This is a genomic window from Arthrobacter sp. 01L42, from assembly GCF_056400005.1.
Genome location: NZ_JBFTSL010000011.1, coordinates 114,447 through 172,117, shown reverse-complemented (window position 1 = coordinate 172,117; position 57,671 = coordinate 114,447). Strand labels below are relative to the sequence as shown.

The window sequence follows — 57,671 nt, the reverse complement described above, 5'->3', positions numbered from 1 at the left end:
TTCTCCTCCGTGGTCAAAACCACCGCCCGCGGCGAGATCGCCGCCGTGACCTCGCAGGGCCGCATGCTGCGCCTGCAGGTCATGGACATGCCTGTGCTGCCGCCAACCTCGGGTACCCCCAACATGGCCGGCGGGGTAGCGGCCAAGGATTTCATCACTTTGCTCAAGGGGGAATCGCTGGTGGCTTTCGCGCCGCTGGACCAGGTTCTGGCAATCGGAACCGCCCAGGGCGTGGTCAAACGTGTGCAGCCGGACTATCCGCTGAACCGCGAAGACTGGGAAGCGATCGCGCTCAAGGACAAGGACACCGTGGTGGGCGTTGCCCCCGCCGGGTCCGACGACGACGACCTCGTCTTCATCACGCGCCAGGCCCAACTGCTGCGCTTCAGTGCCTCCGCCGTCCGCCCGCAGGGCCGGACCGCCGGCGGCATGGCCGGGATCAAGCTGGCCGCCGGGGACCGGGTGATGTTCTTCGGGACCGCCAGCCCCGCTGACGCCGCCGCCGTCGTCGTGACCATCGCGGGGACGGAAGGCGCGCTGCCGGGCACAGCCCCCGGGGCCGCGAAGGTCACCGCCCTGGCCGAGTACCCGGTCAAGGGCCGGGCGACTGCCGGGGTGCGGGCACACCGTTTCCTCAAGGGCGAGGACACGCTGCTGCTCGGCTGGGCTGGGCACGGTCCGGCCAAGGCGTCCTCCCTGGCAGGTGTGGCGCGCTCACTCCCCGGCGAGCATGGCCGCCGCGACGGCTCCGGCATTCCGCTGTCCCAGGCGATCGACGCCATTGGACCCAGCATGGCGTGGTCAGAGGACCCGGAAGCCGGCAACGACACGTAGGACCGCGGACGAACGAAACCCGGCCGGCGGCGCTGTCGCGCTCCGGCCGGGATTCGTGATCCGGCGTTGCCTCCGGCGATCTCAGTCCCGGAAGCCTTGCCCGCATCCTGTGGGCCGGCGCTAGGGCATGTGGTTGAGGCTCAGGATGTTGCCCTCCGTGTCCAGGAACCACGCGGCCGAGCTTCCGTCCGGAGTGGTGGCGATGCCGTCCTCCGTTTTTAGGCCCGGGAAGTCGTATTCCTCGAAGACGACTCCCTTGGCTCGGAGTTCCGCAACGGCACCCGGAAGGTCATCGACCACCCAGCCGATCTGCGTGTTCTTGGCCGTTCCGGCATTGGGCGTCTGGTACAGGAGGAACCCGGTACCGCCGCCGCACTTGTACTGCAGGTTGTCCTCGGCATCCGCGTTCTCGGGTTCGAGTCCGAGCTTATCGCGGTAAAAATCCCGTGCACGGGCGATGTCCGCTGCCGGTAGCACTGCGCCGACTTGCTTGTCCTTGAGCATGGCTATTCTCTTTCCAGGCCCGCCCCCCGGAAGGAATGATACTCCTCCACATCCCCCACGTACCTGAGAAACCGCGACGCCGATTTCCTTGGCCGGCGGGGCACGGCCGGGCATGCGCGCACTCGATATCCGTGAGTGCGTGTAGCTCGAGGCTCCCGGGGCGGGGAGGCCTTCGGACTCTACCGGGCAGCCGGGGTCGGCCAAAGAATCGGAATAGCAATGGTCTGAGGCGAAAGGGCACCGGTCTTGATGTGGGGCTACGGCATGAATATGGCCTGGATGTGGATGTGGGGCATACTGCTGCTCATCGGCATAGCGCTGCTGGTACTGGTCGCCGTGCGCATGTTTGCCGGAGGCGGCAGTCACAGCGGGATGCAGGGACCGCAGGGGCCCTACCCACGCAGGAGCCGGGCCCGGCAGATCCTCGATGAACGCTTTGCCCGGGGTGAACTGACGGCGGAGCAATACCGCGAGCAGCTAAAGGTTCTCGGCGAGGACCAATAGTGCTCCCAATGAGCCGCCGGACCGCGCTCCTGCTGGGCGGCGTCGGCACGGCAGCCATAGCCGCCGGCGGAGCCGGGCTCTGGTGGACGGTCAGTTCCCGGTTCGCGTCCGTCGCGGGCGGAGACTTCACCGAGCCGAAGCAGCTGCGCAGCAGCAACGGACAGTTGCAGGTCCGGCTCGAAGCGTCCGCTGGCTCAGTGCAGCTCGGCGGCCAGCAGGCCTCGGCGCTTGGCTACAACGGCGGAATCCCCGGCCCAACCCTGCGTTTGAGGGGTGGGGACGTGTTCGCCGTCGAGCTGGTCAACAGCATGGACGTCCCGACAAACCTGCACGTCCACGGACTCCACGTTTCACCCCGAGGCAACGGAGACAACGTTTTCAACGTCGTCGAGCCCGGCCACTCGTTCCGCTACGAGTACCGGCTCCCTGCGGACCACCCGCCCGGCGTGTACTGGTACCACCCCCACCATCACGGCATGGTCGCCGATCAGATTTTCGCCGGCCTGTTCGGTGCGATCATCGTCGAGGACGCACAGCCCGTGGACGTCAGCCGCGAGCGGGTGATGGTCGTCTCTGACATCACCCTGGACGGCTCCGGAACCGTCGCCGGCCCCTCGCCCATGGACCGAATGCTCGGCCGGGAAGGTGAACTTGTCCTGGTCAACGGCCAAAGCAACCCGAAACTTTCCGCCCGGCCGGGCGAGCGTGAGCGGTGGCGGATCGTGAACACCTGCGTGGCCCGCTACCTGCAGCTGCGCCTGGACGGGCAGCAGATGCAGCTCCTCGGCATGGATTCCGGCCGCTTCCCCGAACCCCGGAACGTGGACGAGGTGCTGCTGGCGCCGGGCAACCGTGCAGATGTCCTGGTCACAGCTGTCGAGGGTGACGCCACTCTCGCTGCCGTCTACTACAACCGTGGCAGCATGGCCGGCATGATGGGACCGGCAGGGCCAGCCCCCAACGGCGCCCAGGGCACAGGGGATCTCGTGCTGGCGACCCTCTCGGTCTCCGGCGCCCCGCCCGCTCCTCCTCCGGCGGTGCCGGCCCGGCCCGCAGCGGCAGACCTGAGGACCGCGGCCGTTGCCGCTCGCCGGCAGCTGACCTTCGCCGTCGGCGGTATGGGGATGGGGATGGGAATGACTTTCACCATCAACGGCCGTGAATTCAACGCAAGCCGGACGGACACCACCGTGGCCGCGCAGACGGTGGAGGAGTGGACCCTGATCAATCCCAGCCCGATGGACCATCCTTTCCACCTGCACGTCTGGCCGATGCAGATCATCGAAGAACAGAGCCAGGCGCAGGGCCAGCCCGTCTGGCGTGACGTCGTCAACATACCCGCCAACGGACAGGTGCGGGTCCGGATCCACTTCAAGGATTTCACCGGCCGCTCCGTGTACCACTGCCACATCCTGGACCACGAGGACCAAGGAATGATGGGCGTCATCGAAGTCCGCTAGCCCAGCGGGAGCAAGTATCCCGACGACGGCCCGGCCAATGCGCAGCCTGTAGCCTTAACCTGGCTACCGTCCAACACTGCCAACCGGAGGGAGAATGCCATGGCCGCAGCTTTCATGAGCCATGCCGCAACCGCCCTTCGCCGCGGATTCCTGCTAGTGGGCCTGCTGGCCGTCATGGCTGGATTCCTCGGGATGCACATCATGACCGGAATGCATGGCGCTCATGCCATGACCGCGATGACATCCTCCGCGGAAACCGCGGGGTCGTCTTCCCGGCCGGAGACCGGCCTCGCACCTCATCCGGCCGCCCATGCCCTGCAAGAGCGCACCATGGGCCGTGACTCCTTGGCTCCGCGCCCTGCGACCCCAGCCGGTCCCGACCTGACGGCCGACAGCCGGGCCGCTGCCCCAGCGGCTTCGTGCGTATGCCAATCGAACTGCGCCGACGCTGCGTCAATGCACTCGGCCTGTGTGCCCTCGGCGGCAATGACGTCCCTGGCCGCGCCCCCGCCTGGCACGGCACCGGCCTCAATGCACAACCCGGACACGCACAGCGACGCCGCCGTCAGGGCCTACTTCTATCGCCCCGCAAGTCCTTCGCCGGGCGATCTGTCCATCAGCCGGACGTAAGACGGGATCGCGCCGTGTCGTGCCCGGCGTCCCTACTTACCCGACACGCTCCATCCCGTTCTTCCAGCGGCGCGGGCGTGTCATCCGCAGGCGTGCCACAACGCCGATTGATGATTGAAGGACTTGACCCCATGAAGAAAACCCTGACCATCTCTGCCACAATTTCTGCCTTCGGCATTTCCGCCGCCATCGCCCTAGCCGGCTGCGCCGGCACCTCCGGAAGCACACCCACTAACACCATGCCGGGCATGGGCAGCCGCGGCATGGGCATGGCATCCAGCTCAGCCCCCGCAACCGCAGACCACAACACGGCAGACACCATGTTCACCCAAGGGATGATCCCGCACCACGCCCAGGCCGTGGAAATGAGCGACATGATGCTCAGGAAACAGGGCATGGACGCGCGGATCACCGCACTCGCCACCAAGATCAAGGCCGCACAGGCACCCGAAATCGCGCAGATGACGGGCTGGCTCAAGACCTGGAACGAACCCACCCAGATGGCGTCCGGCCATGGCATGGGCGACGGGATGATGGGCGACGACGACCTCAAGACGCTCGACGCCGCCCAGGGCAACGACGCGGCCAAGCTGTTCCTGGCCCAGATGATCGCCCACCACGAGGGCGCGGTGATGATGGCCAAGACTGAAAGCAGCCAAGGCAAGAACCCTGACGCCATCAGCCTCAGCAAGGCAATCGTGACCGCCCAGGAAGCTGAAATCCAGGAGATGAAGGACCTGCTGGCCAGCCTCTAGCAGCGTCCCGGCCCCGGTCCGTCTTCGGACCGGGGCCGTCAACTGGGCGGCCACGGCCGACGTCGTCAAAGCATCGGCCGACGGCGGTGCTGCTTTGGCCTCGTACCTGGGTGCCGCACCGGCTGCAGCGACGGGTCGGGATGCCCGGCGGAACAAATGCACCTACACTGCTGGAATGCCTATCATTCCGGATTCCAAGGACTGGACTTGGGTCCTGTCGCGGCCCTGCCCCGAGTGCGGTTTCGATGCCTCCGCCGCGACCCCGGCCACGGCGCCGGGGATCGTCATCAGCATGCTCCCGCGGTGGCGTGCAGCCCTCCGACGTCCGGACGCGACGGAACGGCCCAACGAGGCAGCGTGGTCCGTCCTCGAGTATGGCTGCCACGTCCGGGACGTCTTCACGCTTTTCGATCACCGCCTGTCCCTCATGTTGTCCGAGGACGATGCCCGGTTCGATGACTGGGACCAGGACAAGACGGCAATCGAGCAGGACTACGCCAACGCCGATCCAGCCCAGGTCGGCGTCGAGTTGACGGCCGAGGGCGAGCAGATTGCAGCGTCCTTTGCACGGGTAACGGAGGAGGATTGGGTCCGCTTGGGGACCCGGAGCAACGGCTCAGTGTTCACTGTCCTGACCTTCGCGCAGTATTTCCTGCACGACGTCGTCCACCATCTCCACGACGTGGACGGCTAACGCGAAGAACTGGCGCGCGGACGGCAGCCACGCGGACGGCCGGCGGGCAGGCGCAGGTCTGCGGTTCCCCGAGGCGGCCCCTACGGCGCTGCCGGCTGAAGCTCCTTGTCCCACGCCATGCTCCGGTTGACGGCCACATAGCCCATCTTGATGTAGAGCGCGAGGGCCCCGGTCGGGTTCTCCGAGTCGACATCCAGCGAGGCCACGTCCATGCCCGCGGCCGCGAAGCGGCGCATGGCATCGGCCAAAAGCACCTGCGCGATGCCCCGGCCACGGTACTCCCGCTGGACGCCGAGGAGCTCCGTGTAGCCTTCGCGGAAGCCGCGGGTCAGGGCGGCCCCGACGTCGTGGGTGGCCAACTGGTACCCGGCCACCGTGCCGGTAGAACGGTCCAGCACGACGCCGCTCAGGTCCGGCCGGGCCTGCGGATCATTCACCACAAAGCCCCAACCCTCCTGGTCGCGGGGCTCACTGCCCCAGTGGTCCCGGAATGCCGCGTTGTGCGCCAGCCGCACCGGTTCATGCAACTCCGGACCAAAAGTGACGAGCTCCAGTCCGGGGTCCAGGGAGGATTCAGGCACAGCCTGGTTCAGTTGCCGGTGCATCTCGTTGTAATAGCGGACAACGCCGTAGCCGGAGCCGGCGAACAAGGCGGCCTGGTGCTGGTGCTGCTGCTCGGTATGGAGCCGCAGTCTCGGCCGCGGGACGACCCCGGTCCCCCCGGCATCGCCGGCCGCCAAAGCTGTGCCGGCATCCCCAACTGTGCCGGCCGGCCGTGCGTCCTCGGCAAAGCGGTCCCTGGTCCGCTGTTCCATCCAGCCCAGCACCGAGGTGCCGATCCCGCTCCCCTGCCACTCAGGGTCAACGCAGCCGGAGCCGTTCGCCTTGTCACCGTCGCGGTTCTTGGTGATCCGGCCGTAAGCCCGGGCAACGCCCTCCGGATCGAAGCCGATGATGGTGTTTGCCGTTGCCGGGTTATTTTTCGACTCCAGGATCTGTTCCAGATCCGCCTGGCGTTCGAACCAGACGGGTTGCTCGACGGCGGCCGTGCGGGCAATCAGCCCGGCCCACGCGTCGAGGTAGCGGCGCTCCGCCGGCCGCCAGGACAGCCGGGGATCGAGCGCGGGCCGGGGGTGGAGCTCGCCGTTGCGGTTCATGGCAACAGGCTAATAGGCGGGTTACCCGCGCGCCAGCACGGCCGCCGCCGCTGGACCCTCGCCCGCGGCGCCCACGGCGGCAGCCGCGGCTGCGGCGTCCAGGTCCAGCCTGGTGTCCGCGGCGTCGATATCGTCCGGGTTGTGGGTGACCAGGACAACGGTCCGGTCGCGCAGCCCGTCGCGCAATTCGGCGAGCATGAGCCTGCCTGACTCCGCATCGAGGTGCGCCGTCGGTTCATCGAGCAGGATGACGTCGGCCCCGGTCATGAGCGTGCGCGCAACGGCCAGGCGCGTACGCTCTCCGCCGCTGAGGAAGGCCCCGCCCGGGCCGATCCGGGTGTCCAGGCCGGCCTCAAGCCGGGCCAGCATCGGGCCGAGTCCGACGGCGTCGAGGGAAGCCCGCATCTGCTCGTCCCCGTTGGCCACCACGGCGCCGCCGGGTCCACGCTGCGCACTGTCCGTCCTGGCGGGAGCTGGCTCCGGCCGCGCCAGGAGAAGGTTGCCGCGGATGGTCGAATCGAACAGGTGTGCCTCCTGCGGGCACCAGGCGGCGCGTCCGCTCAGGTACAGGTGGCCGCCGGCCGCCGGCAGGAACCCCAGGACCGTGGCCAGCAGGGTCGATTTGCCGGAGCCGGAGGCGCCGGTGACGGCCAGCCAGCGCCCGGGGCCGGCCTCGGCCGTGAGTCCGCTGAAGACATTTCCGCCGCCAGGCCACGCGGCAGCGAGGTCCACGAGTTCAATCCCTGGCCGGCCGCCGGGCCGCGAAGCCACGGGCACCAGTCCGCCCGTTGCGGCGCCGCCGTCCGCGTCACTGTCCGCCCCGGCCTCCAGGACTCCCGCCGCGCTGATCCGCCGCATCACGGCGCGCAGCGCGGGATACTGTCGCACGGCCGTGGTGATGGCCGCGTAAGGGTCCACCAGGGCCAGCTGCACGAGGACGACGACGGCAACAGTCTCCGGTTTGACCGCGCCGCTCAGGGCGAGCGGGGCGGCCAGCACTGCGCTGGCCAGGGCGGCCCCGGCACAGGCCAGGACGGTCAGGGCCTGGCCGAGACCCTCCGCCCATGCCGACCGTTGTGAGGCTGCCGTCGCGGCCCGGTCCGCCCGGCCAATCGCATTGAGCACGGGGGCGCTGACGCCGTTCGCGTGCAGTTCCGCGCGGGCGTCCAGGGCTGCGGCAACGTGACGGAGCACGCCGGAACGGAGGCTTTGTTCGGTGCCGGCAGACATGCGGTCGGCGGCCAACGCCAGGGCGGGGGCAACGACGATGCTCAGCAGCGCTGCCGCGGCCACGGCAGGCAGCGCAGCGGGAAGCAGCAGTCCGATCCCGGCCACTGCGGCCGCGGCGACAGCGACGGCGGTCACGGGCGGCAGCACGACGCGGGGCAAAAGCTCGCGGACCGTGTCGACGTCGTCCACCACCGTGCCGAGTACGTTGCCGCCCTGCAGGAGCCGGCGCAGGGACAGCGCCCGGCGGCTCAGCGACTCCCAGAGCCGGCCCCGGAGCCGGGTCAAGGCGGCGAACACGGCATCGTGCAGCAGCAACCGCTCGGAGTACCGCAGGCACGCCCGGCCGACGCCGAAAAACCTCACGCCGACGATCGCGGTGAGCAGGTACAGGATGGGCGGCTGTTCACTGGCCCGGATGATGAGCCAGCCGGACAGCCCCGCGAGGGCGACGGCGAACAGGGCCGCCAACGTGCCTACGGCTCCGGCGGCGGCGAACCGGCCCTTGACCGGGGCCAGCAGGCGACGCAGCTGGGCAGGGACCGAACCGGACGGGCCGGCCGCGCCGGAGCCGATTGAGCTGACCGAACCGGCGGCCGCGGCAGGAGCGGGGCCGGTTTCGGGGCGGCCCGGGGCCGGATCCGGGGTCGGGGTTGGGTCCGGGGTCTGGCTTTGGCCCGGCGCCGCGGCGTCCACGAGGAAGGGCGCCCGGGTGGCCGCCGCCTGCACGCCCGGCTCTCCCCCGGCGGATGCCGGCAGTGGCGGGACGAGGGCCGGAAGTTCACCGCCGTGGTGGCCGCCGGCTCCCGGCGTAACCGCGACGAGAGTGTCGGCAAGGTCCCGGGTGTGCCGGTCGTGCGCAACGAGCAGCACGGTGACCTTTCCCCGGAGCCCGGCGAGGGCCCGATTGACCAGTGTGGCCGATCCCCGGTCCAGATGGGCGGTGGGTTCATCCAGGAGCAGTACGCGGGCGCCGGCCTCGATCCTCGCCAGCCCGCGGGCCAGAGCAACCCGCCTCAGCTCCCCCGGGCTCAGCTCGGCCGGGTGCTTGGCCGCCAGGTGCCCCGCGCCCACGGCTGCCAGGCACCGCTGCGCTGCCGCATCGGCTTCCGCGCCCGCCTCGGTGCCGGCCGTGGCGGCGTCGGCTTCGTCGGCGGGAACGCCGAGATACAGGCGGATCTCGTCCAGCACCGTGGAAGCCAACATGACGGGATGCTGTGGCACCCAGGCGAGATCCGCCGTCGTGAATCCTCCGAGGCGTCCGGACACGGCGGTCCCTGCATCCGTCCCGATGGTCCCGGCGAGGACTCCGAGCACGGTGCTCTTGCCGGCGCCGCTGGCACCGTCGAGTGCCGTGATCTGGCCGGCGGCGGCGGTGAAGCTCAACGGTCCGACGGCGGCGTCCGTGCGTCCGCCGAAGCGGACGGTCAGTCCGTCCACGGTGACGGCGGGCGGGCCGGCAGCAGGAACGGAGGCCGGCGTCGGATCCAGGGGCGCAGCTCCGGGATCCGCGAGGACCGCTGTGGTTTCGGCGAGCGCTGCCCGGCCGTCGTCGCTGGCGTGGTGTGCGGTGCCGAGCTCCCGGAGCGGAAGGTAGCAGTCGGGAGCGAGGATGAGCGCAAGCAGCCCTGCCTCAAGCGCCATGTCGCCGTTGACCAGGCGGACGCCGATGAACACGGCGACGACCGCCACGGAAATCGTCGAGATGAGCTCGAGGGCCAGGGCGGAGAGGAAGGCCGTGCGCAAAGTCCCCATGGTCCGGGAACGATATTCCTCGGACATGTCCTCCAGCGCCTGGCGCTGGGCGGAGGCCCGGCCCAGGCCCACGAGGACGGGCAGGCCTTTGGCGAGCTCGAGCATGTGCCCGGAGAGCCGTGCCAGCGCGGACTGGGCGTCCCTGACACGTTCCTCGGTGTACCGCCCGATCAGGATCATGAACAGCGGCACCAGCGGCACCGTCAGCACGATCACCACGGCGCTGACCCAGTCGGCGAACAGGATGCGGGCGCCCAGCAGCAGCGGAATGGCCGCGCAGTTCACCAGCGCGGGCAGGAACTGGGTGTAGTAGCTATCCAGGGCGTCCAGCCCCCGGGTGGCGAGCACGGCGAGGCCGCCGTCGGCGGGCCCGGCAGACCGCGTGCCGTTCCTGAGCGCCTGCTCCAGCAGTTGCGAGCGCAGCTCCTCCTTCACTCCGAGCGCCGCCCGGCGTGAGGCCACGGACTGGCCCCATACCGTCAGTGAGCGCAGCACCGCCCCCGCGGCGCCCAGAACCAGCTGGTCTGCCCAGGCGGTGTCATGAGCGGCGAGCCCGGCGAGCATCGATGCCACAGCCTGCGCCATGAGCACGAGCGAGAGGGCTTTCAGGGCGGCAAGCAGTCCCAGCAGGTAGAGGGCGGAACGGGTCGAGGGGCCGGCGGGGAACGGTCTCATCTGGGAAGTTAGTCCTTCGGTGCCAGCGCTTTGGCGGCGATCGCGGGAAGGAAGCTGTGCGCCTCCGGGATATGCGCTGCGCTCACCCGGCGCCGGAACACCCAGTACGTCCAGGCCTGGTACGCCAGGACCAGCGGCAGCCCGATGCAGGCCACGATGCTCATCAGGCCCAGGGTGTAGTCCGAGGACGAGGCGTTGGAGACGGTGAGATTGAACGCGGGATCCAGCGTGGACGGAAGGACCACGGGGAAGGCGGCACCGAAGATGGAGGCGCTGCCGAGCAGGAGGAATGCACCCAGCGACATGAAGGCACGGCCTTCGGCACCCTTGCGGGCGAAATTCCACGCCAGGACTGCGGCGGCGACGGCGCCGACCACGGCGGCGATGGTCCACGCCTCGCCGCTGAGGAGCTGGAGGCTCACCGCCCAGCCGGCCATGGGCAGCAGCAGCACGGGCAGCAGCCGGACGAACCGGGCCCGCGCCCGGTGGCGTACCTCGCCGTCGGTCTTCAGGGCCAGGAACCCGAGACCGTGCAGGAGGGAAAATCCGACGACGGCGAGCCCGCCGAGCACGGCGTAGCCGCTGAACCAGGCAAACGGGCCGCCCTCTCGGTCGCCGTTGGCGTTCAGCGGCAGTCCCGTGGTGGTCAGGGCCAGTGCGGCGCCGACGCCGAAGGCCGCGACGAACGACCCTGCCGAGATGGCCCAGTCCCAGCGGGCGCGCCACCGGGGGTTGTCCACCTTGCCGCGGTATTCGAAGGCGACCGCCCGGAAAATGAGCGCCACGAGGACCAGCAGGAGTGGCAGGTACAGGGCGGAGAACAGCGAGGCGTACCAGAGCGGAAACGCCGCGAAGGTGGCGCCGCCGGCGGTCAGGAGCCAGACTTCGTTGCCGTCCCAGACCGGGCCGATCGTGTTGATCAGGACGCGGCGTTCCGTGTTGTTCCGGGCGAATCCCTTCATCAGCATGCCGACGCCGAGGTCGAAGCCCTCGAGGAAGAGATAGCCCGTCCACAGCACCGCGATGGCAACGAACCAGATGGTGGGTAGCAGTTCCATGCTGAGAATCCTCTGCGTATTTTTCGTGTGGGTTGCTGGGTGGTGGGTTGCCGGGCGGGCGCCTAGTAGGCGAACGCCAGGACGTCGTCGTCGGGTTTGCCGGGACCGCCCCGGGGGGTGGTGTCCTCGTTTTCGTCAACGGGAGCGTGGGCAAGTTCCGGCATGGCCGAGGCCACGCCGCCGCGGATGTACTTGACCAGGAGCTTGACCTCCACCACCAGCAGCACAGCATAGATGGAGGTCAGGACCACAAGGGAGGTCAGGATCTCTCCGGCCGAAACACCCGGTGAGACGGCCGCGGCGGTGAACATGAAGACCTGGTCGATGCCGCTGGGGTCCGGGTTGGGAGCGACGACGAACGGCTGGCGGCCCATCTCGGTAAAGATCCAGCCCGCCGCGTTGGCACCAAACGGTGCGAGAATCCCGAACACCGCCAGGCGCATGAGGCCGCGGGAGGCCGGCACGGTTCCCTTGCGGGTGGCCCACAGTGCCAGGAGGGCGGCGAGGGCGGCCACGCCGCCGAAGCCGATCATCATCCGGAAGCCCCAGTAGGTGACTTCCATGACGGGCACGTACTGGATTTGCTGTCCGGCGCGGTCCCCGTAGATGGGGTTGTCCGGCAGGGTGGTGCCGTACTTGGCCTGGTACTCGCCCAGCAGGCTGTTGACGCCCTTGACCTCCGTGGTGAAGTCGCCCTTGGCCAGGAAGGACAGGATGCCGGGGACCTCGATCACGGCCACGATGTCATCGCAGTTCTTGGCGCCGAGGTTGCCGACGCTGAGGACCGAGAAGCCGGTGCCATCATGGCAGGCAGCCTCGGCGGCGGCCATCTTCATGGGCTGCTGCTCGAACATGAGCTTGCCCTGAAGATCTCCGGTGACGGCGGTGCCCGCGAAGGAAATCATGGCGACGACGGCGCCGATCCTCAGCGAGCGGATCCAGACGGTGTGGTCACTGCGGTCCCGGCCGAGGATGCCGGCGGCTTCGCCGGGGATCACCTTGCCGTCGCCCCCGATGGTGTCGATGCCGTCGTGGCGGCGGCGCCACAGGTGGTACCAGGCAATGCCGAGCAGGAACCCGCCGGCGACGGCGAGGGCGCCGAAGAGAGTGTGGGGCACGGCCACCAGGGCCGTGTTGTTGGTGAAGACGGCCCACGCGTCGGTCATGACGGGCCGGCCGTTGACCATTTCGACGCCGACGGGGTGTTGCATCCAGCTGTTGGCCACGATGATGAAGTAGGCCGAGAAGACGGAACCAATGACGGCGATCCAGAGGCAGGCCAGGTGGACGGCGGGCTTGAGCTGTTTCCAGCCGAAGATCCACAGGCCCAGGAAGGTTGACTCGACGAAGAACGCCAACAGCGCTTCCAGGGCCAGCGGGGCGCCAAAGACGTCACCGACAAAGCGGCTGTACTCGCTCCAGGCCATGCCGAACTGGAACTCCTGCACGATGCCGGTGGCCACGCCCATGATGAAGTTGATCAGGAAGAGCTTGCCCCAGAACTTGGTCATGCGCAGATATTCCGGCTTGCCGGTGCGGTACCAGAGCGTCTGGATCACAGCCACCACCAGCCCGAGGCCGATCGTGAGCGGCACCATCATGAAGTGGTAGACCGTGGTGATTCCGAATTGCCAGCGTGCGATTTCCAAGGCGTCCAAGGCAGTCCCTACTTTTGGCTAGGTCCGAGCAACTTCTACGTGGCGTAGAAGTAATTCTTCTACAGAGTGTAGAACACATCGTCGCTTCCCCGTAACTCAGACTCCCACGGCACGTCACGGCCTGCAATGGAACAAAGACCCTCTCCCGCCGCCGCGGGCCGGCGGGGCGACACGCCGGGCGGCCGTGTTCTACTTCATGTAGAAAGAATGCGCAAAACGCGGTAAATTTGTAAACGAAGTATTCACACACACCGCCCCGGCAGGCACCAGCAGTTTCCCAGCATGACGCCGGCGCGGCAGGCATAGAAGGATGTACGCAATGGCAAGTCTCGGTGAACTGGAACGGGCAGTGATGGACCTGCTCTGGGCAGGCCAAGAAGCTGCGACAGCCAACACGCTGCGGGACCTCCTCGCACAAAGCACCCAGCCCCAGGACGGCAGCGCCGGACACGTGGGCAAAGACCTCGCGGTCACCACGGTGCTGACCGTACTCTCGCGCCTTGAGCGGAAGGGTCTGGTGGAACGCGAACGCGGTACCCGCCCGCACCGCTACCAGGCCGTCTCGAGCCGTGCGGACCACACCGCGGAACTCATGCACGAGGTCCTCGGCTCCGCCCCGGACCGCGAAGCCGTCCTGGCCCGGTTCATTGGTTCCGTCACGGATAACGAGGCAGAAACCCTGCGCAAGCTTTTGGGCCGCAGCTAGCGCCCGATGTTCTGGACCTCATATTTTCTGGCGGTCCTGGCGATAGCATTGGCGTGGCCGGTGCCTGTCCTCCTCTCCCGTGCCCAGTGGCCGGCCCGCTCCCCCTTCACGGCGATGCTGTTGTGGCAGGCGATCGCGCTGGCCGGTGGCCTGTCCATGATCGGCGCCATGCTGGTTTACGGGCTCGAGCCGGTCGGGGACAACCTGCTCTCCGGCCTGCGGGCGCTGGCTGGCATGGTCTTCCACAATGCCCCCACCACGGAACTGGGTTTCTGGCACATCTTTGCGCTCTCGGCCGCGGCCCTGCTGACGGCGCACCTGGTATTTACCCTGCTGCTGACCTACTACAAGATCCAGCGCCAGCGCCGCCGCCACCGCGAGCTGCTGGACCTCCTGGCGTCGCCGTCCTCCGACGGCCCGGGGACGATGGTCCTGAACGTGGACTCGCCGGTGGCGTACTGCCTGCCCGGCGGCGCACGGTCCGTGACGGTTCTCTCCGACGGCCTCATGGCCGCCCTGGAGCCCGATGAGTTGCGTGCCGTGCTAATTCACGAGAACGCCCACCTGAGCCAGCGCCACCACCTCCTGCTGTGGGCCTTCGCCGCGTGGCGCCAGGCGCTGCCGTGGCTGCCCACCACCCGGCTGGCGCAGGAGTCGGTCAACTCCCTGATCGAGATGCTGGCCGACGACGTCGCGCTCAAGACGGAGAGCAAGGCGACCCTGATCAGGGCGATTGCCATTGTGGCCAGCGGGTCCCCGGCCACCCCCGCGGTGCGCCTGGCGTTCGGCGAGCCCGGCGTGGCCGACGGCGACCCCAGCCAGCCCGGCGCCACCGGAGGCAGCGGCTCGGCGGGCACGACGGCGTCACGCGTCAGCCGCCTGCTCTCGCCGCAGCCGCCGTTGTCGGAACCGCTGCGCGCCGCTGTCCTGGCCTGCTGTGTGCTGCTCCTGGCAGTGCCGACGGCCCTGCTGCTGGTCCCCGGCCTGCTCGGCTAAGTCCGTTCTTCCGGCCAGCCCGTCCCCGCCGGCGGAACGTCAGGCGTCGATGCGCTCCCGGTCCAGATTGGCGGCGCCTGCAATGATGAAGTCTTTGCGCGGCGCCACGTCCGAGCCCATGAGGAGGTCGAAAGTCTCTTCGGCCTGCTTGGCGTTCTCGATCCCGACCTTGCGGAGCGTCCGGTGTCGCGGGTCCATGGTGGTTTCGGCCAGCTGTTCGGCATCCATTTCGCCCAGCCCCTTGTACCGCTGGATCGGCTCCTTGTAGCGCTTGCCCTCTTTGGCGAGCCGCGCCAGCAGGACATGGAGCTCAGCCTCGGAGTAGGTGTAGATCATCTCGTTGGCCTTCTGGCCGGCGTTGACGACCTCCACCCGGTGCAGCGGCGGGACGGCGGCGAAGACGCGCCCCTCGTCGATCATCGGACGCATGTAGCGGAAGAAGAGCGTCAGGAGCAGGGTCCGGATGTGGGCGCCGTCGACGTCGGCGTCGGTCATCAGGATCACTTTGCCGTACCGGGCGGCGCTGATGTCGAACGTGCGGCCGGAACCGGCCCCCACCACCTGGATCAGGGCAGCGCACTCGGCGTTGGAGAGCATGTCCCCCACCGAGGCTTTCTGGACGTTGAGGATTTTGCCGCGGATCGGCAGGAGCGCCTGGAAGTCGGAGGACCGCGCCAGCTTGGCGGTGCCGAGCGCGGAGTCACCTTCGACGATGAACAGTTCGGAGCGTCCGACGTCGTCGGTACGGCAGTCGGCCAGCTTGGTGGGCATGGAGGAGGTTTCCAGCGCATTCTTGCGGCGCTGGGTTTCCTTGTGGACGCGCGCCGAGATGCGGGACTTCATCTCGCTGACGATCTTTTCCAGCAGCAGCGCGGACTGGGCCTTGTCGTTGCGGTTGGCGGAGGTCAGCTTCGCGGTGATCTCCTGTTCCACCACCTTGGCCACAATGGCCCGGACGGCGGAGGTGCCCAGGATTTCCTTAGTCTGGCCCTCGAACTGCGGTTCGGCCAGCCGGACGGTCAGGACCGCGGTCAGGCCGGCGAAGATGTCGTCCTTTTCAATCTTGTCGTTGCCGGCCTTGAGCTTGCGGGCATTGGTCTCCACGGCCTTGCGGAAGGTCTTGAGCAGGGCCTGCTCGAAGCCGGACTGGTGGGTGCCGCCCTTGGGCGTGGAAATGATGTTGACGAAGGTCCGGACCGTGCTGTCGTAGCCAATCCCCCAGCGCAGCGCGACGTCGACCTCACAGTCGCGTTCGACCTCCGCGAGCTGGCTGTGGCCCTTTTCGTCGAGGACGGGGACGGTTTCCTTGAATTTCCCGGCACCGTGGAGGCGCCAGATATCCGTGACGGCGGGGTCGGCGGCGAGGAAGTCGACAAATTCGGAGATGCCGCCGTCGTGGTGGAAGACCTCTTCATGCGGGCCCGATTCTCCGGGCGTGCCGGCAATCCTGCGTTCATCCCGGACCGTGAGCTTCAGTCCGGGGACCAGGAACGAGGTCTGGCGGGCACGCGCGGCGAGGTCATCGTAGGAGAATTTGGCGTCGGGCGTGAATATCTGCCGGTCCGCCCAGTAGCGGATCCGGGTTCCGGTCACGCCGCGCTTGGCCTTGCCCACGACATCGAGCACAGAGCCGTCGATGAAGGGTTCGAACAGGGTCGCGGGGTCCGGCTTGGTGCCCGGATCCTTGAACCGGCCCGGTTCCCCCCGGCGGAAGGACATCTTGTACGTCTTGCCGCCTCGGTCCACTTCGACGTCGAGGCGGGCCGAGAGCGCGTTGACCACCGAGGCGCCCACGCCATGCAAGCCGCCGGAAGCGGTGTAGGAGCCGCCGCCGAACTTTCCGCCGGCGTGCAGTTTGGTGAAGACGACTTCGACGCCGGTCAGCCCGGTTTTCGGTTCGACGTCCACGGGGATGCCGCGGCCGTCGTCGTGGATCTCGACTGAGTTGTCCGCGTGGAGGATGATCTTGATGTCGTGGCCGAAGCCGGCGAGGGCCTCGTCGACGGAGTTGTCGATGATTTCCCAGAGGCAGTGCATGAGGCCGCGGGAGTCCGTGGAGCCGATGTACATGCCCGGGCGCTTACGGACGGCCTCGAGGCCCTCCAGCACGGAGAGGTGCCGGGCGGTGTAATCAGAACTGGGTGCCACGGGTCGTGAACTCCTTAAAGGATCGGGACAGCCACCGCAGCGTGCGCAGGCGGCAGTCACAGAATTTGACGCACTTCCTAGGTTAGTCGGACTCCGGGTGATCGACGGTCTGCCACTCCCCGCGGGGGCTCTCCGGCCACCCGCCGTTACTGAGACGTGATACGCGGACAGCGAAAGTAGGCCATCCGTGCCATGGTTTGGCCACGAATGCTGGTTATATAGGTATACCGATCTACTAAGGAGGCCGAACATGACAACAGCAGTTGCGGACCGCACACTGACCGCCGCAGACCGGTGCGATCGTTGCGGAGCACAGGCATATGTCCGAGTTGTTCTCGGTGCCTCCGGCGGTGAGCTTCTTTTCTGCGGCCACCACGCACGCGCCGTAGAATCGACACTCAAGCCGCTCAGTTCAGACTGGCATGATGAGACTGACCGCCTTCACCAGAAGGCCCCGGTTCCGGTCGACTAGACCGCACCGGCTTCAGCCCGTCGCCCTACAGGGTTCCGGGCGACCTGAGACCACTGCATCAGGGCCCCTCCATACCGGAGGGGCCCTGATTCGTTAAGTGCTGTTTCGTCAGGTGCCGGTTCGGTTAAGTGCCGTGCACCCGGCTGCGGCGGCAAAAAGCAATGCGGGGTCCCTTCCTGCCCGTTCCTCCGGTGAGGACGGGCGGGAAGAGACCCCGCATTGCTGAGAACCTTTACCCGGTCTGCGACCAGTGGCGCTTAGTCCAGGTAGTCGCGCAGGACCTGTGAGCGCGACGGGTGCCGCAGCTTGGACATGGTCTTGGATTCGATCTGGCGGATGCGCTCACGTGTCACACCGTAGACCTTGCCGATTTCGTCTAAAGTCTTCGGCTGGCCGTCGGTAAGGCCGAAGCGCATCGCTACCACGCCGGCTTCGCGCTCGGAGAGCGTATCCAGCACCGAGTGCAGCTGTTCCTGCAGCAGGGTGAAGCTCACGGCATCCGCGGGAACCACGGCTTCGGAGTCCTCGATGAGGTCGCCGAATTCGGAGTCGCCGTCCTCGCCAAGCGGGGTGTGCAGCGAGATGGGCTCGCGGCCGTACTTCTGGACCTCCACGACCTTTTCCGGGGTCATGTCGAGTTCGAGGGCCAGCTCCTCCGGGGTGGGTTCGCGACCGAGGTCCTGCAGCATCTGGCGCTGGACGCGGGCCAGCTTGTTGATGACTTCCACCATGTGCACCGGGATGCGGATGGTGCGGGCCTGGTCAGCCATGGCGCGGGTGATCGCCTGGCGGATCCACCAGGTGGCGTAGGTGGAGAACTTGAAGCCCTTGGTGTAGTCGAATTTCTCCACCGCACGGATCAGGCCCAGGTTGCCTTCCTGGATCAGGTCCAGGAACAGCATGCCGCGCCCGGTGTAGCGCTTGGCCAGCGAGACGACGAGGCGGAGGTTGGCCTCCAGCAGGTGGTTCTTGGCGCGCTTGCCGTCGTGGATGACGAATTCGAGCTCGCGCTTGAGTTTCGGGTCCATGGTGCCGTCGTCGGCGGCGATCTTTTCTTCAGCGAAGAGACCGGCCTCGATCCGCAGGGCCAGGTCTACTTCCTGTTCGGCATTCAGCAGGGCGACCTTGCCGATCTGCTTCAGGTAGTCCTTGACGGGGTCGGCGGTCGCGCCGGCAGACATAACCTGCTGCACCGGAGCGTCGTCGTCGTCGGCGTCGGAGTAGACGAAGCCGGAGCCGGTGGTGGCCGCGGCCTTGCCGGCGACTTCCTCGCCTTCTACTTCGTCGCCGAGCTCGGCGGCGTCGGGCGTGATGTCGTCGAGATCCTCTTCGGCGTCGACGTCATCGTCAGACGTACTGGCAGAGTTGCCGGCGGCTTCTGCCGCGGCTTTGGCGCCGGGCTTGGGCCCGCGCTTCTTGGGCTCAGGCTTGGCGACTCCGGTTACGGTGTCGCCACCCTCTGCGGAAGCGGCGTCCTTGACAGCCTTGTTGGCTGCGCGCGTGGCGGCGCGCTTGGCGTTGGTCGCCGCCTTCTTCTCCTCAGGGGACAATTCGGCCTGGTCGGCGGGTTCCTTCTTCGCGGAAGACGGGGTCACTGAAAACCTTTCTAGCTGCGGTCTGCGGAATCACCATACGGGCAACACCACTATGACCCTGTCAAGTCCGTGTTCAACATCAGGTGCAACCACGACCAGCAGAGCCACTTAGTAGAACTGCTGGCGCGGCCTTAATGTTCCCTGTTTCCAAGGAACATTTAGGGCACTTGATACACGGACCCAACCGGGTCTCGGCAACCATTGTCTCACGGTTTTCAGGCCGGGTGCCTTTCGCGACGCCGGGTCGACGATATCGCGGCGGCTTCGCCCGCCGCGTCAGGACCTCATGCCGCGTCCGGGGCAAACTTCTGCCAGGCCGCCTCCCGCCTGGCAGCCCAGCCGCAAAGGGTGCCGCGCCGGCCAAGCTCTGCCAGCAGTTCCGCGAGCCTGTACCCCGGCTGGCCCTGCAAGGCCTGCCGGTAGAGCGCGTCGGCGTAGGAGCCGCGGCCACGGCACCATTCGATCCAGCCCCGCGCCGTCACGGCGGCTGCCGTTGCCTCCCCGTCACCAAGACGGCCAAGCCGTTCCAGGACCCGCTCGAGCCCGACCATCAGGGTCCAGTCCGGAACCGACGGCGCCAGTCCGAGCAGGACTTCCCCGTAACCGGGAACAGCCCCGGCTGCAGGCACGGCGCCGCCGGCGGACCCGCCGCTGCCGGGTGCCACCGGCAGGGGTATCCGCGGAGCGGACTTGGACCGGGAAGTGCGGCCGGACATTGGACCCGGCAGGGGGCTGGGCGTGGGTCGGAGCCGTGAGGCGGGCGTGTTATCGGGGAAAGCGGCGGACCCGGGGTCCGGGTCGAAGATACCGAAGTCCTCGGCGCCGCGTTCGGCCGCAGACCGTCCGGCGGCCGCCATCTCGGTCCCGGAGCCGGTGGTTCCGGCGTCGGTCCCGGAGCCGGTGGTTCCGGCGTCGGTCCCGGAGCCGGTGGTTCCGGCGTCGGTCCCGGAGCCGGTGGTTCCGGCGTCGGTCCCGGAGCCGGTGGTTCCGGCKTCGGTCCCGGCGTCGGTGGTTCCGGGGTCGGGGACGGCACCCCTAGCCACGTCACCCGCGGTGGGGACAGGAAGGTGCTCCTGGCCAATGGCGGCCTGCATGGCCATCATCCAGACGTCGAGGACCTGGTCGAATTGGGCCCGGTCCCGCCGTCGAGGAGAGAATTGCTCCGCCCAGCCGCACTCGGCAAGGCTCACCGCGGGGTCCACCGGCAGCGGCGCCGGGGTGGTCCCCTGGACGCCGGGGACCGCGCCGACGCTGCTGCCGCGGTAGACCATCTCGGCGTTGAGCCTGCTGTTCCTGATCTGTTCGACCGGACGGCCGGGCATCCCACAGCATTCCGGATCGCTGCAGTCTGCGTTGCGCCAGAACTCAGTACCGATAATCCAGGCGTCCCTCACGGGCAATCCGGCTGCCTCAAGGGCGAGCTCGAGTTCTTTGAGCAGGTCCGCCCACGCATGGCCGTCGCCGGCGCTGTCCGTCTGCGTGTCGGCGCCGGCCTCAGCGTCAGTGAAGAAGGCCAGCAGCGAACCGTCAGCCGCGTCGTCCGCCTGCAGATAGGCCACGACATTCCGGGCAAAACCGGCCAGCATGTCCCTCCGGCCTGAGCCGCCTCCGGGCACGGGGAGGTCGACCCGCAAGGTGGCTCCGAGGCGTTTGCCCTGCAAGGTCATGGCCACGAGGCTGTCTTCCGGCCAGTAACCGAGGGAGTGCGGGATGAAGCCCAGAATGTCTTCGGGGCCGGTAATTCTCAGGTGATCGGGAGCTGTCATAAGTCCAGCTTCGCGGCGGCTGCGTCCCCGGCGACAGTACCGGGTTGCGCTATGTGGATAACCGCGACGAAGTCGGAACCACTATGGCGGAACCAGCGCCAACGGGCGGTGTCCTCCCCCCGCCCCCCGAATGCTGACAGGACGCCGGCCTTTCGCCAAACCGCACTAAACCGCACTATTTCGATGCAGTGGCCTCCACCGTTGCCGCGTTCGCGTCCGCGGCGCGGCGAATCTCTTTGACCTTCGCGATCTGCGGGGCGAGTTCCTGCATGCGGGTTGTCAGGTATTTGTCCAGGACTTTGTCCAGGGCAGCGTGGAACCCGGTCTTGTCCCGGCAGACGGCGTCGGTCACGGCGATTCTGAACTCTTCCTGGCCGCCCGCAGTTTTACCGGCATCGGCGGCCTGCCCCGGGTTAGAAAACGAGGCGTAAGGGGTTTCCTTCATGCAGGCCGCCCAGTCAGCGACTGCTTTGGTAATGCCCGAGTCGCCGGAGGCGGACAGGGCGGCCGGGAAAAACCAATTGGAGGCGATGCCGGTGGCGAGCATGTAGTTTTCCGCGCTGCCGTAGATCTGTGTCATGGCTTCGCCGCGGCATCCGCCGGAGGACGTTCCCATACCGTCCACCGTGGTCATTGACGCGGTGTCCCCGGGCCCGGTGAGTGCCTTGGTGAAGGCTGGATTGGCGAAGAGTTTGCCGTCTGCGGACCCGGGAGCCGGCTCGTGAGGTCCCTGCGGTCGGGTGCTGGCGTAGCCGCTGGCTTTGGCGGCGTCGACCGTGAGCCGTTTGAATCCGATGGCTCCGTTGAGGTCCATAGTCGTCTCGGAGGCGGGCGGTGTGTAGTCGAAGCCGGCCTTGGCCATGCAGCGGCGGACAGCCTCCTGCATGCCCTTTTCGGCTATCGGATCTGTTGAGGCGTAGGCCTCTGCCTGGCGGATGATCCCTGGGACGGGCTCCGGGGACGCGGCGACCGACGCGGCCGGGATGGCGGCCGCGGCCAGGGCGGCGCCGGTGCCTACGATCAGCACGGCAGCGCCGAAAATCTTCTTTTTCATGGTGGCTCCTTCGGTTGTTTTGGGCAAAGCGGTGGCTGTCCTTCCCGTATTGGGACGGCGTCGGAGGGTGGGGCGGTGCTGTTGTGAGGGCTAGTTGAGGACGTTGTTTTCGTAAGCGAAGGCGACGAGCTGGATGCGGTTCTTCAGCTTCAGTTTCGCCAGGATGCTGCCGACGTGGGATTTCACAGTGGCTTCGCTGAGTACCAGTGAGGCCGCGATTTCGGCGTTTCCCAGCCCTTTGGCGGTACGGAGAAACACGTCGCGCTCCCTTCCGGACAGGTCTGCCAGCGCGGCGTCGTTCCCGGAAGAGGGCGTGGTGTAGTCGCGTAGCAGTTCGTTGGTGATGGCCGGAGCGATGACTGAGTGCCCCGAGTGAACCGTTCGGATGGCGGCCAGCAGGAAGTCCGGTGTGGTGTCTTTGGTCAGGAAACCGGCGGCGCCGGCCTGGATGGCTCGGACGACGGCTTCGTCATGCTGGATCGTGGTCAGCACGATGATTTTGGTGGCAGTTCCAGTGGACTTTTCCAGGATCGTCCGTGTGGCCGTGATGCCGTCCATGACAGGCATGCGGATGTCCATGAGGAGCACATCAGGGGAGGTCTCCTGCACGAGTTCGACGGCGGCCTCTCCGTTGACGGCTTCGCCGACAAGGTCCATGTCCGCCTGGCTGCGCAGAATCATTTTGAGCCCGGCGCTGAACAGCGGCTGGTCATCGGCCAGGGCAATCCGGATCGGTGTGGTCGTCATGGTTGTGCTCCCTCCAATGAGCGCAGGCGGGGCCCGTTGGAGGCGGCCGCTGCCTGCTGCCTAGGTCCGGCCGACGGGAGGAAGGCCAGTACTTCGAAGGTCTCTTCGCCGCGGACTGTTTCCACCCATCCGCCGGCGGCTGCGGCGCGGGCTTTCATTCCTGCTATCCCGCGGCCCGATGGGGTGGCCTTTGTCGTCGCGGCCGGGCTGGTGATCAGCGAGGAGTTGATGCGGAGCTCAAGGGATCCTGCCGTCCACACCAGGTGCAGGTGCGTACCCTGGCTCCGGTCTCCGTGCTTGAAGGCGTTTGTGAGGCTTTCCTGCGCCAGGCGGTAGACCGTTAGCTGCTGGGCGGCGGTCATGTCCCATGGCTGGCCCGTCGTTTCGATCGTGACCGCCATGCCGCTGGAGCTCAGACGGTCGGCAAGAATCACCAGGTCTTCAATTTTGTGAGTCGGTTGGTTGCTGAGCTCCGTGGAGAAGCCTTCGATGAGCCGGCGCGTTTCGACAAGGGCGGTCCTCGCCGATTCGGCGATGACCTTGGATGCTTCTTCCACGGTTTCCGGTTCTGTGCGGTGGATGAAGCGTATTCCGTCGGCCTGGGCCACGATGACTGTCAGTGAATGTGCCAGGACGTCGTGGAGCTCCCCGGCGATTCTGTTGCGTTCTTGTTCGATGGCGAGTTCGGTCGCGGTCTCCCGCAGCCGTGTTTCCGCCGCGAGCTGCGCCCTTCGGCTCCTCGAGGCGTTGTTTACTGCCACACCGACGGCCCAGGCGGCGAGGTTCACGGCGGCGAAGGCTCCAAAGATCAGAAAGGCGTAGGTGAGGGTTCGCAGTAATCCCCTGCCGTAGATCGGGCTGGCGAAGATGATGTTGATCCAGGTCTGGTCGGTGAACCAGTTGACGGTGATGATGCCGGCAAATACGACAGCAGCAACGGGGAGGACCCACCGGTTCCGGGCTTTCCAGCCGATGACGGCGACAAAGATGACCACCGGAACGACAGCGTAGCTCAGCACGCCCGAGAGAAAGACCAACGGGAAAACCTTCAGGCTCTGCAGGGCCAAGGCGGCGAAAACCAGCCCCACGGCAGCGGCCGGCAGGACCTCGGCCACAGCGACGCCGGTCAGGAGCGCCAACAGAAGGGCGCTGTTCTGGTCGAAATGTCGCTCCTCCAGGATAAAGAGAGTCCCCAGAAGCAGCACGGACGTGGCCGGTGCCGCGAGGAGCCTCAGAGACTGGATCGGTTTGAACATGCCTTCACCCTAAGCTGGCGTCCACATCTCCAACGCTCGTTCTGAGTTAGTTCAACCCCGATAATGAACAACTTCAGCCATACGGATGACCGATCAGCCCGGCCCACCACATATTCAGGGCGTGCGGCGGCGCTCCGCGACCAGCCTGCGCTGCTCGGCCAGGGACTTGAGCAGCGGTGGAACCATGACTCCCTGGGCCGCCATCTGGCGCCGGACCTTCCGCCGGGTCACCACGATGGCTCCTGCTCCCCCGGCCAGCAGCAGGAACTGCACGCTCAGGGCCACGCGGAACGGATCCAGGCCGTAGAGCTCCCCCTGCGAGAACCCGGTGGCATGCAGGACGTCGAGCACCAGCCCGATCAGGTAAATGGACACGAGCGCGGCGATGAAGCCACCCACGTTGACGATCCCGGTGGCGGTGCCGAGCCGGTGGGCCGGGTTGAAGGTCCGGGCGAAATCGAAGCCGATCATGGAACCGGGGCCGCCGACGGCGAGGGTCACCACCAGCACGGCCAAGAGCCAGAGCGGCGCGCGTCCCGGCACCAGCAGAACTGCCGCCCAGGCGGCAGCGGTGCATCCGGAAATGAGCAGCACCATGGTGGAGCGCCGCAGCGGATGCCGGGCAACGAATCTGCCCATCAGCGGTCCGGCGGCGATGGCGCCGGCGACGTACAGCGCCATGAGGGCCGAGACCGTGCCGCGGTCCAGCCCCTCGGCCGAAATCAGGAAAGGGTAGCCCCACGTCATGGCAAAAACCGTGCCGCTGAACTGGACGGTGAAGTGGCTCCACAGCCCGAGCCGGGTCCCGGGTTGCCGCCAGGCGTGACCCAGCGAAATGCCGGTGGCGCGCAGCCCTTGGGACTGTGCCGGTGGGGGGTGCCCGGGTGGAAGGTCCTGGAGCAGGATCAGGACCAGCACGACGGCGAGGCCGGACATCGCGGCGAGCGTCAGGAAGGCCGGGGTCCACCCCGCGGAGTGCAGGATCATGGCGAACGGCACCACGCTGAAGAGCTGGCCGAGCTGGCCGGACATGCCGGTCAGCTGCGTCAGGAGCGGGACGCGCCCCGGGGCGAACCAGAGCGGGATGAGCCGGATGACGGAAATAAACGTCATGGCGTCACCGGCGCCCACCAGGACGCGTCCCAGGACTCCGCCGGGTATGTTGTCGGCAAACGCCAGCTGAAGCTGGCCGAGTCCCATCAGGACACCACCGCCCGCCAGCATCGCGCGGGAGCCGAACCGGTCCACCAGAATGCCCACGGGAATCTGCAGCGCCGCATAAACCAGCAGCTGCAGCACGGTGAAGAAGGAGATCTCCGCGGCGCTGGCGTGGAAGCGTTCCGTTGCCTCCAGGCCGACCACCCCGAACGAGGTCCGTTGGCTGACCGCCACGAGATAGGCGAAGATCCCGACGATCCAGATCAGCCAGGCGCGGGGAGAGGTCACTCCCCCATTATGCCCGGTTCATGATAAATAGTATTTATTCGCCGGGTTCTTTACGGGCCAGGTACGCCTCGACGGCGGCACCAAGGGCGTCGGCATTGGGGAGCTGGTCGTTCTCATCAGCCAGCAGCGACCTCCGGACCGTCCCCTCGGCCTTTTCGTCGTACCGGGTCTCCAGCCGTGAGACCACCTGCTGAACCTCCTCGGATGCCTCGATCTGCTCGGCTATCTGCCGGCCCACCTCGCGTCCCGCCTCGCGCAAACGATCGGTCGGCAGCATGAGCGACGTTGCCGCGCCCAGGTACTCGAGCCCGGCCACGGCGGCCGTGGGGTACTCGGCTTCGGCCAGGTAGTGCGGCACATGGATCACATAGCCGGCGATGTTCCGGCCGGCCTCCGTCAGCCGCAGCTCCAGGATGTGGCCCACCGCGGCCGGCACCTCCACCGTGGGCTTCCAGACCGAGATTCCCTCGATCAGCTCCGGCCGGTTGCCGTGCACGGTCACACCGACCGGCCGGGTGTGGGGCACGGGCATCGGGATCGAATGGATCCAGGTGACGAGGTTGACGTCGAGCTCTTCGACGAGGCCGACGACGGCGCGAGCGAAGCGCTCCCATTGCAGGTCCGGCTCGAACCCCGCGAGGAGCAGGAACGGGCTGCCCAGTCCGTCGACCAGCCGGTAGAGGGCCAGGCTCGGTGCCTGGTAGTCCTGCAGGTGGTCCTCGACGAAGCTGACCTGCGGGCGCCGGGACCGGTAGTCGATCAGCTGGTCGGCGTCGAACTCGGCGATCATCTCGGTATCGAGCGTGTCCAGCAGTTCAGCGGTGATCTGCCGGACCACGTGGCCCGCGTCGGCGAAGCCGGTGAACCCCATGACGAGGTTGAGTCCGCGCAGTTCGGTGCTGGAGAACAGCGCGTCATCACGGATATAGAGCGACTGGGGATCCAGCAAAGAGCCGGAAATCCGTTCAATCACGGCGTGTTCCTTTCACGATGGCGGCGGTGGGAGAAGCGGGCGCAATCCGCCATTCGGGCGGTGCCTGGCAGAACGGCCAGTCAGGCGGATCCTGCCGGCCAGTCCCATGGAGCACTCACCGCTCCGCAGCGTCTCTACCAGTACAACGCCCCGGCGCCCGGGCTAATTCCTGCCCGGGGTGTGCTCCAGCTCTCATTCGATTGAATTTCCGCACGGTCGAGAGACTACGATCGGTGATGGCCCTAGGGCTTGTTTTGCAGACACCGGGTTGCGTCCCAGACCGACGGCGCCCCGGGATCCGTGGCAGGACGCCAAACATGCAGTTCCTGCCGAATATCACCGAGAACCATCACAGAGAATTGAGGACTGTCCTCGTGGTCAAGAATAGTGAAGTCAAACTTAGTGCAGTCGCAGGGGATTTGAAGAAGTCCCCCAGCGATGCCCTCGTCATCGGCGTCGGACAGGGTCCTGACGGCCCCGTACTGCTCGACAATCCGCTGACGGCCAAGGCCGCGGAGGCCCTGGCGGAATCACTGAGCGTTCTTGGCATCACCGGCGCGGCGGACCAGGCTCACCGGCTGCCCGGCCTGCCCGAGGCGGGAGCGACCATCCTGCTGCTCGCCGGCGTCGGCAAGCTTTCCGCCACGCAGCCGCTCTCCGAGGAGGCACTGCGCCGCGCCGCCGGCTCGGCCGTCCGCCAGCTGGCCGGCGTCGCCACCGTCACCCTTGCCCTGCCCACCACCACCCTGGCCGAGGTCGCGGCGGTCGCCGAGGGCGCCGCGATGGGCGCCTACTCCTATACGGAGTTCCGGTCCTCCAAGGACGGGCTCAAGGATCCGGTGAAGAACGTCATCATCCGCACCGACTTCGCCACGGACAAGGCGCTGGCGCCGGTCCTGAACCGGGCATCCCTGATCGGCACGGCCGTGAACGCGACCCGCACGCTGGTCAACCAGCCGCCGAGCCACCTCTACCCCGAGTCCTTCGCCGATGCCGCCAAGGAACTGTCCAAGGGCCTGCCGGTGAAGGTGACCGTCTGGGACGAGAAGCGTCTTGAGAAGGAGGGCTTCGGCGGCATTCTCGGCGTCGGCAAGGGCTCCACCCGGCAGCCTCGCCTCGTAAAGGTCGAATACGCCCCGGCGAAGGCCACGGCCAAGATTGCCCTCGTGGGCAAGGGCATCACTTTTGACACGGGCGGCATCTCCATCAAGCCGGCCCTGGGCATGGGTGACATGAAGTCCGACATGGCGGGTGCCGCCGTCGTCCTCAACACCGTCCTGGCCCTCGCGGGCCTCGGGCTGCCCGTCAGGGCGACCGCGTGGCTCTGCATCGCCGAGAACATGCCCTCCGGCGCTGCACAGCGCCCGGCGGACGTCCTGACGATGTTCGGCGGCAAGACCGTCGAGGTCCTCAACACCGACGCCGAGGGTCGCCTGGTCATGGCCGATGGCATCGTCGCCGCCAGCCAGGAATTCCCGGACGCCATCATCGACGTCGCAACCCTCACCGGCGCCCAGCTCATTGCTCTGGGCGACCGCACGGCCGGCGTGATGGGTTCCGACTCCCTCACCGGCGCCATCAAGACCGCCGCGGACCGGGCCGGCGAGCTCGTCTGGCCCATGCCGCTGCCGGAAGAACTCCGGGCCAGCCTCGACTCCCAGGTCGCCGACATCGCCAACATTGGCGAACGCCACGGCGGCATGATGACGGCGGCCGTCTTCCTGCGCGAGTTCGTTGGCAAGGGCAAGGACGGGGAACAGATCCCGTGGGCGCACATCGACATCGCCGGCCCGTCGTTTAATAACGGCAGCCCCTACGGCTACAACCACAAACAGGGCACGGGCTGCACCGTCCGCACCTTGGTGGCCTACGTCGAGGACATCCTCACCAAGACCGTCTAGCGCGCATCGCGGCTTTGTGGCCGGGGCGGCGATGCCTTCCCGGCCACAAAGGCGCGTGACACTGGACACAAGCGCTCCACAAACGCCATGGCAAGGTGGAGCATGTATTAGTGGTTCGCTAAGGTAAACCTTGTTTCCCAGAAGCAGACCCCAATGTAGTAGTCACAAATGAAAGGGAACCGGCCGGCTGGCACAATCACAGCAGACAGGTTCCAAGACCAGATGATGCGTACTCTCGTGTCATCGTTCACGCGAGGGAGCGTTTTAGTGGCCGATCAGGCAACTGCGCAAGAATTCGACATCCTGGTACTCGGCGGCGGCAGCGGCGGCTACGCCACCGCACTGCGTGCTGTCCAGCTTGGCCTCACCGTCGGCCTCATCGAAAAGGGCAAGCTCGGCGGCACGTGCCTCCACAACGGCTGTATCCCCACCAAGGCCCTGCTGCACTCGGCAGAGCTGGCGGACCACGCCCGCGACTCGGCCAAGTACGGCGTCAACGTGACCCTTGACAGCATCGACATCACGGCTGTCAACGCTTACAAGGACGGCATCATTGCCGGCAAGTTCAAGGGCCTGCAGGGTCTGATCAAGGGCAAGAAGGGCATCACCGTCATTGAGGGTGAAGGCAAGCTTCAGGGCACCGACACCGTCGTCGTGAACGGCACCGCGTACAAGGGCAAGAACATTGTCCTCGCGACCGGCTCTTACTCCCGCACCCTGCCGGGCCTGGAAATCGGCGGCAAAGTCATCACCTCCGACGAAGCCCTCACCATGGATTACATCCCCAAGAGCGCGATCATCCTGGGCGGCGGCGTAATCGGCGTCGAGTTCGCCTCGGTCTGGAAGTCCTTCGGCGTCGACGTCACGATCGTCGAAGGCCTCCCGTCGCTGGTTCCGAACGAGGACGCCACGATCGTCAAGGCCTTCGAGCGCGCCTTCAAGAAGCGCGGCATCAAGTTCTCCACCGGTGTCTTCTTCCAGGGCGTCGAGCAGAACGACGACGGCGTCAAGGTCACCCTCGTGGACGGCAAGACCTTCGAGGCCGACCTCCTGCTTGTTGCTGTGGGCCGCGGCCCCGTCACGGCGAACCTCGGCTACGAAGAGGCCGGGATCACGATCGACCGCGGCTTCGTCATCACCAACGAGCGCCTGCACACCGGCGTCGGCAACATCTTCGCCGTCGGCGACATCGTCCCCGGCGTGCAGCTGGCGCACCGCGGCTACCAGCAGGGCATCTTCGTCGCCGAAGAGATCGCCGGCCTGAAGCCGGTCATCGTCGAGGACGTCAACATCCCCAAGGTCACCTACTCCGAACCCGAGATCGCCACTGTCGGCTACAGCGAGAAGGCCGCCAAGGAGAAGTTCGGCGAGGACCAGATCCAGACCCAGGAATACAACCTGGCCGGCAACGGCAAGAGCTCCATCCTGGGCACGTCCGGCCTGGTCAAGCTGGTCCGCCAGAAGGACGGCCCCGTGGTCGGCGTCCACATGATCGGCGCCCGCATGGGCGAGCAGATCGGTGAAGCACAGCTGATCGTGAACTGGGAAGCCTACCCGGAGGACGTGGCCCAGCTGGTCCACGCCCACCCCACCCAGAACGAATCCCTGGGCGAGGCGCATCTGGCGCTGGCGGGCAAGCCCCTCCACGGCTAGCAGCTCCGCCCGCACCATCGCATGAACTCAGAGCCTGGTGCACCCGGCCCGAAAAGCCGGGTGCACTAAGCTCGACCAAGGCAGCAATCATCCGCACTAAAGATCAATAAGGAGAACGGGGACGACATGTCTGAATCCGTTAACTTGCCCGCCCTCGGTGAGAGCGTCACCGAAGGAACCGTCACCCGCTGGCTCAAGCAGGTCGGTGACCGGGTAGAGGTGGACGAGCCGCTGCTCGAAGTCTCCACCGACAAAGTCGACACCGAGATCCCCTCTCCGATCGCCGGCGTGATCGAGGAAATCCTCGTCGCCGAGGACGAGACCGCTGAAGTTGGCGCCCCGCTGGTCCGCATCGGCTCCGGCGAGGCCGCCCCCGCAGAGGCACCGGCTCCCGCCGCAGCTGCGCCGGCCGCAGAAGAGGCTCCCGCGGAGGCTCCGGCCGCCGAGGCCCCTGCCGCCGCTCCGGATTCTGCTCCAGCGGGGGAAGGACACGACGTCACGCTGCCTGCCCTGGGTGAAAGCGTCACCGAAGGCACTGTGACCCGCTGGCTGAAGAGCATCGGCGACACCGTAGAGGTCGACGAGCCGCTGCTCGAGGTTTCCACCGACAAGGTCGACACCGAAATCCCGTCCCCGGTTGCCGGAACCCTTCTGGAAATCCGCGTCAACGAGGACGAGACGGCCGAGGTCGGCTCCGTCCTGGCCGTCATCGGTTCCGGCGCCGCGGCACCGGCCGCACCGGCGCCCGCCGCGGCCCCCAAGCAGGAAGCAGCACCGGCAGCTCCCAAGCAGGAAGCGCCGGCCGCCCCCGCACCGGCAGCAGCACCGGAGGCTCCCAAGCAGGAAGCTCCCAAGCAGGAAGCTCCCGCAGCGGCTGCTCCGTCAGCTCCCGCGCCTGCGGCAGCAGCTGCCGCACCGGCAGAGTCCGGCTACGTCACTCCCCTGGTCCGCAAGCTGGCCAACCAGCAGGGCGTCGACATCGCGGCCCTCACCGGCACCGGCGTCGGCGGCCGCATCCGCAAGCAGGACGTGCTGGCAGCTGCCGAGGCAAAGGCAGCACCGGCCGCAGCCGCACCCGCGGCAGCCCCCGCCGCATCTGCGCCGGCAGCCGCGGCATCCGCAGGCGCAGCGTCCTCGCTGCGCGGCACCGTGCAGAAGGCCCCGCGCATCCGCCAGGTCATTGCCCGCCGCATGCGCGAGTCGCTGGACATCTCCACCCAGCTGACCCAGGTCCATGAGGTCGACATGACCAAGGTTGCCAAGCTGCGCGCCAAGGCCAAGAACTCCTTCCAGGCCCAGAACGGCTCCAAGCTGACCTTCCTGCCCTTCATCGCCAAGGCTGTTGCCGAGGCCCTGAAGCAGCACCCGAAGGTCAACGCCTCCTACGACGAGGACAAGCAGGAGATCACGTACCACAACGCCGAGCACCTGGCGATTGCGGTGGACACCGACAAGGGCCTGCTGGTTCCGGTCATCTCGGACGCCGGCAACCTGAACCTGGCCGGCCTGGCCGGCAAGATCGCCGACGTCGCCGACCGCACCCGCAACGGCAAGATCGGCCCGGACGAGCTTTCCGGCGGCACCTTCAGCATCACCAACATCGGTTCGGTGGGTGCCCTGTTCGACACCCCGATCATCAACCAGCCGCAGGTTGCCATCCTCGGCACCGGCGCGATCGTCAAGCGGGCCGTAGTGGTCGCCGACGAGAACGGCGATGACTCGCTGGCCATCCGTTCGATGATGTACCTCTCCCTGACGTACGATCACCGCCTGGTCGACGGCGCCGACGCAGGACGCTTCCTGCAGACGCTGAAGGCACGCCTTGAGGAAGGCGCCTTCGAGGCCGACCTCGGACTCTAGGGTCTAAAAGCGCACACCGACGGCGACGGCGGTGCGGGCTCCGGTGGGAAACCACCGGGCGCCCGTGCCGCCGTCGCCGTTTTGCTGTTCCGCCCCGGGGCCGCGGCGGGTCCTACTACGGTGCGTAGAAGACTCTGGCTACACTGATGCCATGAACATCGTCTATAACGTCATGGTCTTTCTGCACATCATCGGCGCCGCCATGATTGTCGGCATCTGGATCGGCCAGATGAAGAAGCCCACCGTCCACCCGCGCCAGTTCGACGGCGCGATGCTGCAGCTGATCACGGGCATCATCATGATGGGGCTGATCCCGGCCCTGGACATGAACGCCAACTACGCCAAGCTCGGCGTCAAGCTTGTCATCGCCCTGATCGTCGGCGTCCTGGCCTTCATTGGCCGCCGCAAGTACAAGAAGGGCGAGCCGATCAGCAAGGGCCTCGCGAACAGCGTTGGCGGCCTGGCACTGCTCAACGTCGCGATCGCGACCCTGTGGCAGTAACCGGCTGACTGCACCGGCCATGACGGCGCCGCTCCCCCGCCGGGGTGCGGCGCCGCCGTCGTTTAACTGCCGCCGTTAAACCGGCTTGTCAGTCGCCGGCGATGCAGAATTCGTTGCCCTCGGGATCCTGCATGACATCCCAGTGGAAGTCGCCGATGTCATTGCCCTCCACGAACCGGGCACCGAGGGACTCGGCGCGGGCGCGCAACGCCGCAGGGTCGGGCCCATGGATGTCCAGGTGCAGGCGCCGCCTGCCCTCCGTGGGGTCCTGGACCTGCTGGAAGGCCAGCTGCGGGCCTCCGGTGCCGGCGGGTTCCAGCCAGACGAACTGCTCGAAGCGCGAGGAGACCGCCGTGCCCAACAAGTCGGCCCAGAACTGGGCCAGGCGCCCGGCATCGACGGCGTTGACCATAATCGTGGCGATACGCGCCACGGGCGCCCCTGGCACCTGCGCATCTTCGGTAAGTTCCATGACGACACTGTACGGGTCACAATCCTCTGACAGCGGAACCCCCGTGCGGCGGCCGCACAGAATCCCTAGGATTGATCACGGCAGGCTCCGGCACCAGCCGGACCCCTGATTCACAACGACGTCGAGGAGTGGACATGGCTACAACACGCACCGCACACACTGTATGGAATGGCGACCTGATGACAGGCGCCGGCAACACCACCCTGGACAGCTCCGGGCTGGGCAACTTCGACGTCACCTGGAAGGCGCGCGCCGAGGCCGCCGAGGGCAAGACCAGCCCCGAGGAGCTCATTGCGGCAGCGCACTCCGCGTGCTTCTCGATGGCGTTCAGCAACGCCCTGGCCCAGGCCGGCCACACGGCCGAGGAGATCAACACCAAGGCCGACGTGACCTTCCAGCCCGGTACCGGGATCACCGGCAGCCACCTCACCCTGGCCGCGCGCGTCCCCGGCATTTCCGCCGATGATTTCCAGCGGCTGGCCGAGGAAGCCAAGACCGGCTGCCCCGTCTCCGCTGCCCTGACCGGCATCGAGATCACCCTGGACGCCACCCTGGCCTCCTAGCCCGGCCGCAGTACGACGAAGGCCCCCGCCGCCCTGGATGTCCAGGGTGGCGGGGGCCTTGCCATCTGTCCTGCGCGGACCGTCTGTGCGGGCCGCGCCCGGGAGCGCCTAGGCCTGGCCGGCCTGCCGGCGCGCAGGCAGCGGGGCGGGCCGGACCCGGCGGTAACCCTCGCGCAGCGGCGGACGGTCCGTGGGCAGTTCCTGGATCATTTCCTTCAGCGCCCCGATGCCGTACTCCAGCTGCGGGTCGGTTCCGGCGGCGTAGGCGTGCGGCGGGAAGGTCACCTCGATATCCGGGGTGACGCCGAAGTTTTCCACGCCCCAGCCAACGCCACCGGCGAACCAGGTGGCGTAGCGCGGCTGGGTGACGCCGGTGCCGTCGGCCAGCGCGAAGCGGTTGTCGATCCCGACGACGCCGCCCCAGGTGCGGGTGCCAATGACGGGCCCGATCCCCCGCAGCTTGGAGACCTGCGTGATGATGTCGCCATCGGAGCCCGCGAACTCATCGGTGAGAATGATGACCGGTCCGCGGGGAGCGTGGTGCGGGTACGTCCGCGGCTTTTCCCCGCGCGGCATGCTCCAGCCGGTGACCTTGCGCCCGATGAGTTCGGCCACGAGCTGGGAGGTGTGGCCGCCGCGGTTGCGCCGGACATCGACGATCAGCCCGTCCAGGGCCGTTTCGGTGTCGAGGTCGCGGTGGAGTTGTGCCCAGCCGTTGGCCATCATGTCCGGGATGTGCAGGTAGCCGAACGTCCCGTTCGAGGCTTCCCGGACAGTTCGCCGGTTGCCGGAGACCCATTCCTGGTAGCGCAGGCGCTCCTCGTCCTTGACCGGGACCACGGCCACGCGGCGCTGGGCGCCCGCGGCCGCACCATGGCCGGCGCCATTGCGCAGGGTAAGTTCCACGGCGCGGCCGGCCGCGCCGACCAGCTGCATTGCCGGGGTCCGCGTTTGTGTCAGTTCGACGCCGTCGATCGCCAGCAGGACGTCGCCCGGCTTGGCGTCGGCGCCGGGACGGGTCAGCGGCGAAGTGGCCAGCGGGTCAGAGGACTCCCCCGCCAGAATGCGGGTGATTTCCCACCCCTCGCCGGTGAACCCCAGGTCCGCGCCGAGGCGGCCCTGCGGGCTGCTGCCGTTCTCGACAGCGGCCACAGGCCGGACGTAGGCGTGGGAGGTGCCGAGCTCGCCGTGCAGCTCCCACAGCAGGTCCACCAGGTCGTCATGGGAGCCGAGGCGTTCCACCACCGGGCGGTAGCGGGCGTGGACGGACTCCCAGTCCTGGCCGGCCATGTCCTCGGTCCAGAAGAAGTCGCGCTGGAGCCGCCAGGCCTCGTCAAAGGCCTGGCCCCACACACTGAGTGGGTCCAGCTGCACCCGGATCCGGCCAAGGTCCACCTTGACCAGCTGGCCGGAGTCCTCATCGGCCTTGGCGGCGGCCGGCGCCACGCGGATCTGCTTGTCCTGGATGAACACGACCTTTTCGCCGTCGCCGGAGAGCCGGTAGCTGTCCAGGGCCTCAACGATCGTGGCGGTGCGGCGCTTGGCCAGGTCGTAGCGGACCAGGCTCGGCGCCGCGCCCTTGTCCTCGAGGCTGGCCCGGCCCTCACCGGTGGCGCCGGCGAGCTCGCTGTCCAGCCAGAGCAGGGCGCCGGCGACGGCGGTGAGTCCGGCGTAGTTGCCTTGCGGCACCGGGACCCCGATGACGCGGTGGGCCAGGCCCTCGGCGTCGACCCGCACGGACGGCACGGGTTTGGCCGCCGGCTGCGGCCCGGACGCAGCACCCGCTGTTCCGGCGGCACCTGCCTCGGCGTCGGCGTCGGCGTGGAGGTCGACGCTCGGGCCGAAGGGCGAAGGTGTGTCGGCGGCGAGGGCGACGAGGTACGGCTTGATCGGGCTCGGGAAGGACAGATCGAAGGAGTGCCCGTCGTAGACCGGGTCGAAACTGCGGTTGGAGAGGAAGGCGAGGTATTTGCCATCCGGGGTGAACGACGGTGACTCGTCGCGGAACCGGCCGTCGGTGACGTCAATGATCGCAGCTCCAGTGCCGCCGTCGATCCGGGTGATCCGGAGCCGGCTGCGGGACCCGAAGGACGTGACCGGCTCGGACCAGCCGAGCCACGCGGAGTCCGGGGACCAGGTGAATCCCTCAATGCTGCCCTCACCGATGCTGCTCAGCTGGGATATCGTGCCCGTGCGGGTGTCGGCAAGGTAGATATCACCGAACGCCGTGCCGACGGCGAGCCAGCGCCCGTCCGGGCTGGCTTCGATGGCGCTGGTCCGGCTGGGCTTGGGGAAGTCGATCCGCGTCAGCTCATCGGCGGCAGGCGCGGCCTCCACGGCGGCGCCCGCACTGGCCCGGTCGGGCTCGGAGCCGGAGATGGAGCCGGCTGCGTCTGCTGCAGCCGGGGCCGCTGTGACCGGGCCGGACACGGAACCGTTTGCAGCGGCGGGGATTGATCCTGCGCCGGTCAGCGCGGCGGCGGACACCGGCTTCGGCAACTGCATGCCTGCGTCCTCGGCGGAAGCAGCGGGCCGGGCCGTTGACTCGGCAGCGGACTGCACGGCCGGCTGCGGGGCCTTCGATGCTGCCGCAGCCGCTCCGGCCAGGGGCGCCGCAATGGCTTTCAGGTACAGGGCCTCGACGCCGTCGTGGTCGGCGACATAGGCGATCCGGCCCTCGCCGAAGGGCCGGGGCAGCCGTGCCCGGACGCCCGGGGTGGCCTCGAGGACGCGGGAAGGGCCGTCCTTGTGCCGCAGCCAGTGGACGGTTCCGTGGGATTCGACGGCACTGGACGCGCCCGTGCGGTCCGGTACGACGTCGCCAAGGTGCTTCGAGGGCTTCAGCGCGGCGGGCCGGCGCGCCTGCGAGGCGGAACCGAGCACAATGTCGAGCTTGACGGCCTCGGCGTCGAGGCTGGGCAGCAGCCAGAGCTCACCGGCCGATTCGAAGATCACGCGTTCGCCGTCGGTGGCGGCGTGGCGGACATAGAAGTCCTCGTGGTCCGTGTGGCGCCGCAGGTCGCTGCCGTTGGGCAGGACGGAATAGAGGTTTCCGTAACCCTCGTGGTCGGACAGGAACGCGATCCGTCCCTTGACCCACAGGGGGTCCGTGAGGTTTCCGTCCAGCGCGGCAGCGAGCCGGACGAATTCACCGTTTCCGTCTGCGTCGATCCACAGCTTGCCGGCGGCGCCGCCGCGGTAGCGCTTCCACCAGGCTGGCTCACGTGACAGGACACTGGCGAGCACCACTGGGCGTTCATCGCCGACGACGGGGCCGAAGGCCACCGACTCGACCGGGCCGAACGGGAGTTCCTGCGCCCAGCCGCCGGTCACGGGGAGGCTGTAGGCGTGGGTGTGACGGCTGTCGGACTGGCGGAACGCGCTGGTCACCAGGACGTCGCCGTCGGGGGTGAAACCCTTGACCCGGGTGGAAGGGTGGCCGAAGTAGCTCAACTGGCTGTAGCCGCCGCCGTCGACGTTGGCCGTGACGACTTCCGGGGCAGTCCCTTGGACGACGGTCCAGACCAGACGCTTGCCGTCGGGGGTGAAGCGCGGGTTGCGGGCCGGCAATTGCAGGGAGGATACGCGCCAGGCGCGGCCCCCGCCCACGGGTGCAATCCAGACGTCGTCCTCGGCCACAAAGGTGACCAGATCGCCGTGCAGATGCGGGAAACGGAAGTAACTCGAGGGGGTCATCGTTCGATCATAGCCACAACGGTCCTTACGGCCCGGGAGGTTTCGCGGCCGTGCCGGGCATGGTGAGATGGATCATGCGAATCCTTATTGCCGGGGCCTCCGGGCTGATCGGAACTGCCCTTTCGGGTGCACTGCGCAGCGAGGGGCACGACGTCGTCGCCCTGGTCAGGCGTGCCCCTGCGTCCCCAGCCGAGTTCCAGTGGGACCCGGCTGCCGGCCGGATCGACGACACCGCACTGAAGGGCGCGGACGCGGTGGTCAACCTCTCCGGCGCCGGAATCGGCGACCGGCCCTGGACCAAGGCACGGGTCAACGAGCTCCGCGCCTCCCGGCTGGGGGCTACCCGGACCCTCGCGGCCGCCATGGCGCGCACCGACGCGCCGCCCGCCGTGTTCCTGAGCCAGTCGGCCTCCGGTTACTACGGCAACGCCGGTACGGCGGTGCTGCGCGAGAACGCGCCGGCCGGCACCGGCACCCTGTCCCGGATCTGCGTCGACTGGGAGGCCGCGGCGCATGAGGCGCCTGCCGGAGTCCGGGTGGTCACGCCCCGCACCGGCGTCGTCCTGAGCCGTTCCGGCGGCGCACTGGGCCGGCTGTTGCCGCTGCTGCGCCTGGGTGTCGGCGGCCCGCTCGGCGATGGCCGGCAGTTCTGGCCGTGGATCACTCTGCCGGATGTGGCCGCCGCCTTTTCCTTCCTTCTCTCGGCGCCCGTGTCCGGGCCGGTCAACGTCTGCGCCCCCGAAGCCGCAGATGTGAATTCCCTGATCACGCAACTGGCCAGGGCGCTGCACCGGCCGGCGGCGCTGCGGGTACCGGCCCCGGTGCTGCGGCTGGTGATGGGCGATCTCGCCGAAGAACTGCTGCTCGCGAGCCAGCGGCTGGAGCCGGCCGTCCTGGCGGAAAACAGCTTCGCCTGGAAGCACCCGTCCCTCGCCGGGGCCGCCGCCTGGGTGGCAGGGCGGGGCTAGCCGCCACTATTAGCCGTGCAGCGTCGCGTACCTCTGGAGGAAGAGGGCCAGGGACTCTGCCAGGGCCCTGATCTCGCCCGGATCGACGCTCTCGTTCGGTGCATGGATCAGGGCGAGTGGCTCCTCGACGCCGAGCAGGATGATCTCCGCGTCCGGGTAGGTGTCGGCGAAGACGTTGCAGAGCGGGATCGATCCCCCTTGCCCCAGGGTTGTCATGGGCGTGCCGTAGGCCTGGGACATCGCGGCGCTCATGGCTTCAAAGGCCGGGCCGCCGACTGCCGCCTGGAATGGCGACCCGATGGCCTCGAGGTCCACCGTGACGTGGACATCCCAGGGCGCGGCCGCCTTGAGGTGGCTGACCAACGCCGTGTGGGCGTCGGCGGCCGCCATGCCCGGCGGGACGCGCAGGTTCAGGCGTGCCGAGGCCCGCGGCGAGATCGCCGCCGTCGAGCCGGTCACCGCCGGGCAGTCGATGCCGAGCACGGTGACCGCGGGCCGTGCCCAGAGCATGTCGGACACGGTGCCGTCCCCCAGCAAGGACACTCCCTCAAGGACGCCGGCGTCGGTGCGGAACTGCCCTGGCGGATAGGGCGCACCGGTCCACGTCTGGGCGTTGTCCAATCCCATGACCGTCGTGTTCCCTTGCCGGTCCCGCAGTGATGCCAGCATGGCGATCAGTGCGGCGAGCGCGTCGGGGGCAGCACCGCCAAACATGCCGGAGTGGAGCTCTGACGCCATCGCCTCCACCGTCACCACGACATTGACCATCCCGCGCAGAGTTACGGTCGCGGCGGGGTGGCCCACGGCGGCGTTGCCGGTGTCGCAGACCAGGATGGTGTCGGCACGGAGCAGGTCCGGGTGGCCGGCGACGAACGCCTCGAGCCCGCCGGTGCCCTGTTCCTCCGACCCCTCGACCACCAGCAACAGGTTCACCGGTACGTCGTTGCCGAGCGCCCTCAGGGCGAGCAGGTGGGCGAGGATGTTGCCCTTGCAATCGGCGGCGCCCCGGCCGTACCAGCGGCCGTCCACTTCAGTGAGCTCGAAGGGCGGGGTCCGCCATGCCGAGTCATCGAGGGGTGGCTGGACGTCGTAGTGCGCGTAGAGGAGCACGGTGGGCGCGTCCGGATCGGGTCCGGGCCTGGAGCCCACCACCGCGTCGGAGCCGTCCGGGGTCCGTTCGAGGTGCACATCCGAAAATCCGAGTCCGGCGAACTTGTCCAGCACCCACTGGGCAGCCTTGGCACACTCCTCGACGGGAAACTGCCGCGCATCTGCCACCGACCGGATGGCAACAAACTCGGCGAGCTCCTCCCGTGCCGGACCCATCAGATCGGTGATGCGGGCGCGCAGGTCCACGGCTCACGCACCACCCGTGTGGTACGTCTTGAGGTCGTCGATGAACTCCTGGAACTCAGCGAGCTGGTCCGGGCAATAGACCTTGATAATCGCGAGCTCGCCGACGGCGATCCGGGCGTTCCCGATGACCGGCCTGTATCCGGGCCCGGTTGCCCCGTTCGCCAGCTGGCTCAAGAAGGTGGCCCGGCTCAACGCGCTGTTCGGGTTCGCGCAAACGGCACCGCCGTCGTCACCGAGCACCCGAGCTATCTGTTCGCGCGAGGGTGCCGTCCCGCCGGCCCCCTCGATCGACGCGATCAGCTGGTCGGCCTTCGCCAGGGACTGTTGCGTCTCCCTCGCCGACCGGAAATTCAGCAGTGCGACAACGGCGAACACCACGAGCAAGATCATGGCAACTATGTAAACGACCGAGCGGCTGCGCCTGGTCGAGGACTCCTGATGCGTGCTCATGACCTAGGTGCCTCCGTCCGAGCGTCTTGCTCCGGCAGCTTCCACGAGGGTTTGCGGAACCTGTAAAAGAGGAACGGCACGAGCAGGCCCAGTCCCAGCGCGCCGCCGGCGACGATCAGGAAATAGACGGCCGGATCGCCGTTGCCAAACTGCGACGGCGGGACGAACCCGACGAGCAGGGCGGCCAGGGAGGCGGTAAAACCGACGCCGCAGAGCCCAACCAGCATTGGCGCCCGGAAGCCACGCGCGTGGTCCGGGTCGTTGCGGCGCAGCCGGACGGCGGCCACGAACATCAGCAGGTACATGATCAGGTAGACCTGCGTGGTGATCACCGAGAAGATCCAGTACGCGCTGGAAACATCCGGGATCAGCGCGTAGCCAAGCGCGATCATGGTGGTGACGAGCCCCTGGACCACCAGGAGGTTCTGCTGGATGCCGTTCTTGTTCAGTTTCTGCAGGAACGGCGGGAGGTATCCTTCCTCACGCGAGATCAGCAAGAGGCCCTTGGACGGACCGGCCAGCCAGGTCAGCATGCCGCCGAGGGAGGCGGCTACCAGCATGATCCCGAGGATCGGTGTCAGCGCCTGGAGGTTGAAGGAGGCCAGCACCGCGTCAAAGGCCTGCATGACACCGGCTGTGAGGGAGAGTTCATCGGCCGGAACGATCCAACTGATCGCCAGCGCCGGCAGGATGAAGATCAGCAGTACCAGTCCCATGGCCAGGAACATCGACTTCGGATACTCCTTACCCGGGTCCTTCAGCGAGGACACGTGCACAGCGTTCATCTCCATGCCGCTGTAGGACAGGAAGTTATTCACGATCAGCACCAGACTGGCCAGCCCGGCCCATTCGGGCAAGAAGTTTGCCGCGGTCATCGGAGCGGCGGACGGATTGCCCTGGCCGAGGAAGACCACACCCAGGATGACGAGCAGGGCGCCCGGGATCAGGGTGCCGATGATCAGGCCACCGCTGGCCAGGCCCGCCACACCCTTCGTGCCGCGGGATGAGACGTACACGCCGGCCCAGTAGAACACCACGATCACCAAGGCCGTCCACACGCCGCTGCTGGCCAGCGCCGGGTTGAAGACGTAGGCGAGCGTGCTCGCGACGAATCCCAGCAGGGTTGGATAGTAGAAAATCGTCATCGCGAACTGGCACCAGACCGCCAGGAAGCCCATGGGTTTGGAGATTCCGGACGATACCCAGTTGTAGATGCCGCCCTTCCATCCGGACGCCAGCTCGGCCGACACGAGGGAGGTCGGGAGCAGGAAGACGATCGCGGGAACCACGTAGAGGAAGACTGAGGCGAGGCCGTAGACGGCCATGGTCGGGGCCGCACGGAGACTGGCCACCGAACTCGTGGTCATCAGTGCCAGGGCTACCCAGGAGATCCACACGGCCGGTGGTGCCTTCGGCCGGGTCACTGCCTGTTCGCTCACGTGAGCCACACCCTCAAGTGCCCCGTGGTCTGCGCCACGGGCCAGGCGGAGCTAAACCGCCTGGGGCGAGTAGTCGTCGGCTTGAACATGCCCACTGCCCCCCCTATCACACAAAGTGCTCGGTGCCTACAGCATGGACCTAGGAATTAGCAGGGAATAGTCCCCAACTCCCCTATACGTCAGATCGCCGGGGTGCTAATTTGCGCGGTTTCGGGCGCGCTTCCACAGCAAATCGGTGATCAGTGCCAGTGCAAGGATGACCACCAGCGCGGCGGCGGTGGCGGGTTCATTGACGAGCGTGGTTGTGCAGAACACGACGAACGTTCCCAAGGTCGCAATCAGGGCGATGATAAGCACCAAAAGCTTGGCCGCGGTCTCCCGGTACACCTTGAAGTGGGCCATCGTGACCGCGGAGAAAATGAGCAAGGCTACCGCACTTCCAAGCGACGCGATGCTGTTGAGGTTGAACGTCACCACCATCACCGCCGCGAGGCCGGCCATGACCAGCAGCCCAACCGGCACCTGCCTGCGGCCCACGGAGCGGCCGAAGACCGGTGGAAACTGTCCCACTGAGGCGAGATGCCGGGTCATCCCCACGGAAGGATAGAGGCTGGCGTTCACCGCCCCGGAAGTGGAGAGCAGGGCGGTGATCACCATCAGCACATAGCCGAACTGGCCCAGCGTCGGCTTGGCGGCCTCGGCCAGCGCAGTGGCGCCGTAGGCGACGACCTCGTCGGCGGTCAGGGTCCCGAAAACTCCCAGCGAGACGGCGACGTACACCGTCGTGGCGATCGCCAGCGCCAGATACATGGCGTGGGGCAGTTGACGGGACGGGTCAGGCAGATCCTTCGCGGTAAAGGTGATGACGCCGAACCCGAGGAAGGCGAAGAACGTCAACGCCACGCTCGCGATGATCTCGCGGACGCCCGGGTAGCCGGCCGGATCCAGGAGCGCTGGGTTCCAGTTCGCGATCGTGACAATCGCGAACACGGACAGGATGGCCAGCACCATCTTCACGATCACCGACTGGACTCTTGCGACCGCCGTGGAACCGACCGCGTTCAGGACGGTCATGACCAGGATGAGCGCGACCGCGAACACTTTGGCCCAGCCTGGGTCGCGACCGGTCAGGACTGCACTGGCATATCCACCGAAGGACGACGCCACCATTGCCCCCACGATCGCGCCGGTCACGTAGAACAGCCACGAAACGATGCCTGTAGCGTGCCCCTCCCCGAACCCCCGGGCCAGGTAGGCCAGCATGCCCCCGCCCGATGGGTAAGTCGCGCCGAGCTTCGCGAACGAGTACCCCTGTAGGCCGGCGATGGCGCCCGCCGCCAGAAAGGACACCCACACAGCCGAGCCGGCGACAGCGCCGGCTGCGCCCAGCAGCGCGAAGATTCCCGCGCCCACCATGGAACCCACCCCGATGAACGCTGCTTGAATGACGGTCATCTGCTTCTTCGGAACCGTGGTCGACATGGCGTCCCTCTCCGGCGTCAGGCTCTCGCTAGCAGCCGTCTCGGTGGGAGGTTACCACCGCGCCCTGAAGCGTGGAACCCTAGCCGGCTCCGGGCCCCGGAGGTAGCACGTCCTGGATCCGCCAGCGCCCGTCGACGGGCACCAGGACCAGGTGAAGCTGCTGTGCGGAGGCGGCGGGTACTTCGGCCACCGTGGCGCCGTTCCCATCGATTTCCCGGTAAGCGGAAGGTGCAGTGGTGATGGTCACAACTGCCCGGGCGGGGCTGCTCTCCGCGGTGGTCTCGATCCGGGTCAGGGAGGTCGAGAATCCGGCCAGGACGTGGCCGGAGGCGCTGAGCTGCGCTTTGATGCGGCCGTCCGAGGCGGCGGCCGCCGAGTCCGGGGCGTTGACGGCATCGAGCAGTCTGAAGTCGCCGGAGCTCAGTGCCAGTGAACGGAGCCGGGCCAAGCCGCGGACCGCCTCCACCGGGTCGGCGGAGGCCAGGAGTGCCTCAAGATCGGGAAGGATGGCGGTGGCCCCGCCGTCGGCGGTGGGGGGCGGCGGCCCGCCAACCGGCCCCTCCGACGGCGCCGCCGGTCCCTCGCGGCCCACGGGACTTCCTGTCTGCACCGGCGCATCGTGGCCGGACACAAACCCTGGAAACAGCCCGGCGACGGCGTCGGAGGCCGGCCCGCCACCGGCCAGCAGCCAGGTGCCGGCCAGCAGGACTGCAGCGGCGAGAGCGGGCAGCAGCGCCCGCTGCGCGGGAGTCCGCCGGAATCCGCGGTGGAGTCCGGTTTTCCGGATAGCGCCTGGGCGCCGGCCCGGGCCGGACTGCACGGCCTTGCGTGTGAGCAGTTGGGGGATGACCGTGGGGTGCACGGAGACCGACAGATCGACGGGCTCCGCCCGGGCGCTGCGGTAGACCATAGCGGCAAACTCCGCCGCCGGGGGACGCTCCCGGCGCTCCCCGCCCAGCCCCGCTTCGAGGGCGGCAACCAACGCTGCCGGAACCTCCGGGACCAGCAGGCTCAGCGGTGGACGATGCGGGCCGGGCTCGGGGGCCCGTCCGGTGAGGCAATACCAGCCCAGGGCGGCCAGGGAGTAAATGTCGCGTTCGGGCTGCAGCCCGGCCCGCACAGCGTCCGACGGGGCGGGATCCTGGAATCCTGCTGTGCCCTCTTCGGCGACCGGAGCGGCGTCGGCCACCATTCGCGCGACGCCGAGATCGGCCAGCAGCGGTTTGCCGTCGGCCGTGAAGAGCACGTTGCCGGGGGCCACATCACCGTGGGTGAAGCCTTGGCCGTGAAGGTATGCCAGGGCCTGCGCGATGGGAGTCAGGACCGTCACCGTTTCGCCGGGACCCAGGCGTCCCCGGCTTCCCACGAGCGTCGCCAGCGAGCCGCCGGGTGCGTAGTCCAGCGCAAGCCCGAGGCCGCTGCCGCCAGAGTCGTGAACCGGCAGGCGCACCACGGCATGGACGCGAAGCAGGTGGCTGTGTGCCAGGGCGGAGAGGATCCGGACTTCGCGCCGCATGACGTCCCCGGCCTCGGATTCTTCCGGTGCGGCGCGGTCGGCATCGAAGCATTTCAGGGCGAACTCGCGGCCCGTTGACTGTTCGGTCACCAGCCAGACCGTGGCGCTGCCGCCGCGCCCCAGCAGCCGTCCGACGTCGTAACCGGGAACCTGGGGGGCCGCACCGGCGGCCGGCGGGAGATCTTCCATACCCAAGGAATAGTCGATTGCGCGGAATCGTGCAGAAGTTATCCACAGGCATGAGAGCTTAAGCACACAAGCGGGAGGTGGGTGCGGCGGGGTCTAAGCTTGATGCCATGACTCTTGAGTTCAAACAGCTGGGTCTCGCCCCGGACTTCGTCGATTACACGCGCGGATGGGACATCCAGCGCGAATTGCATGAAAAGGTCCTCGCGGGCACCGCGCCCAGCACTGTACTGCTGCTCGAACACGCCGCGGTTTACACCGCAGGCAAGCGCACCGAAGACCACGAACGGCCCTTTGACGGAACTCCCGTTGTGGCCGTGGACCGCGGCGGCAAGCTGACGTGGCACGGCCCCGGCCAGCTCATTGGCTACCCCATCATCAAACTGAAGAACAAGGCTGGCATCCGCGACTACGTGGAGCGGCTGGAAGCGGTCATCATCGCCGTCCTGGCGGACTACGGCATCGCCGCCGTCCGGATCAAGGGCCGCGCTGGCGTGTGGATCGAACAGGACGAAAAGGGTCCGGACCGCAAGATCGCGGCCATCGGCATCCGTGTCCACGAAGGTGTCACCATGCATGGCTTCGCGATCAACTGCAACAACGATCTCGCCCCCTACGGCCAGATCATCGCCTGCGGGATCAGCGACGCCGGAGTCACCACGATCGCCCAGGAACTTGGCAGGGACGTCACCCCGGCGGACCTCATGTCGCGGATCACCGAAGAACTGCGCAAGAATGAACAAGCCCTAGTTGCAACCCCAGAAGGAGCTCTACTGTGACACTGGCACCAGAAGGCCGGAAGATGCTGCGCATTGAGCAGCGAAACGCGGCCACACCGGTGGAACGGAAGCCGGAATGGATCAAGGCCAAGGTCCAGATGGGCCCGGAGTTCGTCCAGCTGAAAAACCTCGTCAAGAAGGAGGGCCTCCACACGGTGTGTGAGGAGGCCGGCTGCCCGAACATCTTCGAGTGCTGGGAAGACAAGGAGGCCACGTTCCTGATCGGCGGCTCCGAATGCACCCGGCGCTGCGACTTCTGCCAGATCGACACCGGCAAGCCCTCGCCCGTGGACATGTTCGAGCCCACCAAGGTGGCCCGCTCGGTCCAGGCCATGGCGCTGCGCTACGCCACCGTGACCGGTGTGGCCCGCGACGACCTCGCCGACGAGGGCGTCTGGCTGTACGCGGAGACGGTCCGCAAGATCCACGAACTGAACCCGGGCACCGGCGTCGAACTGCTGATCCCTGATTTCTCCGGCAGGCCCGAGCACATCGCGGCGATCTGCGACTCCAAGCCCGAGGTCTTCGCCCACAACGTCGAAACCGTGCCCCGGATCTTCAAGCGGATCCGCCCGGCGTTCCGCTACGAGCGCTCCCTGGACGTCATCACCCAGGGCCGCAAGCTCGGCATGGTGACCAAGTCGAACCTGATCCTCGGCATGGGCGAGACCCGCGAGGAAATCTCCGAGGCGCTGCGGGACCTGCACGAGGCCGGCTGCGACCTGATCACCATCACCCAGTACCTGCGCCCGTCCGAGCGGCACCTGCCGGTGGACCGCTGGGTCAAGCCGCAGGAATTCGTCGACCTGCAAAATGAGGCGGACGAGATCGGCTTCCTGGGCGTCATGTCCGGGCCCCTGGTGCGTTCCTCCTACCGCGCCGGCCGGCTCTGGGCCACCGCGATGCGCAAGAAGGGCTGGGAAATCCCGGCCGAACTCGCCCACATCGAAAGCTCCGGAAGCACCCGCCAGGAAGCCAGCTCGCTGCTCGCGGCACATTCCTGAACCCAGCTCTGACACCCTTCCACTTAAGGGCCGGCACCGGATGACTCCGGTGCCGGCCCTTGGCCGTCCATCACGTAGAATTAAGGAACTATGGCGAATTCCCCTGATCCCAGCAACTCCAGCCCGGCTTCCGAAGCTCCGAAGCGCGGTCTTTTCTCCCGTAAGCCCAAGGAAGCAAAGGCCAAGAAGCCGAGCCGGCTGAAGCAGATCGGCGAGGTCTTCCAGATGACCCGCCGCCACGATCCCATGGTTCCGTGGCTCATGTTGCTGGCGTTCCTGGGTGTTGTTGCCCTCAGCCTGCTGGTCGGTTTCCTGCTCGACAACTGGATCACCGGCCTGATCATCGGCATCGCCCTGGGCGCCCTTGCGGCCACGCTGATCCTGTCCCGCCGTGCCGAGCGCGCCGCGTTCGCGCAGATCGAGAACCAGCCCGGCGCGTCAGGTGCCGCGCTGGGCACGCTCAAGCGCGGCTGGATCACCGAGGACCAGCCCGTCGCCGTGAACCCCCGCACGCAGGATGCCGTCTTCCGCGCCATCGGCCGTCCCGGCGTCGTGCTCGTCAGCGAAGGCCCCAGCAACCGGGTCAAGCCGCTGGTCGACGCCGAGCGCAAGCGCCTTGCGCGCATCCTCCCCAACGTCACCATCCACGTGATCGAAAGCGGCCGCGGCGAGGGCCAGGTGCCGCTCAGTCAGATCGCCAGGAAGATGAACAAACTCAAGGGCGAACTGACCAAGACCGAGGTCAGCGCCGTGTCGAAGCGCATTTCCTCGCTTGGCGGCCGCCTGCCCATCCCGAAGGGCATCGATCCCTACAAGGCCCGTCCCACCCGCGGACGCTAGGCGGGCGGCAGTACCGCACCGCATGATGGAATTGCCCGCAGTACAGAATCGCCCCGGTTCACGGCCACCTCAGGCCGCCAGCCGGGGCGTTTCTCTTACTGCCCGACGTCGGCCCGCCCGGCGCCGGGTTACCGGACCCGGGACAACGGACGCGGGACAACGGACGCGGGGTGCCGGACAAAGCGACACCGGACACCGCGAAAACGGACGCAAGAACTCAGGAGATATGCATGAAACTTCCCTCGACCGCCACGATGATCCGCATCTTCCGTGGGCTGGCGATCGCCGAAGCGTTCAGCTGGGCCGCGCTGTTGCTCGGCATGGTGCTCAAATGGATCACCCGGACGACGGAACTCGGCGTGGAGATTGCCGGTCCGATCCACGGGGCCTTCTTCATCGGCTACTCGATTGCGGCACTGAGCCTGTGGGCAATGCTGCGCTGGCCGTTCCGGATTGCCTTGCTCTCAGGGCTCTCCGCCGTCTTCCCCTTCGCGACGGTGTGGTTTGAGCGCTGGGCCGGCCGCCACGGATACCTGACGGAACGGTCGGGAGAGGCTGCGCCGACGCCGGCCCCGGAGACGGCGGGGGTCTAGTCCGCCGAGGACCTCGGGTTTCTGTGCGCCCCGGCACCATCGCTGTGCCCAACTGACGCACATGGCCGCAACGCGGGGGAGGTCAGCGGCCATTCGTGGCAAACGGACGAGGGCCCGCCGCGCCCTGACACCATCGCTGTGCCCAACTGACGCACATGGCCGCAACGCGGGGGAGGTCAGCGGCCATTCGTGGCAAACGGACGAGGGCCCGCCGCGCCTGGTTGCCTGGCACCGCCGTCGCGCATCCGGCCGCGGATTGCTACATCCGGACGAGCACCGTATTCATGGCCTTGTCGTGGAGGCCGCGCTGGTCCGGGTCGAAAATGACGGCAGGGATAACGAGGCACAGCAGCAGAGTGCGCACCAGGGCCGCGAGCGGACCCGCCGGGCCGCCGCCCAGCCGGACCACATGGATTCCCACGATCCGGTGGCCGATGCCGTAGCCGAGGGTGCCGATCAGCAGGATCTGCTCGATGGCAAACACGGCAAGCGTGGCCCAGGAGTCGCCGCCGAAGGCGAAATTGCTGATCAACAGCGCGATGCCCCAGTCAATGCAGATCGCCAGGATGCGCCGGCCGGCACGGGCGATCGACCCTGCCCCGGACTCGGGCAGCCCGTGCCGCTCCCCCGGGTACCTGGAGATGCCGGATGTGTCCGGCCCGGTGAGCCATGAACCGATGTCTTTGCGATCAACCACCCTCCAAGCTTATCGGCTCTGGCCTGTCCATAGTGTGGGAGGTAGGGTGTCACATTGTGGACCAGATAGGCCACAGTGTGGACTGGCGACTAGCGTTTACGTGTCAGGACATTCTGTAACCTCCCCGAAACAATGCGGACACTGCGGGGAAATCCCTTGTCCTTAGGGTGGTAACAGTTGCTAGCGACTGCGAAGCGGGGAAGCTTTTTGCCTTCTCCGCTGTTGGACTGCGCTGGACAAATGTGCCTGACGGCCAGATCTTTCATATGCGTAAGGAGCATAGATGTTCAAGACTGCGGACGAAGTCCTCAAGTTCATCAAGGACGAAGACATCAAATTCGTCGATATCCGCTTCACCGATCTCCCGGGCGTTCAGCAGCACTTCAACGTGCCTGCCAAGAGCGTTGACGCCGACTTCTTCGTCAACGGCCAGCTTTTCGACGGATCTTCAATCCGCGGCTTCCAGGGCATCGCCGAGTCTGACATGCAGCTCATCCCGGACGTCACGACGGCGTTCATCGACACGTTCCGCATGGAGAAGACCCTTGCACTGAACTTCTCGATCGTGAACCCGCGTACCGGTGACCCGTACCACCGCGATCCCCGCGGCGTGGCCGAGAAGGCGGAGGCCTACCTGGCTTCGACCGGCATTGCCGACACCGCTTTCTTCGCTCCCGAGGCCGAGTTCTTCGTCTTCGACAACGTCCAGTACCAGTCTTCCCCGCAGGGCAGCTTCTACAAGATCGACTCCGAGGAAGCACACTGGAACTCGGGCCGTGAGGAAGAGGGCGGAAACCTCGGCTACAAGACCCCGGTCAAGGGCGGATACTTCCCGGTCTCCCCCACCGACAAGCAGGCCGACCTGCGCGACGCTATGTGCGTTGCCCTGGACGAGGCCGGCCTTGAGGTCGAGCGCAGCCACCACGAAGTCGGTTCCGCCGGCCAGGCTGAAATCAACTACAAGTTCACCACCCTGACCCACGCGGCTGATGACCTGCAGAAGTTCAAGTACGTCATCAAGAACACCGCCGATGCCTGGGGCAAGTCCGTGACCTTCATGCCGAAGCCTGTCTTCGGTGACAACGGCTCGGGCATGCACTGCCACCAGTCGCTGTGGACCGGCGGCGAGCCGCTGTTCTACGACGAGAAGGGCTACGCCGGCCTGTCCGACACCGCCCGCTGGTACATCGGTGGCCTGCTGAAGCACTCCTCCGCTGTCCTGGCCTTCACCAACCCGACGGTGAACTCCTACCGCCGCCTGGTCAAGGGTTTCGAAGCCCCGGTCAACATGGTTTACTCGCAGGGCAACCGCTCCGCCGGTATCCGTATTCCGATCACGGGGTCCAACCCGAAGGCCAAGCGCATCGAGTTCCGCGCGCCGGACCCCTCCTCCAACCCGTACCTGGCGTTCGCTGCCCAGCTGATGGCCGGCATCGACGGCATCCGTAACCGGATCGAACCCCCGGCTCCGATCGACAAGGACCTCTACGAGCTCCCGGCCGAAGAAGCCAAGGACATCCCCAAGGCTCCGGGCACCCTCGAGGAGGCCCTGGATGCACTGGCCGAGGACAACGAGTTCCTGCAGGCCGGCGGCGTCTTCACCCAGGACCTGATCGACACCTGGATCGAGTACAAGTACGAGAACGAGATCCGTCCGCTTTCGCTGCGCCCGAACCCGTACGAGTTCGAGCTCTACTACGGCGTCTAGTCCCAAGGGGCCACGCACCGCACAGCGCCAGGAGAGTCCGTCCGGTCTGCCACACATGGCAGCCCGGACGGGCTCTTTTGCTTGCCCGGAAATATCCGTCATAAGTCGGTCTTGATTCATCGATAGAGCGCTATCTTTCTTGTAGCATTTCCCTTTGTCCCTTCCCGGTCACGCGAAGGGCACTATTTTGGGGGAAAATTTGAAAAGCACTCTGTCGCGTGCGGCTTCAGCCGTCGGCGCCGCTATTATCTTGTCCACTATCGGCTTCGCCGGCCCGGCCCAGGCGGCCGTCGCCTGCTGGGACTCCGCAGCCGGGCATAGGTGCCGGGACTTCGGCGAGGGTGCCACGGGCCGCACCATGGTCCGGGCGTTGGAGCGCCCGACCTTCACTGGCATCCTCAAGGCGGGACAGACACTCACGTCGTATCCCGGCGAATGGGAACGGGCGCAAACGCTGAAGTATCAGTGGCTGCGCGACGGGGTCAAAATCCCCGGCGCCCAGGGCGAAACTTACGAGATCACGGCGCCCGACGACGGCCGGTCCCTAACGCTGAGCGTGACTGGGTCCGCCCCTGGGCTCAAGGATGGGGTGGAGACTACCCTGCCGTCCCCGAAGGTCAGTGCAACCAACACCGCAGCGTATACGGCCCGGCCAGCCATCATCATTACCGGCGAGGCTCCATCTGTGTCGGGTTCGACGAGGGTCGGATTCTCGTTGGACGTCGACGATTTGGGCACCTGGTCCACCGACGTTGTGGGGTTACAGTGGCAAGCCGATGGGGTGGACATCGAGGGAGCCACCACCGACAGCTACAAGATCAGGACTGCCGACCTGGGCAAAGTGGTTACCCTCAAGGTGACCGGCGGCGGCCCAAGCCAAGGCAGCGTATCGAAGTCAAACACGTCCACGGTCGTTACCCGCGGGTATATCGAGCCCACAGATGAAATGTGGCTTTCTGGCGGCTCCACGGTCGGCGATACTCTCAGTGTGGAGGGCAGCGGCGGCTGGTATGCCGACGGTGAGCCGATTTCCCTCCTCTATCAGTGGGAGCGGGACGGCCAGCCGATCACCAGGGCCACCGCACCCACCTACACTGTCGTGGCCGCGGACCAGGGCCATCGGATCCGGGCCCAGGTTACCGCAACGGCTCAGGGACACGGGCCGAATACCCAATCGTCGCTATACGTCGACATCGTTGAGGGCGACGAGGTCGACGGCGACACGGAAGGAAACGGCGAGGTCGACGGCGACACGGGAGGAAACGGCGAGGTCGGCGGCGATCAGCCCGCTCCCGGCCCGGCCCCGGCCCCCGCAGAACACGCACCCGCCCCAGCCGGACAGGCTCCCGCTCCGGCGCGGCCCGGGAAACAGACCATCCGTCGGGTCAAGGCAGTCCAGCCAACAACCCGGATTGCCTCCGCAAACACCGTCGTTCCTGCGCGTGCCAGCGTTGGTTTCGTTCAGCCGCAGGCAGCCTCGCAAACTGAGTCGCAGGTCGCCGATGCTGCCGGCCCGGTCAAGGCAGCGGCCCCGGCCGACGACGCGTCCGCGAAGCCGGCACCGGTTGCCACGGCCAGCCCGGCAGCGCCATCCACGCCCCGACCTCCCGTTGCCACGGCGCAAGTGGCCAGTACCGACCGCTCAAACCCGCTGCCGCTATTTTTCTCGATCGCCGGGGTGCTGATCATTGCGGGCCTGGTCTGGGTGATCCGACCGCTGCGTGCCTCGGTGATCCGATTCGTGGGCCGAAAGGGAAGTTAGGACCCGCGAGTTACCTCGGGCATCCGGTCGCGGCTTGGGGGCCGGCCTTCTGGTTCAGCGCTTTCCAGCACCTCAGCGCTTTCCGTACTTCTTGTGCACGGCCTGCTTGCTGACGCCAAGGCACACCGCAATGGCCTCCCACGACAGTCCGGCCTGCCGGGCACGCAGCACCACTTCGGTTTCCGTGCGCGCCAGTTCTTTGTGGAGTTCCGCCACGGCGTAGAGCGCCTCGGCCGGCCCTTTGCCGTCCATGGAACCTATCAATGTCTGCATGATGCACCTCCGGCGTCAACGTTAGTTGACGCCGGGAGAAGCGTCAACCCTCGTTGACGGCAAGAAGCCGGCGTAATTCCCCTACGGGATCGGGGATCTCCGGTCCGTGGGAAAAGAGCATCCTGTCCGGCTCCAGCAAGCTCAGTCTCAGAAGCGACTCTTCGGCCCGCGCAGAGTCCGCTGTAAACTGCTCCGGCGCCCGTCTCATCACACCTCCGGCTGTCCCCACAGCGTCCCCTACGAACAGCATTCCGTCGTCATGCAGCAGGCTGATGTGTCCTGCGGTATGGCCAGGCGTCTGCACGATCTGTATATCGCGGACCCTGTCTCGTTCCACGAGCGGGCGCAGCGGCACTGCGGAAGAAATCTGGGAAACGTCCGCCGCGCCCGCCCAGATCGCCGCCAACGGGCTCCGTTCCACGACTTCGCCGAGGCCGCCGACATGGTCCGGATGCCAATGGGTGAGGACGACGTCGGTGATGTCACTCCATGCTGCTCCGACACGGTCCAAGGCCGCCGCAATCGCATGCTCGCTGCCCTTGAGGCCCGTATCGATCAACAGCAATCCCCCGGTGTGCGGCACAAGGAAACAGCGTACGTCCATCGTCAACTCAACGGGCCCTGCCAGCCCGGCGGGGATGTGGAGCTCCTGGATGACCGGTTCTACCTGCATCTGTGAGTGACCCATCATGCACCTTTCCAGCGGCTGGTCTTGGTTCAATACTGCGGCACGCACCGTCCCAGTCAAGATGCGATTTTGGTCAGAATGCCCGGTACATGATGCGTTGCGGGCCGGCGTCGCCGCCTTCGTAGCGGCCGCGGTCCTCGAATCCGGCCTTGCGGTATGCGGCTTGGCCGCCGGGGTTCAGTTCGTTGACGGAGAGTACGACGCCGGCCTGGCCGCTGCCGAGGTCCGCCGTCAGTTTGGCGGCCTCCCGCACGGCGGCCTCAGCGGCGAGGGTGCCGAGGCCCTTGCCCTGCTGCCGCCGGTCGATCAGGAAGCCGCGCAGGAGCCAGGCCGTGTGGTCCTCTGGCCAGCCCGCGAGGGTCGCCGCCCCAGCCTGGAGCGTCAGGACTCCCACGGCGGCCCCGTTCACATCCACGGCGAACGGGTGCCGGGACTCTTCCTCGAGCCCGATCAGCATCATCCGCAGCGGGTCCCCCACGAACTTCTGCTGCCCTGCGCCGAGCTCCAGCAGCGCGATCTCCCCAAGCTTGATGGCCCGGGCGTCGTCGTCGAGATTCTTCAAAGGCAGCAGCCATACATGTCCAGACATGTAGACAGCGTACCCGCGCCGGCTGCGCCCGCCCCTAGCGGAAAGGGGCTACAGCGCAGCGTCCTTGGGCGGTCCGGCCGGATCCATCCAGAAGACTTCCCAGAGGTGCCCGTCCGGGTCCTGGAAGCTGTGCGTGTACATGAAACCGTAGTCCTGGGCCTCCTCCGATGCCGTGCCCCCGGAGGTCAGGGCGGTGCGGATGACCTCGTCCACGGCTTCGCGGCTCTCCAGCGAGAAGGACATGATGACCTCGGCGGTGCCGGCCGTAGCGGCGACGGACTTCGAGGTGAAGGTCTTGAAGTAGGACTCGACGAGCAGCATCACGTACGCGCCGTCGTTGACGATCATGCAGGTGGCGTTCTCATCGGTGAAGTCGGGGTTGAAGGAAAATCCCAGCGCCGTGAAGAATTCAACGGTCTTATCCAGATTCCGGACGGGAAGGTTCACAAAAAGTTGCCTGGCCATTGGCCCAAGGTAGCACCGCCCGCAGCATGTGTCAGTAGGCCCTGTCAGCAGCCGGCAGGCCGCCGCCGGGCGCTATTGGCCGTAGAAGACCCGCTCGAAGACCGCCCGGGCGCGCCGGCTCAACCGCAGGTAGTCCTCCTCCAGCGCCGCGGCGTTGCCTTGTCCGTAGCCGCACCAGCGGGCCACCGCCTCAAGGTCGCGGCGGGACGAGGGCAGCAGGTCCGAGGGCCGGCCGGTCCAGATGACGTTGGCCGAACGGATCCGGCTCGCCAGACGCCAGGCCCGGAGGAGGATGACGGTGTCCCCCGCGTCCATCAGGTCCAGGGCCGCGGCCGCCTCGAGCGCGTCCACCGTGGACGTGGTCCGCAGCTCCGGATGCCGGCCGGCGTGCCGGAGCTGGAGCAGCTGGGCCAGCCACTCGACGTCACTCAACCCGCCCCGGCCAAGCTTCAGGTGACGGGCGGGATCGGCGCCGCGCGGCAGGCGCTCCGCCTCGACCCTGGCCTTGACCCGCCGCACCTCCCGGATGTCCTGGTCAGACAAAGACCCGGGGTACCGGATGGTGTCGATCAGCGCCACGAAATCCTCGGCCAGGGCGTCGTCGCCGGCCATGGGGCGCGCCCGCAGCAACGCCTGGGACTCCCAGACCAGGGACCACCGGCGGTAGTACTCGGCATAGGACTCCAGGGACCGCACCATGGGCCCGCTCTTGCCCTCGGGGCGCAGGTCCGCGTCCACCGCGAGTACCCGCTCGGCCAGGATCGCCGGTTTGAGCGGCTGGGTCAGCAGGCTGGAGAGCTTGCCCACGATCTGCAGGGCCTGAGCCTGAGCCTCCTCTTCAGGCACGCCGGGGAGTCCGCGGTGGACATACATGACGTCGGCGTCCGAGCCGTAGCCGATCTCCCGGCCGCCCTGACGGCCCATCGCAACCACCAGCACGTGGGTCTTCAGCGGTTCCCCGGCGGTGATGATTGTCTCCGCCACGCGCAGGGCCCCCAGCACGGCGGCCCGGTCCGTGTCGGCGAGGGCTTCCCCCACCTGGTCCTGGTCCAGCAGTCCGGCGCTGTCCGCGATGGCGACCCGGAGGATTTCCCGGCGCCGGATCAGCCGGATCAGCCGCATGGCGCTCTCCGGGTCCGCGTGCCGGGACATCTTCGAGGTGATTTCAAGCCATTGGGATTCGAAGCTGAGCGGCACCAGTTCCTTGTCCGTGCCCAGCCACGCCACTGATTCGGGCGAAACCTCCAGCAGGTCCGCGATCAGCCGGGAGTTGGCGAGCACGTGGCAGAGCCGCTCGGCCGCGGCCGTCGAATCCCGGAGCATGCCCAGGTACCAGTGCGTTGTGCCGAGGGCCTCGCTGACTCGCCGGAAGGCGAGCAGACCGGCGTCGGGGTCCACGCCGTCGGCGAGCCAGTCCAGCAGGATGGGCAGGAGCTGGCGCTGGAGTGCCGCGCGCCGGCTCACGCCGGCGGTTAGGGCCTCGATGTGCCGCATGGCGCCGGGGGGATCGAGGTAACCGAGGGCGGCGAGGCGGCCCTGGGCGGCTTCCGGGGTCAGGCGTGCCTCTTCGCTGCTCAGAGTGGCGACGGTATTGAGCAGGGGGCGGTAGAAGATTCGTTCGTGGAGTTCCCGCACGGAGCGCTTGGTTTTTCGCCATGCGGCGACCAGGGCGTCCGGCTTGGGCCGCTCGGCGGAGAACGGTCCCAGGACCGCCTTGGCGAGGGAACGCAAAGACGCTTCGTTCACCGGCATGAGGTGCGTCCGGCGCAGCTGGAACAGCTGGATCCGGTGTTCGAGCAGCCGCAGGTAGCGGTAGTCGCGGTCGAACTCCGCGGCGTCGGAACGGCCGATATACCCGCCGGCGGAGAGCGCGGCGATGGCCGACGTGGTGTCCCGGCAGCGCAAGGATTCATCCGACTTGCCGTGCACGAGCTGCAGCAGCTGGACGGTGAATTCGACGTCGCGCAGCCCGCCGCGGCCCAGCTTGATCTGCCGCTGTTCCTCATCGGCCGGAATATGCTCGGTGACGCGGCGGCGCATGGCGCGGACGGATTCGACAAAGCCCTCCCGGCCGGCCGAAGACCAGATCAGGGGCGTCAGGGCTGCCTCGTAGCGGGCCCCCAGGACGGTGTCGCCGGCGATGGTCCGGGCCTTCAGGAGGGCCTGGAATTCCCAGCTCTCGGCCCAGCGCGCGTAATAGCTCTCGTGCGAGGCGAGGGTCCGGACCAGCGGCCCCGACTTTCCCTCGGGCCGGAGGTTCGCATCGACTTCCCACAGCCCGGGTTCGCGGCTCGTGGACATGATCGCGCGCGATACCCCGGAGGCCAGGACGGTGCCGATGGTCGTGGCCCGGGTCTCCTCCAGCGCGCCGGACTCGATCACGTAGATCACGTCGACGTCGGAGATGTAGTTCAGTTCGCGGGCACCGCACTTGCCCATGCCGATCACGGCGAGGCCGACGTCGGCCACCTCCGCGGCGTCGAACTTCTCCGCCGCCTCGGCCCGGGAGACGGCGAGGGCCGCCTCGAGCGCAGCCCCGGCGAGATCCGCCAGTTCCGCACCCGCGGCCGGCATGAAGTCCAGCGGATCGGCCGCGCACAGGTCCTTGATGGCGAGCTCCACGAGCCCGCGCCGGTAGGCGGTGCGCAGGGCCGCGTAGGCTTCCTGACCGCTGAGGGCCGCCACCGGCCGGGCAGACTTGGGATCGGCCCGCACCGACTGCAGCAGCCGCGTCCGCAGGGCCACGGCGTCCGCGGGCATCGGTTCCGGACTGACCCGGACGTCGAAGGCATCGAGGTGTTCGGGGTGGCGGATGAGGAACTCGCCCAGCGCCTCGGAGGCCCCCAGGACCCGGTACAGCGGCTCGCTGCTTTCCGGGTCTGCGACGGCAAGCTTGCGCAGCTCCGGGTGCTTCTCGATCAGCCGGACCAGGGACTGCAGGGCCGTGTCGGGGTTGGCCGCCAGCTGCAGCCCCGCAAAGAGGGCATCCTGGTCGAGTCCCTCCAGTTCCCGGGCCGCCAGGAACCGCTCGCCCTTGTCGAGATCGCTGAAGCCGGCGGCAATGAGGCGTCGTGCCAGGCTCATCGGGGCAACCTACAGAATGCCGAGATTGCGCTGCAGTTCGTAGGGCGTCACCTGAAGGCGGTAGTCCTGCCATTCTGCACGCTTGTTGCGCAGGAAGTGCTCGAACACCTGCTCGCCGAGGATCTGCGGCATGAGCTCGGAATCCTCCATGGTCCGGATGGCGTCGTGCAGGCTGGCCGGCAGCGGGTCGTGTCCCATGGCGCGGCGTTCCGCCGAGCTCAGCGACCAGATGTCGTCCTCGGCCGCCGCGGGGAGCTGGTAGCCCTCCTCGATGCCCTTGAGGCCGGCACCGAGCAGCACGGCGTAGGCCAGGTAGGGGTTAGCGGCGGAGTCGATGCCACGGTATTCGATCCGCGCGGACTGGCCCTTGCCGGGCTTGTACAGCGGGACGCGGACCAGGGCGGAGCGGTTGTTGTGGCCCCAGCTCAGGTAGCTCGGTGCCTCTCCCCCGCCCCAGAGCCGCTTGTAGGAGTTGACGAACTGGTTGGTCACGGCCGTGAATTCGGGGGCGTGCTTGAGGATGCCGGCGATGAACTGGCGCGCCGTCTCGGAAAGCTGGAACTCGGAACCGGCCTCGTAGAAGGCGTTGGTGTCCCCTTCGAAGAGGGAAAAGTGGGTGTGCATGCCGGAACCCGGGTGGGCGGTGAAGGGCTTGGGCATGAAGGTGGCATAGGTGCCCTGCTGCAGCGCGACTTCCTTGATGACCGTGCGGAACGTCATGATGTTATCCGCGGTCTGCAGGGCGTCGGCGTAGCGCAGGTCGATTTCGTTCTGGCCCGGGCCTGCCTCGTGGTGGCTGAATTCCACCGAGATGCCCACCGATTCGAGCATGGTCACGGCGGTCCGGCGGAAGTCCTGGGCCACGCCGCCCGGGACGTGGTCGAAGTAGCCGCCCTCGTCCACGGGGATGGGTGATCCGTCCGGGCCCGGCTCCTGGGACTTGAGCAGGTAGAACTCGATCTCGGGGTGGGTGTAGCAGGTGAAGCCCATGTCCGCGGCCTTGGCCAGGGTGCGCTTGAGGACGTTGCGCGGGTCCGCGGCGGAAGGTTCGCCGTCGGGCGTCAGGATGTCGCAG

General features: G+C 67.4%; 47 protein-coding genes (2 of these 47 cut by a window edge). 20 read left to right on the top strand and 27 right to left on the bottom strand.

All coding sequences use genetic code 11. The annotated features are described in order from the left end of the window. Positions 1 to 834, top strand: the final stretch of a protein-coding gene (locus AC1DN2_RS11885) for a DNA gyrase/topoisomerase IV subunit A (RefSeq protein WP_476850465.1). The gene continues 1,707 nt to the left of window position 1, outside the view; only the last 834 of its 2,541 coding nucleotides appear in the window; its start codon lies off the left edge, out of view; it ends in the stop codon at positions 832 to 834. A gap of 120 nt (positions 835 to 954) precedes the next feature. On the opposite strand, the gene AC1DN2_RS11880 is transcribed toward AC1DN2_RS11885, so the two are convergent. Continuing rightward, on the bottom strand, positions 955 to 1,338 hold the full coding sequence (locus AC1DN2_RS11880; RefSeq protein WP_223917085.1) for a VOC family protein: 384 nt from the start codon (positions 1,336 to 1,338) through the stop codon (positions 955 to 957). A gap of 246 nt (positions 1,339 to 1,584) precedes the next feature. Here AC1DN2_RS11880 and AC1DN2_RS11875 point away from each other — a divergent pair, with 246 nt between their 5' ends. From AC1DN2_RS11875 to AC1DN2_RS11860, 4 genes are all read left to right on the top strand, one after another. Then, a complete protein-coding gene (locus AC1DN2_RS11875) occupies positions 1,585 to 1,842 on the top strand; it encodes an SHOCT domain-containing protein (RefSeq protein WP_476850464.1) in 258 nt (85 codons plus the stop codon). Between the two features lie 8 nt (positions 1,843 to 1,850). Further along, on the top strand, positions 1,851 to 3,302 hold the full coding sequence (locus AC1DN2_RS11870; RefSeq protein ID WP_476850463.1) for a multicopper oxidase family protein: 1,452 nt from the start codon (positions 1,851 to 1,853) through the stop codon (positions 3,300 to 3,302). A gap of 761 nt (positions 3,303 to 4,063) precedes the next feature. Further along, on the top strand, positions 4,064 to 4,687 hold the full coding sequence (locus AC1DN2_RS11865; RefSeq protein ID WP_476850462.1) for a DUF305 domain-containing protein: 624 nt from the start codon (positions 4,064 to 4,066) through the stop codon (positions 4,685 to 4,687). Positions 4,688 to 4,862: 175 nt separating this feature from the next. After that, the gene (locus AC1DN2_RS11860; RefSeq protein WP_476850461.1) at positions 4,863 to 5,381 is read left to right on the top strand and encodes a DinB family protein; all 519 of its coding nucleotides are present in this window, start codon (positions 4,863 to 4,865) and stop codon (positions 5,379 to 5,381) included. An 80-nt stretch (positions 5,382 to 5,461) separates the two neighbouring features. On the opposite strand, the gene AC1DN2_RS11855 is transcribed toward AC1DN2_RS11860, so the two are convergent. The 4 genes from AC1DN2_RS11855 to AC1DN2_RS11840 all read right to left on the bottom strand — a co-directional run bounded on the left by AC1DN2_RS11855 (position 5,462) and on the right by AC1DN2_RS11840 (position 12,911). Continuing rightward, the gene (locus tag AC1DN2_RS11855) at positions 5,462 to 6,538 is read right to left on the bottom strand and encodes a GNAT family N-acetyltransferase (RefSeq protein ID WP_476850460.1); all 1,077 of its coding nucleotides are present in this window, start codon (positions 6,536 to 6,538) and stop codon (positions 5,462 to 5,464) included. A gap of 21 nt (positions 6,539 to 6,559) precedes the next feature. Continuing rightward, positions 6,560 to 10,195: a thiol reductant ABC exporter subunit CydD gene (gene cydD / locus AC1DN2_RS11850; protein WP_476850459.1), complete on the bottom strand. Its 3,636-nt coding sequence runs from the start codon at positions 10,193 to 10,195 to the stop codon at positions 6,560 to 6,562. Between the two features lie 8 nt (positions 10,196 to 10,203). After that, positions 10,204 to 11,253: a cytochrome d ubiquinol oxidase subunit II gene (gene cydB, locus AC1DN2_RS11845; RefSeq protein WP_476850458.1), complete on the bottom strand. Its 1,050-nt coding sequence runs from the start codon at positions 11,251 to 11,253 to the stop codon at positions 10,204 to 10,206. A 62-nt stretch (positions 11,254 to 11,315) separates the two neighbouring features. Beyond that, positions 11,316 to 12,911: a cytochrome ubiquinol oxidase subunit I gene (locus AC1DN2_RS11840; protein ID WP_476850457.1), complete on the bottom strand. Its 1,596-nt coding sequence runs from the start codon at positions 12,909 to 12,911 to the stop codon at positions 11,316 to 11,318. A 319-nt stretch (positions 12,912 to 13,230) separates the two neighbouring features. On the opposite strand from AC1DN2_RS11840, the gene AC1DN2_RS11835 reads away from it, so the two are divergent. Further along, complete coding sequence (locus AC1DN2_RS11835) at positions 13,231 to 13,617, top strand: BlaI/MecI/CopY family transcriptional regulator (protein ID WP_018772400.1); 387 nt, start codon at positions 13,231 to 13,233, stop codon at positions 13,615 to 13,617. Between the two features lie 6 nt (positions 13,618 to 13,623). Continuing rightward, the gene (locus AC1DN2_RS11830; protein ID WP_223917105.1) at positions 13,624 to 14,613 is read left to right on the top strand and encodes a M56 family metallopeptidase; all 990 of its coding nucleotides are present in this window, start codon (positions 13,624 to 13,626) and stop codon (positions 14,611 to 14,613) included. Positions 14,614 to 14,652: 39 nt separating this feature from the next. Here AC1DN2_RS11830 and AC1DN2_RS11825 read toward each other — a convergent pair whose 3' ends face one another. Continuing rightward, positions 14,653 to 16,761: a DNA gyrase/topoisomerase IV subunit B gene (locus AC1DN2_RS11825; RefSeq protein WP_018772397.1), complete on the bottom strand. Its 2,109-nt coding sequence runs from the start codon at positions 16,759 to 16,761 to the stop codon at positions 14,653 to 14,655. 250 nt (positions 16,762 to 17,011) lie between these two features. Between AC1DN2_RS11825 and AC1DN2_RS11820 the strand changes: the two genes are divergently transcribed. Then, positions 17,012 to 17,233 (top strand): DUF7455 domain-containing protein, encoded by a 222-nt coding sequence (locus tag AC1DN2_RS11820; RefSeq protein ID WP_476850456.1) that lies wholly within the window; start codon positions 17,012 to 17,014, stop codon positions 17,231 to 17,233. Positions 17,234 to 17,490: 257 nt separating this feature from the next. Here AC1DN2_RS11820 and AC1DN2_RS11815 read toward each other — a convergent pair whose 3' ends face one another. From AC1DN2_RS11815 to AC1DN2_RS11785, 7 genes are all read right to left on the bottom strand, one after another. Further along, a complete protein-coding gene (locus tag AC1DN2_RS11815) occupies positions 17,491 to 18,828 on the bottom strand; it encodes an RNA polymerase sigma factor (RefSeq protein WP_018772396.1) in 1,338 nt (445 codons plus the stop codon). Between the two features lie 284 nt (positions 18,829 to 19,112). Beyond that, positions 19,113 to 20,594: a DUF4192 family protein gene (locus AC1DN2_RS11810; protein WP_476850455.1), complete on the bottom strand. Its 1,482-nt coding sequence runs from the start codon at positions 20,592 to 20,594 to the stop codon at positions 19,113 to 19,115. Between the two features lie 175 nt (positions 20,595 to 20,769). Continuing rightward, positions 20,770 to 21,648, bottom strand: coding sequence for a hypothetical protein (locus AC1DN2_RS11805; protein ID WP_476850454.1), 879 nt, complete (start codon positions 21,646 to 21,648; stop codon positions 20,770 to 20,772). Positions 21,649 to 21,738: 90 nt separating this feature from the next. Then, positions 21,739 to 22,395, bottom strand: coding sequence for a response regulator (locus AC1DN2_RS11800; protein WP_476850453.1), 657 nt, complete (start codon positions 22,393 to 22,395; stop codon positions 21,739 to 21,741). After that, positions 22,392 to 23,651, bottom strand: coding sequence for a sensor histidine kinase (locus AC1DN2_RS11795; protein ID WP_476850452.1), 1,260 nt, complete (start codon positions 23,649 to 23,651; stop codon positions 22,392 to 22,394). The genes AC1DN2_RS11800 and AC1DN2_RS11795 overlap by 4 nt, the downstream gene beginning before the upstream one ends. A 114-nt stretch (positions 23,652 to 23,765) precedes the next feature. Continuing rightward, positions 23,766 to 25,097: an MFS transporter gene (locus AC1DN2_RS11790; protein WP_476850451.1), complete on the bottom strand. Its 1,332-nt coding sequence runs from the start codon at positions 25,095 to 25,097 to the stop codon at positions 23,766 to 23,768. A 34-nt stretch (positions 25,098 to 25,131) separates the two neighbouring features. Beyond that, complete coding sequence (locus AC1DN2_RS11785) at positions 25,132 to 26,070, bottom strand: proteasome assembly chaperone family protein (protein WP_476850450.1); 939 nt, start codon at positions 26,068 to 26,070, stop codon at positions 25,132 to 25,134. 374 nt (positions 26,071 to 26,444) lie between these two features. On the opposite strand from AC1DN2_RS11785, the gene AC1DN2_RS11780 reads away from it, so the two are divergent. The 4 genes from AC1DN2_RS11780 to AC1DN2_RS11765 all read left to right on the top strand — a co-directional run bounded on the left by AC1DN2_RS11780 (position 26,445) and on the right by AC1DN2_RS11765 (position 31,986). After that, positions 26,445 to 27,971 carry a leucyl aminopeptidase gene (locus AC1DN2_RS11780; protein ID WP_476850449.1) on the top strand — a complete coding sequence of 509 codons (1,527 nt, stop codon included), beginning with the start codon at positions 26,445 to 26,447 and terminating at the stop codon, positions 27,969 to 27,971. A gap of 267 nt (positions 27,972 to 28,238) precedes the next feature. Next, a complete protein-coding gene (gene lpdA / locus AC1DN2_RS11775; protein WP_018772391.1) occupies positions 28,239 to 29,624 on the top strand; it encodes a dihydrolipoyl dehydrogenase in 1,386 nt (461 codons plus the stop codon). A gap of 126 nt (positions 29,625 to 29,750) precedes the next feature. After that, a complete protein-coding gene (sucB, locus tag AC1DN2_RS11770; RefSeq protein WP_476850448.1) occupies positions 29,751 to 31,484 on the top strand; it encodes a 2-oxoglutarate dehydrogenase, E2 component, dihydrolipoamide succinyltransferase in 1,734 nt (577 codons plus the stop codon). 151 nt (positions 31,485 to 31,635) lie between these two features. Continuing rightward, positions 31,636 to 31,986 carry a hypothetical protein gene (locus AC1DN2_RS11765; RefSeq protein ID WP_018772389.1) on the top strand — a complete coding sequence of 117 codons (351 nt, stop codon included), beginning with the start codon at positions 31,636 to 31,638 and terminating at the stop codon, positions 31,984 to 31,986. 88 nt (positions 31,987 to 32,074) lie between these two features. On the opposite strand, the gene AC1DN2_RS11760 is transcribed toward AC1DN2_RS11765, so the two are convergent. Then, a complete protein-coding gene (locus AC1DN2_RS11760; RefSeq protein WP_476850447.1) occupies positions 32,075 to 32,458 on the bottom strand; it encodes a VOC family protein in 384 nt (127 codons plus the stop codon). 134 nt (positions 32,459 to 32,592) lie between these two features. Here AC1DN2_RS11760 and AC1DN2_RS11755 point away from each other — a divergent pair, with 134 nt between their 5' ends. Beyond that, complete coding sequence (locus tag AC1DN2_RS11755) at positions 32,593 to 33,021, top strand: OsmC family protein (RefSeq protein WP_026266249.1); 429 nt, start codon at positions 32,593 to 32,595, stop codon at positions 33,019 to 33,021. A 108-nt stretch (positions 33,022 to 33,129) separates the two neighbouring features. Here the strand turns inward: AC1DN2_RS11755 and AC1DN2_RS11750 are convergent, their stop codons facing one another. Beyond that, positions 33,130 to 36,717, bottom strand: a complete 3,588-nt coding sequence (locus tag AC1DN2_RS11750; protein WP_476850446.1) for a S41 family peptidase — start codon at positions 36,715 to 36,717, stop codon at positions 33,130 to 33,132. A 74-nt stretch (positions 36,718 to 36,791) separates the two neighbouring features. On the opposite strand from AC1DN2_RS11750, the gene AC1DN2_RS11745 reads away from it, so the two are divergent. Beyond that, on the top strand, positions 36,792 to 37,685 hold the full coding sequence (locus AC1DN2_RS11745; RefSeq protein WP_476850445.1) for a TIGR01777 family oxidoreductase: 894 nt from the start codon (positions 36,792 to 36,794) through the stop codon (positions 37,683 to 37,685). Between the two features lie 9 nt (positions 37,686 to 37,694). Here the strand turns inward: AC1DN2_RS11745 and AC1DN2_RS11740 are convergent, their stop codons facing one another. The 5 genes from AC1DN2_RS11740 to AC1DN2_RS11720 form a co-directional block, all read right to left on the bottom strand. Next, complete coding sequence (locus AC1DN2_RS11740; RefSeq protein WP_476850444.1) at positions 37,695 to 39,041, bottom strand: M20/M25/M40 family metallo-hydrolase; 1,347 nt, start codon at positions 39,039 to 39,041, stop codon at positions 37,695 to 37,697. Between the two features lie 3 nt (positions 39,042 to 39,044). Continuing rightward, positions 39,045 to 39,491 (bottom strand): hypothetical protein, encoded by a 447-nt coding sequence (locus AC1DN2_RS11735; protein WP_476850443.1) that lies wholly within the window; start codon positions 39,489 to 39,491, stop codon positions 39,045 to 39,047. Continuing rightward, positions 39,488 to 40,930 (bottom strand): glutamate/gamma-aminobutyrate antiporter GadC, encoded by a 1,443-nt coding sequence (gene gadC, locus AC1DN2_RS11730; protein WP_476850442.1) that lies wholly within the window; start codon positions 40,928 to 40,930, stop codon positions 39,488 to 39,490. Before gadC ends, AC1DN2_RS11735 begins: the two co-directional genes overlap by 4 nt. 195 nt (positions 40,931 to 41,125) lie before the next feature. Next, positions 41,126 to 42,412, bottom strand: a complete 1,287-nt coding sequence (locus AC1DN2_RS11725; RefSeq protein ID WP_476850441.1) for an APC family permease — start codon at positions 42,410 to 42,412, stop codon at positions 41,126 to 41,128. 79 nt (positions 42,413 to 42,491) lie between these two features. Continuing rightward, complete coding sequence (locus AC1DN2_RS11720; RefSeq protein ID WP_476850440.1) at positions 42,492 to 44,117, bottom strand: serine/threonine-protein kinase; 1,626 nt, start codon at positions 44,115 to 44,117, stop codon at positions 42,492 to 42,494. Between the two features lie 107 nt (positions 44,118 to 44,224). Between AC1DN2_RS11720 and lipB the strand changes: the two genes are divergently transcribed. The 4 genes from lipB to AC1DN2_RS11700 all read left to right on the top strand — a co-directional run bounded on the left by lipB (position 44,225) and on the right by AC1DN2_RS11700 (position 47,330). After that, entirely contained in the window at positions 44,225 to 44,893 is a 669-nt protein-coding gene (gene lipB, locus AC1DN2_RS11715; protein ID WP_230007918.1) for a lipoyl(octanoyl) transferase LipB, read from the top strand. After that, a complete protein-coding gene (gene lipA, locus AC1DN2_RS11710) occupies positions 44,890 to 45,897 on the top strand; it encodes a lipoyl synthase (RefSeq protein ID WP_476850439.1) in 1,008 nt (335 codons plus the stop codon). The genes lipB and lipA overlap by 4 nt, the downstream gene beginning before the upstream one ends. A 90-nt stretch (positions 45,898 to 45,987) precedes the next feature. After that, the gene (locus AC1DN2_RS11705) at positions 45,988 to 46,737 is read left to right on the top strand and encodes a DUF4191 domain-containing protein (protein ID WP_243179470.1); all 750 of its coding nucleotides are present in this window, start codon (positions 45,988 to 45,990) and stop codon (positions 46,735 to 46,737) included. A gap of 230 nt (positions 46,738 to 46,967) precedes the next feature. Further along, positions 46,968 to 47,330 (top strand): DUF3817 domain-containing protein, encoded by a 363-nt coding sequence (locus tag AC1DN2_RS11700; RefSeq protein ID WP_476850438.1) that lies wholly within the window; start codon positions 46,968 to 46,970, stop codon positions 47,328 to 47,330. A 259-nt stretch (positions 47,331 to 47,589) separates the two neighbouring features. On the opposite strand, the gene AC1DN2_RS11695 is transcribed toward AC1DN2_RS11700, so the two are convergent. Continuing rightward, positions 47,590 to 48,027 carry an RDD family protein gene (locus tag AC1DN2_RS11695; protein ID WP_476850437.1) on the bottom strand — a complete coding sequence of 146 codons (438 nt, stop codon included), beginning with the start codon at positions 48,025 to 48,027 and terminating at the stop codon, positions 47,590 to 47,592. A 283-nt stretch (positions 48,028 to 48,310) separates the two neighbouring features. On the opposite strand from AC1DN2_RS11695, the gene glnA (AC1DN2_RS11690) reads away from it, so the two are divergent. After that, positions 48,311 to 49,735: a type I glutamate--ammonia ligase gene (glnA, locus tag AC1DN2_RS11690; RefSeq protein ID WP_018772378.1), complete on the top strand. Its 1,425-nt coding sequence runs from the start codon at positions 48,311 to 48,313 to the stop codon at positions 49,733 to 49,735. Between the two features lie 250 nt (positions 49,736 to 49,985). After that, positions 49,986 to 51,497 (top strand): hypothetical protein, encoded by a 1,512-nt coding sequence (locus tag AC1DN2_RS11685; protein ID WP_476850436.1) that lies wholly within the window; start codon positions 49,986 to 49,988, stop codon positions 51,495 to 51,497. A 72-nt stretch (positions 51,498 to 51,569) separates the two neighbouring features. On the opposite strand, the gene AC1DN2_RS11680 is transcribed toward AC1DN2_RS11685, so the two are convergent. From AC1DN2_RS11680 to glnA (AC1DN2_RS11655), 6 genes are all read right to left on the bottom strand, one after another. After that, on the bottom strand, positions 51,570 to 51,770 hold the full coding sequence (locus tag AC1DN2_RS11680; protein WP_079553982.1) for a transcriptional regulator: 201 nt from the start codon (positions 51,768 to 51,770) through the stop codon (positions 51,570 to 51,572). Positions 51,771 to 51,813: 43 nt separating this feature from the next. Beyond that, entirely contained in the window at positions 51,814 to 52,461 is a 648-nt protein-coding gene (locus AC1DN2_RS11675; protein ID WP_476850435.1) for an MBL fold metallo-hydrolase, read from the bottom strand. A gap of 70 nt (positions 52,462 to 52,531) precedes the next feature. Then, positions 52,532 to 53,047: a GNAT family N-acetyltransferase gene (locus AC1DN2_RS11670; RefSeq protein WP_476850434.1), complete on the bottom strand. Its 516-nt coding sequence runs from the start codon at positions 53,045 to 53,047 to the stop codon at positions 52,532 to 52,534. Between the two features lie 48 nt (positions 53,048 to 53,095). After that, entirely contained in the window at positions 53,096 to 53,512 is a 417-nt protein-coding gene (locus AC1DN2_RS11665) for a VOC family protein (RefSeq protein ID WP_026266248.1), read from the bottom strand. A gap of 72 nt (positions 53,513 to 53,584) precedes the next feature. Beyond that, positions 53,585 to 56,596, bottom strand: a complete 3,012-nt coding sequence (locus tag AC1DN2_RS11660; protein WP_476850433.1) for a bifunctional [glutamine synthetase] adenylyltransferase/[glutamine synthetase]-adenylyl-L-tyrosine phosphorylase — start codon at positions 56,594 to 56,596, stop codon at positions 53,585 to 53,587. A 9-nt stretch (positions 56,597 to 56,605) separates the two neighbouring features. After that, positions 56,606 to 57,671, bottom strand: partial view of a type I glutamate--ammonia ligase gene (gene glnA / locus AC1DN2_RS11655; protein WP_028275859.1) — the 3' portion only. The gene runs 275 nt beyond the window's last position; 1,066 of the gene's 1,341 nt are visible here — the last part of the coding sequence; its start codon lies off the right edge, out of view; it ends in the stop codon at positions 56,606 to 56,608.

Bases quoted from the DNA above. Each gene is read 5' to 3' on its own strand.
- AC1DN2_RS11880 (WP_223917085.1), bottom strand. From the start codon at position 1,338: ATGCTCAAGGACAAGCAAGTCGGCGCAGTGCTACCGGCAGCGGACATC.
- AC1DN2_RS11870 (WP_476850463.1), top strand. From the start codon at position 1,851: ATGAGCCGCCGGACCGCGCTCCTGCTGGGCGGCGTCGGCACGGCAGCC.
- AC1DN2_RS11865 (WP_476850462.1), top strand. From the start codon at position 4,064: ATGAAGAAAACCCTGACCATCTCTGCCACAATTTCTGCCTTCGGCATT.
- AC1DN2_RS11860 (WP_476850461.1), top strand. From the start codon at position 4,863: ATGCCTATCATTCCGGATTCCAAGGACTGGACTTGGGTCCTGTCGCGG.
- AC1DN2_RS11855 (WP_476850460.1), bottom strand. From the start codon at position 6,538: ATGAACCGCAACGGCGAGCTCCACCCCCGGCCCGCGCTCGATCCCCGG.
- cydD (WP_476850459.1), bottom strand. From the start codon at position 10,195: ATGAGACCGTTCCCCGCCGGCCCCTCGACCCGTTCCGCCCTCTACCTG.
- cydB (WP_476850458.1), bottom strand. From the start codon at position 11,253: ATGGAACTGCTACCCACCATCTGGTTCGTTGCCATCGCGGTGCTGTGG.
- AC1DN2_RS11835 (WP_018772400.1), top strand. From the start codon at position 13,231: ATGGCAAGTCTCGGTGAACTGGAACGGGCAGTGATGGACCTGCTCTGG.
- AC1DN2_RS11830 (WP_223917105.1), top strand. From the start codon at position 13,624: ATGTTCTGGACCTCATATTTTCTGGCGGTCCTGGCGATAGCATTGGCG.
- AC1DN2_RS11820 (WP_476850456.1), top strand. From the start codon at position 17,012: ATGACAACAGCAGTTGCGGACCGCACACTGACCGCCGCAGACCGGTGC.
- AC1DN2_RS11805 (WP_476850454.1), bottom strand. From the start codon at position 21,648: ATGAAAAAGAAGATTTTCGGCGCTGCCGTGCTGATCGTAGGCACCGGC.
- AC1DN2_RS11800 (WP_476850453.1), bottom strand. From the start codon at position 22,395: ATGACGACCACACCGATCCGGATTGCCCTGGCCGATGACCAGCCGCTG.
- AC1DN2_RS11795 (WP_476850452.1), bottom strand. From the start codon at position 23,651: ATGTTCAAACCGATCCAGTCTCTGAGGCTCCTCGCGGCACCGGCCACG.
- sucB (WP_476850448.1), top strand. From the start codon at position 29,751: ATGTCTGAATCCGTTAACTTGCCCGCCCTCGGTGAGAGCGTCACCGAA.
- AC1DN2_RS11765 (WP_018772389.1), top strand. From the start codon at position 31,636: ATGAACATCGTCTATAACGTCATGGTCTTTCTGCACATCATCGGCGCC.
- AC1DN2_RS11760 (WP_476850447.1), bottom strand. From the start codon at position 32,458: ATGGAACTTACCGAAGATGCGCAGGTGCCAGGGGCGCCCGTGGCGCGT.
- AC1DN2_RS11755 (WP_026266249.1), top strand. From the start codon at position 32,593: ATGGCTACAACACGCACCGCACACACTGTATGGAATGGCGACCTGATG.
- AC1DN2_RS11750 (WP_476850446.1), bottom strand. From the start codon at position 36,717: ATGACCCCCTCGAGTTACTTCCGTTTCCCGCATCTGCACGGCGATCTG.
- AC1DN2_RS11745 (WP_476850445.1), top strand. From the start codon at position 36,792: ATGCGAATCCTTATTGCCGGGGCCTCCGGGCTGATCGGAACTGCCCTT.
- AC1DN2_RS11735 (WP_476850443.1), bottom strand. From the start codon at position 39,491: ATGAGCACGCATCAGGAGTCCTCGACCAGGCGCAGCCGCTCGGTCGTT.
- AC1DN2_RS11725 (WP_476850441.1), bottom strand. From the start codon at position 42,412: ATGTCGACCACGGTTCCGAAGAAGCAGATGACCGTCATTCAAGCAGCG.
- AC1DN2_RS11720 (WP_476850440.1), bottom strand. From the start codon at position 44,117: ATGGAAGATCTCCCGCCGGCCGCCGGTGCGGCCCCCCAGGTTCCCGGT.
- lipB (WP_230007918.1), top strand. From the start codon at position 44,225: ATGACTCTTGAGTTCAAACAGCTGGGTCTCGCCCCGGACTTCGTCGAT.
- AC1DN2_RS11705 (WP_243179470.1), top strand. From the start codon at position 45,988: ATGGCGAATTCCCCTGATCCCAGCAACTCCAGCCCGGCTTCCGAAGCT.
- AC1DN2_RS11700 (WP_476850438.1), top strand. From the start codon at position 46,968: ATGAAACTTCCCTCGACCGCCACGATGATCCGCATCTTCCGTGGGCTG.
- glnA (WP_018772378.1), top strand. From the start codon at position 48,311: ATGTTCAAGACTGCGGACGAAGTCCTCAAGTTCATCAAGGACGAAGAC.
- AC1DN2_RS11680 (WP_079553982.1), bottom strand. From the start codon at position 51,770: ATGCAGACATTGATAGGTTCCATGGACGGCAAAGGGCCGGCCGAGGCG.
- AC1DN2_RS11675 (WP_476850435.1), bottom strand. From the start codon at position 52,461: ATGATGGGTCACTCACAGATGCAGGTAGAACCGGTCATCCAGGAGCTC.
- AC1DN2_RS11670 (WP_476850434.1), bottom strand. From the start codon at position 53,047: ATGTCTGGACATGTATGGCTGCTGCCTTTGAAGAATCTCGACGACGAC.
- AC1DN2_RS11665 (WP_026266248.1), bottom strand. From the start codon at position 53,512: ATGGCCAGGCAACTTTTTGTGAACCTTCCCGTCCGGAATCTGGATAAG.
- AC1DN2_RS11660 (WP_476850433.1), bottom strand. From the start codon at position 56,596: ATGAGCCTGGCACGACGCCTCATTGCCGCCGGCTTCAGCGATCTCGAC.